The sequence below is a fragment of the Solitalea lacus genome, from assembly GCF_022014595.1.
Lineage (GTDB): Bacteria > Bacteroidota > Bacteroidia > Sphingobacteriales > Sphingobacteriaceae > Solitalea > Solitalea lacus.
Genome location: NZ_CP091740.1, coordinates 2,018,502 through 2,076,172, shown reverse-complemented (window position 1 = coordinate 2,076,172; position 57,671 = coordinate 2,018,502). Strand labels below are relative to the sequence as shown.

At 39.7% G+C, this 57,671-nt stretch carries 52 protein-coding genes and 1 riboswitch (1 of these 53 only partly in view); of the genes, 21 read left to right on the top strand and 31 right to left on the bottom strand.

What is annotated here, in order from left to right:
- The 5 genes from L2B55_RS08845 to L2B55_RS08825 all read right to left on the bottom strand — a co-directional run.
- A protein-coding gene (locus tag L2B55_RS08845) for a substrate import-associated zinc metallohydrolase lipoprotein (RefSeq protein WP_237850172.1) crosses the window boundary here: on the bottom strand, positions 1 to 109 show its beginning. The gene continues 1,277 nt to the left of window position 1, outside the view; only the first 109 of its 1,386 coding nucleotides appear in the window; its start codon is at positions 107 to 109; its stop codon lies off the left edge, out of view.
- A 20-nt stretch (positions 110 to 129) separates the two neighbouring features.
- A complete protein-coding gene (locus L2B55_RS08840; protein WP_237850171.1) occupies positions 130 to 1,575 on the bottom strand; it encodes a RagB/SusD family nutrient uptake outer membrane protein in 1,446 nt (481 codons plus the stop codon).
- A 17-nt stretch (positions 1,576 to 1,592) separates the two neighbouring features.
- The gene (locus L2B55_RS08835) at positions 1,593 to 5,192 is read right to left on the bottom strand and encodes a SusC/RagA family TonB-linked outer membrane protein (RefSeq protein WP_237850170.1); all 3,600 of its coding nucleotides are present in this window, start codon (positions 5,190 to 5,192) and stop codon (positions 1,593 to 1,595) included.
- Positions 5,193 to 5,393: 201 nt separating this feature from the next.
- Positions 5,394 to 6,584, bottom strand: a complete 1,191-nt coding sequence (locus L2B55_RS08830; RefSeq protein WP_237850169.1) for a FecR family protein — start codon at positions 6,582 to 6,584, stop codon at positions 5,394 to 5,396.
- A gap of 720 nt (positions 6,585 to 7,304) precedes the next feature.
- Entirely contained in the window at positions 7,305 to 7,835 is a 531-nt protein-coding gene (locus L2B55_RS08825) for a sigma-70 family RNA polymerase sigma factor (RefSeq protein ID WP_237850168.1), read from the bottom strand.
- A 303-nt stretch (positions 7,836 to 8,138) separates the two neighbouring features.
- On the opposite strand from L2B55_RS08825, the gene L2B55_RS08820 reads away from it, so the two are divergent.
- Positions 8,139 to 8,336 carry a hypothetical protein gene (locus L2B55_RS08820; protein ID WP_237850167.1) on the top strand — a complete coding sequence of 66 codons (198 nt, stop codon included), beginning with the start codon at positions 8,139 to 8,141 and terminating at the stop codon, positions 8,334 to 8,336.
- A gap of 163 nt (positions 8,337 to 8,499) precedes the next feature.
- Here the strand turns inward: L2B55_RS08820 and L2B55_RS08815 are convergent, their stop codons facing one another.
- Positions 8,500 to 10,653, bottom strand: coding sequence for a family 20 glycosylhydrolase (locus tag L2B55_RS08815; RefSeq protein ID WP_237850166.1), 2,154 nt, complete (start codon positions 10,651 to 10,653; stop codon positions 8,500 to 8,502).
- 632 nt (positions 10,654 to 11,285) lie between these two features.
- Between L2B55_RS08815 and L2B55_RS08810 the strand changes: the two genes are divergently transcribed.
- The 8 genes from L2B55_RS08810 (at position 11,286) to L2B55_RS08775 (ending at position 19,126) form a co-directional block, all read left to right on the top strand.
- Positions 11,286 to 12,839 carry a Fic family protein gene (locus tag L2B55_RS08810; protein WP_237850165.1) on the top strand — a complete coding sequence of 518 codons (1,554 nt, stop codon included), beginning with the start codon at positions 11,286 to 11,288 and terminating at the stop codon, positions 12,837 to 12,839.
- A 53-nt stretch (positions 12,840 to 12,892) separates the two neighbouring features.
- On the top strand, positions 12,893 to 13,498 hold the full coding sequence (locus L2B55_RS08805; RefSeq protein ID WP_237850164.1) for a DUF6088 family protein: 606 nt from the start codon (positions 12,893 to 12,895) through the stop codon (positions 13,496 to 13,498).
- Between the two features lie 382 nt (positions 13,499 to 13,880).
- Positions 13,881 to 14,483: a DUF6088 family protein gene (locus L2B55_RS08800; RefSeq protein ID WP_237850163.1), complete on the top strand. Its 603-nt coding sequence runs from the start codon at positions 13,881 to 13,883 to the stop codon at positions 14,481 to 14,483.
- A 16-nt stretch (positions 14,484 to 14,499) separates the two neighbouring features.
- A complete protein-coding gene (locus L2B55_RS08795) occupies positions 14,500 to 15,456 on the top strand; it encodes a nucleotidyl transferase AbiEii/AbiGii toxin family protein (RefSeq protein WP_338092200.1) in 957 nt (318 codons plus the stop codon).
- 157 nt (positions 15,457 to 15,613) lie between these two features.
- Positions 15,614 to 16,015 carry a carbonic anhydrase gene (locus L2B55_RS08790; protein WP_237850162.1) on the top strand — a complete coding sequence of 134 codons (402 nt, stop codon included), beginning with the start codon at positions 15,614 to 15,616 and terminating at the stop codon, positions 16,013 to 16,015.
- Positions 16,016 to 16,227: 212 nt separating this feature from the next.
- Positions 16,228 to 17,586: an IS110 family RNA-guided transposase gene (locus tag L2B55_RS08785; RefSeq protein ID WP_237847101.1), complete on the top strand. Its 1,359-nt coding sequence runs from the start codon at positions 16,228 to 16,230 to the stop codon at positions 17,584 to 17,586.
- A gap of 30 nt (positions 17,587 to 17,616) precedes the next feature.
- The gene (locus tag L2B55_RS08780; RefSeq protein ID WP_338092199.1) at positions 17,617 to 17,991 is read left to right on the top strand and encodes a carbonic anhydrase; all 375 of its coding nucleotides are present in this window, start codon (positions 17,617 to 17,619) and stop codon (positions 17,989 to 17,991) included.
- Positions 17,992 to 18,214: 223 nt separating this feature from the next.
- Complete coding sequence (locus tag L2B55_RS08775; RefSeq protein WP_237850160.1) at positions 18,215 to 19,126, top strand: toprim domain-containing protein; 912 nt, start codon at positions 18,215 to 18,217, stop codon at positions 19,124 to 19,126.
- Between the two features lie 152 nt (positions 19,127 to 19,278).
- On the opposite strand, the gene L2B55_RS08770 is transcribed toward L2B55_RS08775, so the two are convergent.
- Both L2B55_RS08770 and L2B55_RS08765 read right to left on the bottom strand, forming a co-directional pair.
- Positions 19,279 to 19,578, bottom strand: a complete 300-nt coding sequence (locus tag L2B55_RS08770; protein ID WP_237850159.1) for a hypothetical protein — start codon at positions 19,576 to 19,578, stop codon at positions 19,279 to 19,281.
- Between the two features lie 33 nt (positions 19,579 to 19,611).
- On the bottom strand, positions 19,612 to 20,418 hold the full coding sequence (locus L2B55_RS08765) for a hypothetical protein (protein WP_237850158.1): 807 nt from the start codon (positions 20,416 to 20,418) through the stop codon (positions 19,612 to 19,614).
- 126 nt (positions 20,419 to 20,544) lie between these two features.
- Between L2B55_RS08765 and L2B55_RS08760 the strand changes: the two genes are divergently transcribed.
- Positions 20,545 to 21,891, top strand: coding sequence for an IS1380 family transposase (locus tag L2B55_RS08760; protein WP_237845715.1), 1,347 nt, complete (start codon positions 20,545 to 20,547; stop codon positions 21,889 to 21,891).
- Positions 21,892 to 21,923: 32 nt separating this feature from the next.
- Here the strand turns inward: L2B55_RS08760 and traN are convergent, their stop codons facing one another.
- From traN to L2B55_RS08685, 15 genes are all read right to left on the bottom strand, one after another.
- Positions 21,924 to 22,769: a conjugative transposon protein TraN gene (traN, locus tag L2B55_RS08755; protein WP_237850157.1), complete on the bottom strand. Its 846-nt coding sequence runs from the start codon at positions 22,767 to 22,769 to the stop codon at positions 21,924 to 21,926.
- Between the two features lie 52 nt (positions 22,770 to 22,821).
- Positions 22,822 to 24,084 carry a conjugative transposon protein TraM gene (gene traM / locus L2B55_RS08750; RefSeq protein ID WP_237850156.1) on the bottom strand — a complete coding sequence of 421 codons (1,263 nt, stop codon included), beginning with the start codon at positions 24,082 to 24,084 and terminating at the stop codon, positions 22,822 to 22,824.
- A gap of 14 nt (positions 24,085 to 24,098) precedes the next feature.
- Positions 24,099 to 24,593 (bottom strand): hypothetical protein, encoded by a 495-nt coding sequence (locus tag L2B55_RS08745; RefSeq protein WP_237850155.1) that lies wholly within the window; start codon positions 24,591 to 24,593, stop codon positions 24,099 to 24,101.
- Between the two features lie 3 nt (positions 24,594 to 24,596).
- Positions 24,597 to 25,214 carry a conjugative transposon protein TraK gene (gene traK, locus L2B55_RS08740; RefSeq protein WP_237850154.1) on the bottom strand — a complete coding sequence of 206 codons (618 nt, stop codon included), beginning with the start codon at positions 25,212 to 25,214 and terminating at the stop codon, positions 24,597 to 24,599.
- Between the two features lie 11 nt (positions 25,215 to 25,225).
- Positions 25,226 to 26,437 carry a conjugative transposon protein TraJ gene (gene traJ, locus L2B55_RS08735; protein ID WP_237850153.1) on the bottom strand — a complete coding sequence of 404 codons (1,212 nt, stop codon included), beginning with the start codon at positions 26,435 to 26,437 and terminating at the stop codon, positions 25,226 to 25,228.
- Between the two features lie 67 nt (positions 26,438 to 26,504).
- On the bottom strand, positions 26,505 to 27,119 hold the full coding sequence (locus L2B55_RS08730; protein WP_476749663.1) for a TerB family tellurite resistance protein: 615 nt from the start codon (positions 27,117 to 27,119) through the stop codon (positions 26,505 to 26,507).
- Positions 27,120 to 27,167: 48 nt separating this feature from the next.
- Complete coding sequence (locus L2B55_RS08725) at positions 27,168 to 27,818, bottom strand: hypothetical protein (protein WP_237850151.1); 651 nt, start codon at positions 27,816 to 27,818, stop codon at positions 27,168 to 27,170.
- A gap of 9 nt (positions 27,819 to 27,827) precedes the next feature.
- Positions 27,828 to 28,517 carry a conjugal transfer protein TraI gene (locus tag L2B55_RS08720; RefSeq protein ID WP_237850150.1) on the bottom strand — a complete coding sequence of 230 codons (690 nt, stop codon included), beginning with the start codon at positions 28,515 to 28,517 and terminating at the stop codon, positions 27,828 to 27,830.
- 3 nt (positions 28,518 to 28,520) lie between these two features.
- On the bottom strand, positions 28,521 to 30,998 hold the full coding sequence (locus tag L2B55_RS08715) for a TraG family conjugative transposon ATPase (RefSeq protein ID WP_237850149.1): 2,478 nt from the start codon (positions 30,996 to 30,998) through the stop codon (positions 28,521 to 28,523).
- A 21-nt stretch (positions 30,999 to 31,019) separates the two neighbouring features.
- The gene (locus tag L2B55_RS08710) at positions 31,020 to 31,337 is read right to left on the bottom strand and encodes a DUF4133 domain-containing protein (RefSeq protein ID WP_237850148.1); all 318 of its coding nucleotides are present in this window, start codon (positions 31,335 to 31,337) and stop codon (positions 31,020 to 31,022) included.
- Positions 31,338 to 31,489: 152 nt separating this feature from the next.
- Positions 31,490 to 31,828, bottom strand: coding sequence for a DUF4134 domain-containing protein (locus L2B55_RS08705; protein ID WP_237850147.1), 339 nt, complete (start codon positions 31,826 to 31,828; stop codon positions 31,490 to 31,492).
- A gap of 244 nt (positions 31,829 to 32,072) precedes the next feature.
- Entirely contained in the window at positions 32,073 to 32,273 is a 201-nt protein-coding gene (locus L2B55_RS08700) for a hypothetical protein (protein ID WP_237850146.1), read from the bottom strand.
- A 37-nt stretch (positions 32,274 to 32,310) separates the two neighbouring features.
- Complete coding sequence (locus L2B55_RS08695) at positions 32,311 to 32,469, bottom strand: hypothetical protein (protein WP_237850145.1); 159 nt, start codon at positions 32,467 to 32,469, stop codon at positions 32,311 to 32,313.
- A gap of 375 nt (positions 32,470 to 32,844) precedes the next feature.
- Positions 32,845 to 33,339, bottom strand: coding sequence for a CHRD domain-containing protein (locus L2B55_RS08690; protein ID WP_237850144.1), 495 nt, complete (start codon positions 33,337 to 33,339; stop codon positions 32,845 to 32,847).
- A gap of 209 nt (positions 33,340 to 33,548) precedes the next feature.
- Positions 33,549 to 33,646: riboswitch (TPP riboswitch) on the bottom strand.
- A gap of 289 nt (positions 33,647 to 33,935) precedes the next feature.
- The gene (locus tag L2B55_RS08685) at positions 33,936 to 34,778 is read right to left on the bottom strand and encodes an RteC domain-containing protein (protein ID WP_237850143.1); all 843 of its coding nucleotides are present in this window, start codon (positions 34,776 to 34,778) and stop codon (positions 33,936 to 33,938) included.
- A 405-nt stretch (positions 34,779 to 35,183) separates the two neighbouring features.
- On the opposite strand from L2B55_RS08685, the gene L2B55_RS08680 reads away from it, so the two are divergent.
- The 3 genes from L2B55_RS08680 to L2B55_RS08670 all read left to right on the top strand — a co-directional run bounded on the left by L2B55_RS08680 (position 35,184) and on the right by L2B55_RS08670 (position 37,051).
- Complete coding sequence (locus L2B55_RS08680; RefSeq protein WP_237850142.1) at positions 35,184 to 35,654, top strand: MauE/DoxX family redox-associated membrane protein; 471 nt, start codon at positions 35,184 to 35,186, stop codon at positions 35,652 to 35,654.
- Positions 35,655 to 35,722: 68 nt separating this feature from the next.
- Positions 35,723 to 35,929, top strand: a complete 207-nt coding sequence (locus L2B55_RS08675) for a DUF6520 family protein (RefSeq protein WP_237850141.1) — start codon at positions 35,723 to 35,725, stop codon at positions 35,927 to 35,929.
- A gap of 60 nt (positions 35,930 to 35,989) precedes the next feature.
- The gene (locus L2B55_RS08670; RefSeq protein ID WP_237850140.1) at positions 35,990 to 37,051 is read left to right on the top strand and encodes a hypothetical protein; all 1,062 of its coding nucleotides are present in this window, start codon (positions 35,990 to 35,992) and stop codon (positions 37,049 to 37,051) included.
- Between the two features lie 340 nt (positions 37,052 to 37,391).
- On the opposite strand, the gene L2B55_RS08665 is transcribed toward L2B55_RS08670, so the two are convergent.
- Genes L2B55_RS08665 through L2B55_RS08655 form a run of 3 tightly spaced genes read right to left on the bottom strand, consistent with a single transcriptional unit; the run spans position 37,392 to position 43,329 of the window.
- Positions 37,392 to 38,750 (bottom strand): RagB/SusD family nutrient uptake outer membrane protein, encoded by a 1,359-nt coding sequence (locus tag L2B55_RS08665; RefSeq protein WP_237850139.1) that lies wholly within the window; start codon positions 38,748 to 38,750, stop codon positions 37,392 to 37,394.
- Between the two features lie 18 nt (positions 38,751 to 38,768).
- A complete protein-coding gene (locus L2B55_RS08660) occupies positions 38,769 to 41,990 on the bottom strand; it encodes a SusC/RagA family TonB-linked outer membrane protein (RefSeq protein WP_237850138.1) in 3,222 nt (1,073 codons plus the stop codon).
- 1 nt (position 41,991) lies between these two features.
- Positions 41,992 to 43,329 carry a TlpA family protein disulfide reductase gene (locus L2B55_RS08655; RefSeq protein WP_237850137.1) on the bottom strand — a complete coding sequence of 446 codons (1,338 nt, stop codon included), beginning with the start codon at positions 43,327 to 43,329 and terminating at the stop codon, positions 41,992 to 41,994.
- Positions 43,330 to 43,896: 567 nt separating this feature from the next.
- Here L2B55_RS08655 and L2B55_RS08650 point away from each other — a divergent pair.
- The 4 genes from L2B55_RS08650 to L2B55_RS08635 all read left to right on the top strand — a co-directional run bounded on the left by L2B55_RS08650 (position 43,897) and on the right by L2B55_RS08635 (position 46,930).
- Positions 43,897 to 44,148, top strand: coding sequence for a helix-turn-helix domain-containing protein (locus tag L2B55_RS08650; RefSeq protein WP_237850136.1), 252 nt, complete (start codon positions 43,897 to 43,899; stop codon positions 44,146 to 44,148).
- A 429-nt stretch (positions 44,149 to 44,577) separates the two neighbouring features.
- Positions 44,578 to 45,399 (top strand): phytanoyl-CoA dioxygenase family protein, encoded by an 822-nt coding sequence (locus L2B55_RS08645; protein ID WP_237850135.1) that lies wholly within the window; start codon positions 44,578 to 44,580, stop codon positions 45,397 to 45,399.
- Between the two features lie 66 nt (positions 45,400 to 45,465).
- A complete protein-coding gene (locus L2B55_RS08640) occupies positions 45,466 to 46,245 on the top strand; it encodes an SDR family NAD(P)-dependent oxidoreductase (RefSeq protein ID WP_237850134.1) in 780 nt (259 codons plus the stop codon).
- Positions 46,205 to 46,930 (top strand): sphingomyelin synthase family protein, encoded by a 726-nt coding sequence (locus L2B55_RS08635; RefSeq protein WP_237850133.1) that lies wholly within the window; start codon positions 46,205 to 46,207, stop codon positions 46,928 to 46,930. The genes L2B55_RS08640 and L2B55_RS08635 overlap by 41 nt, the downstream gene beginning before the upstream one ends.
- A 62-nt stretch (positions 46,931 to 46,992) precedes the next feature.
- Here L2B55_RS08635 and L2B55_RS08630 read toward each other — a convergent pair whose 3' ends face one another.
- From L2B55_RS08630 to L2B55_RS08620, 3 genes are all read right to left on the bottom strand, one after another.
- Positions 46,993 to 47,916 carry a S1C family serine protease gene (locus L2B55_RS08630; protein ID WP_237850132.1) on the bottom strand — a complete coding sequence of 308 codons (924 nt, stop codon included), beginning with the start codon at positions 47,914 to 47,916 and terminating at the stop codon, positions 46,993 to 46,995.
- Between the two features lie 206 nt (positions 47,917 to 48,122).
- Positions 48,123 to 48,920, bottom strand: a complete 798-nt coding sequence (locus L2B55_RS08625) for an alpha/beta hydrolase (protein ID WP_237850131.1) — start codon at positions 48,918 to 48,920, stop codon at positions 48,123 to 48,125.
- Positions 48,921 to 49,016: 96 nt separating this feature from the next.
- The gene (locus tag L2B55_RS08620) at positions 49,017 to 49,877 is read right to left on the bottom strand and encodes a helix-turn-helix domain-containing protein (RefSeq protein ID WP_237850130.1); all 861 of its coding nucleotides are present in this window, start codon (positions 49,875 to 49,877) and stop codon (positions 49,017 to 49,019) included.
- A gap of 365 nt (positions 49,878 to 50,242) precedes the next feature.
- On the opposite strand from L2B55_RS08620, the gene L2B55_RS08615 reads away from it, so the two are divergent.
- A complete protein-coding gene (locus L2B55_RS08615; protein WP_237850129.1) occupies positions 50,243 to 50,641 on the top strand; it encodes a (R)-mandelonitrile lyase in 399 nt (132 codons plus the stop codon).
- Between the two features lie 152 nt (positions 50,642 to 50,793).
- On the opposite strand, the gene L2B55_RS08610 is transcribed toward L2B55_RS08615, so the two are convergent.
- Positions 50,794 to 52,926: an outer membrane beta-barrel protein gene (locus L2B55_RS08610; protein WP_237850128.1), complete on the bottom strand. Its 2,133-nt coding sequence runs from the start codon at positions 52,924 to 52,926 to the stop codon at positions 50,794 to 50,796.
- A 10-nt stretch (positions 52,927 to 52,936) separates the two neighbouring features.
- The gene (locus tag L2B55_RS08605; RefSeq protein ID WP_237850127.1) at positions 52,937 to 53,518 is read right to left on the bottom strand and encodes a hypothetical protein; all 582 of its coding nucleotides are present in this window, start codon (positions 53,516 to 53,518) and stop codon (positions 52,937 to 52,939) included.
- Positions 53,519 to 53,938: 420 nt separating this feature from the next.
- Here L2B55_RS08605 and L2B55_RS08600 point away from each other — a divergent pair, with 420 nt between their 5' ends.
- From L2B55_RS08600 to mobC, 3 genes are read left to right on the top strand one after another with little or no spacing between them, the layout of a single operon-like run.
- Positions 53,939 to 54,331 (top strand): plasmid mobilization protein, encoded by a 393-nt coding sequence (locus tag L2B55_RS08600; protein ID WP_237850126.1) that lies wholly within the window; start codon positions 53,939 to 53,941, stop codon positions 54,329 to 54,331.
- Positions 54,316 to 55,605, top strand: coding sequence for a relaxase/mobilization nuclease domain-containing protein (locus L2B55_RS08595; protein ID WP_237850125.1), 1,290 nt, complete (start codon positions 54,316 to 54,318; stop codon positions 55,603 to 55,605). The genes L2B55_RS08600 and L2B55_RS08595 overlap by 16 nt, the downstream gene beginning before the upstream one ends.
- A gap of 21 nt (positions 55,606 to 55,626) precedes the next feature.
- On the top strand, positions 55,627 to 57,603 hold the full coding sequence (mobC, locus tag L2B55_RS08590; RefSeq protein WP_237850124.1) for a conjugal transfer protein MobC: 1,977 nt from the start codon (positions 55,627 to 55,629) through the stop codon (positions 57,601 to 57,603).
- The last annotated feature ends 68 nt before the right edge of the window (positions 57,604 to 57,671 follow it).

Sequence of the window (57,671 nt, the reverse complement as noted above, 5' to 3'; positions counted from 1 at the left end):
GTGTATAATCAAGGTCTTTATTAAATTTAAAATCAACTATTTCATCCTTTTTACATCCTGCTACTGCAAGAATAACCAGCAGTGAAAATATGATGTGAAATCTTTTCATAATCATCTTTTTATGTGTTATTATCTAGGATTTTTAGGTAAACCGGAAAGTGTTACACTTGGGGGCAATTGAAAAACACGACGCAAGTCATCTTTTTTTAACACATCATACGTTGCGTTGTAATTATCATTATAAACCCTGTGAATAATTTCTATCCCCAACCGGTTGATATCAAACCAACGAATACCTTCCTGAACAAATCCCTGTTTCTTAAAATCCAATAGGGTTTTCATTAAGCCTTCCTTTAGGTCGGTCGTTTTATAGAAGCTTAACACTTTACTTTCGGTAATTACATCCGTGCCAGCATCGTAATTCACAATTCGAACAGCAGCAAAATCATTAAGGTCATTTAATGCCAATTCGTAATTACCTTTATTAATATAGGCTTCAGCCCTATTCATTAAGGCCTCATCGGCAGAAAACAGACATTGAACCGTAGTAGGAGTATTGGTAGTGTATTTAGCAACTAAAAGCTTATCTTCAGTTCCCGATATAGTAAGAAAATAATTAGAGAAAGGTTTTCCTGCTACAGTAACAGTATCTAAGAAGCGCCTTGCATCTTTGCCGAAACCGTAACGGCTCGATCCGAAGGTCATTGCAAAAGAACTGGTCACATTTGTCAGTAAAAGGTTAAAATTTTCCTGGGTACCTGTAAATATAGGGGTAAAGGTATTGCTATTGTTCTTCATTCTTGTTCCCACGGGTCGTAAATTCGGTCTAAAATTATTCTCCGGAAAAATGGCACTGGAATATTCAATTACTTTATCGTAATCGCCTTTAAAAAGATAAAACCTGGCAGCAAAAGCATTTGCAGCTTGCATATTAAAATGAAACTTGGGAGACTTAAATGTAAGACCCTTTATTAATTTCATTCCTTCCACCAAATCCTTCTCAATATTTTCATAAACAGAAGCTACAGTACCCCGGTCATAATCCTTAAAAGCTACTTTTTCAGGAACTGTTAGATAAGGAATTCCCATTGAGGAATTATCTCCGTTAATATGGTATGCTTTTGAAAATATGGAAACAAGCATGAAGTGTGCATAAGCCCTGCACAGCAAGGCCTCTCCTTTGTACTGTTGTCCCTTTACTCCAAAATTATTGTCATCAACAGCTTCTATAGCCTGATTTGCAGCAGCAATAGTTCTATACATGGCTAGCCAATAGGTATTGGGCGTATTCTTACCATCCATCTCTGGAATATCGGTCCATAAGTAACTTTCTCTGGCAATATCATCGCGTGAATAGCTACCCGGACCTCTATCAATTGCATAATCAGATGCCGCCTCCGTAAACAATAAATAATCAGAAGTAGGATAAGCCGTAACCAACAATTGGCCCACTTTATCAGCCGTATTTAATTCGGTTCGCATATCCGGATTGACTTCAAAATATTGAGAACAGCCCCCTATTAATAGGGCAATCAATGGTAGTCCCAATATCCCGTATATAGTTTTATTTTTCATTACCTTCAGAATTTAGATTAAAAACCAGTTTTTAATGAGAATGTAAATTGTTTAGGTACAGGCAATGCCACACCGCCACTTCCAAAAAATTCCGGATCTGCCCCATGCAATTTCTTATCTGAATACAACAAGGCTATATTATTAGCCAATACGGTAAACTCAAGGTTTCTCATTCTTAATCGGTCGGACAGTCTTTTAGGCACTCTGTAAGACAAAGAAATATTCTTCAACCTTACAAAATCGCCTTTGGCTACTCGTGCATCTGAATTGTTATAGGCAGAATAGGCATATTCCGGATTACTCGTCAGTCCGACCAAAGGATCCATTATTGTAGGAATATTGGTTTGTTTTTCGTCTCCGGGCACCATCCATCGGTTCAGCCATTCTCTTGACATACCAACGTCATCACTTAGTGTAGCGGTAAAGACAGGAGCCATACGGACATAGTTGCCCATACTGAAATTAAACAAAAAAGAAAGTGTAAAATTTTTATACCCAACTTGATTATAGAAACCTCCAGTCCAGGTGGGATCAACCGGACCATGATATTTGAGATAATCAACATTAGTACTTTCAAAATCAACTTTAGTAGTATTCCTCGCACCTGTCTCGGAAATAAATGTAGGATAGCCGTAATTAGGGCTCAATCCATCAAATTGCACCGAATACAATCCACGCTGAGGATGTCCCACTAATGGTCCTCCCTCTGCTCTGACCAGATTCAACCAGTTAGGACTTATTTTTAAATCAGTAATTTTATTTTCGTTATGTGCAAAATTGAAAGATGTTCTCCATTTGAAATTCTCATTACGAATCGGATATCCTGCGATAGTCGCTTCGAATCCTCTTGCAGACATGGAGGCATAATTGGCAATTTTCTGAACCTGTCCTCCGATCCCTGAGGTGATGATCGGGCCTAACAAATCAAAAATATTTCTTTTATACCAGTCCAATGTAACATCAACTTTATTGTTGAAAAATGACAAGTCGGATCCAATATTGAGTTCATGAAGTTTCTCCCAGGTAAGATCAGCGTTTTCAAGGCTCGCAATTTGTACATATTGTTCCTTGTCAGTTTCGATAATTCGAGAAGTCATGCCATTAGTCAATAGTACACTCTTGTTTCTGGCATTACCTAAATTCGCCACCAGACCATAAGTACCACGAACCCTGGCACCACTCAAAAACCATCCATTCTGATTAAAGAATTTTTCCTGATCAATATTCCAGGAACCAGAAACATTCCAGGTAGGTAGCCAGCCAAGACTTTTACCCTTAGCTTTAGTTTTACCCAGCATATTAGACCTGTCAACTCTAGTCGTAAAATTGAAACTATATTTATCTGCATAAGCATAAGCAGCTCGGAGCATCATTGCCGCAAAGCGATCTTTGGTATAGCCCATGCCATAATAAGGCGAATTTTGATATTGCGCATTCTGAAAATATTTATAATCTGGATGCACTAAACCTGAATTCGAATACTGATAGCCAACTCCACTAAAATTATCAGACTGTCTATCCGTTGAGCGAACTTCCATAGATCCGAATACATTCAAACGATGCTTTTCATTAAATGTGGCATCATACTCTAAATTCTGGCGGGCATATAAACTGACCAGATTATCGGTATTGGTATTATAAAATCCTCCATCTGGCAAAACGACAGAAGGCACTGCCCATGGTTGACTTGGGTCTGCAAACAAGAAAGGATTTTGATATATAATTGCTGGATCATTGCCATACGCTTGATATGCACCCACCATATTTGAATTTTCCATTACATAATGCTTTCTGTTGGTTGAAGCATAGCGATAGGATCCATCAGCTGAATAGGTAAGTTTTGGAATAATTTTATACTTAAATCCAGCCTGTACTTTCAATTCATTCAGCCCTAATGTTATATAGTTGTTCTCCAATTCATTTAGAATATTAAAGGGCGCAAAATTCCTTCTGAAATATTCTAAATTACCATCCTTATCATAAGGGGTCATCAGGCGGCTGGTATTTAACGCATAGTTATATGGGTTAATATCAAAATTTCTTGAAGACGAGCCTAATGCCGAATTGCTAGTTCTGCCAAGGGTCCCTGGCGTTCTTTGATCCCTTATCGAACCATTGAATAGTAATTCACCACTGAAACTTTCACTTAATTTGAAGTTGGTTCTAAGATTGGCAGTAAACCTTTTGACTTTGTCCCCAATAGTTTGTCCCCCATCACTTGTAAAACTGGTAGAAGCATAGGTCTGTGATTTTGAACTCCCAGAACTGTAACTTAATGAATGCTCCTGAAGCAACGAATTCTTAAATAAAATATCAAACCAATTCGTATTTGCATCTGCGTAACGCTCCAAATATTGGTTTCGGGATGCCTGATCATTTCTTAATCCATACGAATCTGATGTAGGGTCATAATTATACATCTGATCATACATCTTAACGAATATTCCACCATTAGCTGAACTCTTTGAGGAACCGTGAGAAAACCCACCTTTCCTTTCCATCTCCAACAAAACAGCCATCTGCTCAGCAGAATTCATCATATCAAAATGTTCATAGGAAGGCTTTAAATAAGAAGTAAAAGTAGAAGAATAATTAATCTGAGGAGCTCCCTCTGTTTGCTTCCCTTTTTTTGTTGTAACAACAATAACCCCATTCATTGCCCGTGCACCATACATAGCGGTTGCGGCTGCATCTTTTAGAATACTGAAACCCTCAATATCATCGGGGTTTAAACCAGCCACTGATGAGCCAATCAACGTATTCGGGTCACCGGTAGACAATGCTTCATTAGAAATATTCACAATGTCTTCCAGGATTATCCCGTCAACTACCCATAAAGGTTTATTATCACCTGATATAGAAGTCGCTCCCCTAACTCTGATTTTTGGAGCTGCACCGAAAGTACCGGATACGTTCTGAATCGAAACACCAGCAACCTGACCTTCCAACATACGGCTTATATCCGGAACACCCGCACGTTCTACATCCTTAGCATTAATTTTAGTTGCTGCTCCAGTAAACAACTTTCTGTCAATATTTTGATAACCAGTTGCTACTACACTAACTGCATTTAAAGTTTTAGCGTCAAGATCCAGTTTAATCGTAAAGCTTTTTTGGTTACCAATTGTAACTTCTTTGTCTTTATAACCTAAAAAACGCACAACCAAGGTTGCATTCGGTGGAGCATTTAAAGTAAATTCCCCTTGTGCATTGGTTACAGTGGCTACAGATGTGCCTTTTACAGAAACAGTAGCCCCAGGCAGAGGTTGATTAAATTCATCCCTCACCGTACCTTTAACCTGGTCCACTATGGCAACTGACTCTGTGCTTGCACTAATAGAAATCGTTTCGTTAAAAATCCTATAAACCATGTTATTGTTGGACAACAATTTTGACAAGGCTTCTGGCAGACTCTCGTTTTCAATATTCAGGTTAATAGGTCTTGAATTTTTCAACAACTCATCATTGTACAAAAATTTATACTTCGTCTGTTTACTTATTTCTTTAAAAGCATATTCTAACTTGGCATTACGGAGGGAAAGTGACACTTTTTGGGCCTTTCCATTGCCGTAAACACAGGTCATAAAAATCAACATTAAAGCTGCTGTAATTTTCATTATTCGGAAAATTATTGGAAAAGGCGGATCCAATAGACATAGACGCCCTTTACCAAATGAGAAGTTATTCATACATTTGATTATTGAGTTAATATAAATTGTTAAGATCTGTTGTTAGCTTAATCATTTTGACAGAGGTGCGCCAACATCTCTGTCATTTTTAAGACACATGGTAATTGATTTAGGTTAGTACTTCTTACATCATAGCTTTCTTTTAGAGATTGATAATTTATTTTGATTTATTTTAAAACTCAGGTCACTCACAAACTCCAACATGTTCAACACTTCGGAAAGGTTGGCATCCCGGCGAATCTCCCCTGTATAGGTCTGTGATTGTGAGACATCCTTTGAAATAGACACTTCCAAATCATACCAGGACTGTAATTGCTGCGCAATCTCTACGATATTATCTCCCTTGAAGTAGAAAATATTGTTTTTCCAGGCCAGTACCTTGTACAAATCCGCAGGTTGTACATTGATCGCATCATTATAGATATCCGCTCGTTGTCCGGGAATTAACACCACCTTTTTATCTCCTTTAGAAACCTCTACCCTTCCCTCTTCCAATGTTGTTGTTACCTGATTGGAATAAGCCATTACATTAAAATGTGTACCTAGTACTTTGATTTCAGCGCCTTTACTTTTCACATAAAACGGACGAGCTGAATCCTTGGCAACCTCGAAATAAGCTTCGCCTTCAAGCTCCACCCGTCTTTCATTTGCAGCAAACTTTGAAGGGAAATTTAATCGACTGTTGGCATTGACCCAGACTTTTGTTCCATCACCCAGTGTCAGGCTAATAAAATTTGCGGCGGGTACTACAAGTGTATTTTGCGTAGCAGGCAGCTCCTCTTCGTCCGCGATTATATCGGACGACGAAGTGCTAATACGTCCGTCAGCTAAAAAATGAATATTATCTTCCACCTTTATCTCTGAACCGTCTGTACGAATCAGTTTTGCTCCTTTAATGGCAGGAAGTACATCATTTTTGTATTTAACGTTCTTGCTTTCTACAATACGCTCAGAACTGCTATCGGATTGATTAACCAGAAAATAAAAGCTCAGCGATATGAGGACTGCTAGTACAGCAGCTATGGACTTCCATAGAGTCAGCGTAGATGTTTGCTTTTGTCTTCTTAAAATAGACTTCCAAGCTTCTTGCTCATCAAAGCTATTGAAGATCGAAGTATCAATTCCTTCAGAAGATCGTTTTTTAAGATCAGTCAATAAAGCCTTATTACGCGGATCTCTATCGGTCCAGTCGGAAAGCAAAGTCCCTTCTTCCTCAGTAAGGTCTTCACGGAACTTTTTAATTAACAACTTGGCAATATAAAATGGGCTACTTTTCATAATTTCAGGATAAGAAACCGAAATCATGAAATGGGGTGACAAGTTTTTTAACTTTTTTTTAACGGAGAGTTAATAGTATTAAAACGAGGAAAAATTCCGGATCTAATTTATGCCTTAAGACGCATAAAGGCTATGGTTAATCTTCATGTCTTCTTTTAAGAAAACTATGTTTACCATGGTCTCTACAGGCTATTCCTAAATAAACCTTAGTAAAATTATGATCAAACAAAACCATGTAATCGTGAAAATGTGGAACATCCTGAAATTACGGTACCAGTCTTGATAACGGTGCTCTAACCGATAGTACCTCTTTTCCTGTTGAACAAAAGCGATCAATCCCAACAACGGAATAAAATGGTATAGTTTTAGGTTGCGTTTCTTCATATCGTTATAATATTTCCCTTGCCGATGCAGGAGTTGACTGATTTAAAATTAACAATCACAGTATAGTTTTTTGGGTTGCGATACTTACCTCTCACGCTGCACTGTCAAGATCCAACTCTTTTACAGATCGATATGTATAAATATCAATTCTTGTAATGTAACTAAATCAGGTTTGAGTCAGCAACGGATGGCAGATTGCAATGGTGCACACTATACATCATAGAATGAGGCACAGATGAGTCCAACTGGAAAGTACAGTCTCTTCCTCCTAATGCAATTTTTTAATAAGCAACTTGGCAATATAAAATGGGCTACTTTTCATAATTTCAGGATAAGAAACCGAAATCATGAAATGGGGTGACAAGTTTTAACTTTTTTTTAACGGAAATATAACAGTAACAAAACAAGGAATAATTCAGGATCTAATTTATGCCTTAAGACGCGTAAGGCTCTTTGTTTTTGGGTCTTGATGGTATTGACCGATAAAGCTAATTGTTCTGAAATCTCTTGATTTGAAAGACCTTCAAAATAGCTTAATTTAAAAATCTGTTGGCAGGCATCGGGAAGATCTGCAACAATTAGGTGTACAGCAGCCATAAACTCTGCCCGGATAATCCGGTGTTCATAATCTACTTCATCTACAGCTGAAAAATCTTGTCGTTGTAAATATTTCAGTACCGTTTTTGACTTACGGTTAAGATTATAAACGGCATTACGAACAGAAGAGTACAGGAAAGATTTGATAGCTTGCTCATCATTTGAAATAGATTTTTTATTCATTAAAAAGCTCACATAGGCATCTTGCACTAGGTCTTCGGCAAGATTGGCATCATTCACCATTTCCCATGCGAAATAGCACAAAGCTTTGTAATTTTTAATGAATTGAGTTTTTTCCACTTCCGACGACATATCACATAGACAACCAGGTCCCTAAGGTAAAATAAAATATAAAATATTTTAAATTTCTTCATCAAAGTTAAATTTTCTCGACGATCTGATATAGGCTGTTGAGGAAATAGAAATCATAGGACAGTTCTTAATAGTCTTATCTTTGGTAAACATTTAAATACACATTAAAAAACTACTTGTTTTAAGGTTATTAACCTTATTTTGGATCGGAACTGTTTTAAAATGAAAAACTTTATGTAACCGGTTTAAGAGGGAAGTAAAACTGTTTTTCATTTCTATTTTCAATCGAAAAAAATTCAAGTTATGTTAAAGCCAATTAAGACAGAGGAACAATATAATAACACATTAGCTCGTGTTTATGAGCTAATGCAAACTGATACAAAGGAAGGATCAGCAGCATCCGATGAATTAGAAGTGCTCAGTATACTTATTAAAGAATATGAGTTGGTGCATCATCCAGCTAACATGAACTATATTAAAAATCAAGAAAAAACGACATGATTTTCTTGGTAAGCAAATAACCAACCCGCATCAAAGTTTTCTTCCACTCTAGCCGATTGGGTATGGAGCTCCCCACATAGAAGCAGCATCCACCTCCCTAATACCATGATTTTATAAATAAACTAATAATTTTATTTTCCCAAAGCAATATTATAATCCGTGGTTAACGAATAGAAGAACTTGATGTTTTTGCATTTGACACTGCAGTATTTTCAATTTCTTCATTTGATAGATTTCTGTTCCAAACTTTTAGGTTGCGGATTTTTCCAACGAAAGAATCGCCGTAGTTGCTGCCGATATGGCGAAGCGGACAAAGTATTTGATTGTTAGTTTCGCCAATTTTTTGCCCATTAATATACACGGATGCTCCCCCTTTGAAAGCAACAATGGTAAGGTTTGTCCATTGATTTAATGGAAGCTGTTGTTCAAATCCATTACTCACATCATGTGACAGATACGTTTCAGCGGGAGAGCCTGTTCCCTGTCGTGCTCCGGCGGCACGAACAATACCAATTCCTGAATGTATTTGTTCATTTTGCTGCCCGTTATTCTCTATTTTTTCTTTCTGTTTCCATGAATAATTGCCGCATAACTCGACCAGGTCAGAGGAAAGAAAAACATTTTTACCCTCTACGGTTTGCAGTTTTTTTAGATCCACAGATAAAGTCCATGGGTATTCAAGATCAGCACGGTCGGCATGGGCAAGTGGTAAATCTATAATGGCATTCCTCGAAGTTAGCTCCAGTTCATTCGGAATATTGAGCACGACATCAGGGGCACTAGGCGAACGTTGTAACTCAAGTCGGTTCAATACCGTGACATTCGAAACAGGAAGGATTGCCTTTGAGCGGTTCAAATACTGATCATAGCTGGCAGAACCTTTTGTTCCCCATAATTTTTCAGCGAATGCCTGGATGCCCGGAATTACCAGGTCAGCAATTTCCGTCATCGTATAGCCTGTGGGCCCTTGGTCACACCAGATATGCAGCTTGCCACCAAGTAAACGTGGACTGTTTTTTTGTGGCTTATTTACATTTTCGCCTGCTTGCCAGGGTTCCCATTTGTTGTAAACTTCTTCAGGGTTTACCCCATAATAGTGACAACCAGGTACATAATAAGAAACATACTGACTAGAGTTGATGACAAGGTGGCCATTGTGTTCATCATGATATGGATCCCACATATCAACAATTACAGTTGAATCAACACTGACCGATTTGCCCATCATGCTTTCGTAACCAGACCATATCCGACAGTTTTTCCCTTTTGAGCGGATGTGTGCATTCATGGAATTAATAAACCTGCGGAAATCCTGATGAAGCTTTTCCTTTTCTTCTGGAGGATATTTTACCCTGTATTCGTCTGTTCCAATATGAAAGTCGGGTGCATCAAAAAGCGGGATCATTTCATCCACAAACTTTTTCATAATGGTCAATGTTTTGGGATTCGAAACATCCAGATAGTTGGGATATCCTTTCAGCATGCAATCGGGAAAATAATTTGTAAAAGCAGCAGCATGCCCGGGCATGTCAAACTCAGGTGTAATAACGATGCCATATCCTTTGGCAAAGGATACAAGTTCTTTGATCTCTTGTTTTGAATAACAGAGATCTTTTGCGGCCAGTTGCGGAAATACATCCGATTGTACGCGAATTGCAGAATACGATTCTCCAAATGCTTCGTCTGAAAGATGCAGATGCAATTCATTCATTTTATGCCAGGAAAGAATACGGACATAATCCTTCAAAACTTCCAAAGGCCATGGTTTCCGGCCAACATCTATCATTAGCATACGTCTTGAATAAGATGGCCAATCCTTTACTTCGCCACAAGGAATATTACCCGCATGGGCCCTTACCATTTGTAATACTGAACGGGCGCCGAAATGTATAGCTTCGACAGAATTACCTGTTATAACAACTTGGGTAGATGTTATTCTGATACGGTGAGATTCTTTTCCGTTGGGTAACGTTTGGGAACTAAGCGTAAGAAAAATGCTTCCTTTAAGAGGTATGTTCGACTGGATGATTTCAATATGTGGGAATCCCAAGGGGGTAAGGTCTGCTTTTAAATTAGCAGAAACTGTTTTCAGTTTGTTATTGTCCCTTATGTTAACAGCAATAATAACCTTTTCAGGTTCTACATTAAAATATCCTTGTTGCGGGCGCCATTGCTGAACGGCAGGTACTATGCCGGTTACACCACTCGTATCATTAAGAGGTGCATGGAAATTTTTGCACCATCCTTTTATTGCACAAGAATAAGTCAATAATAGAAAAAGGAGAGCCCGAAGGTGATTACCTGATAAAAGTTTCATTGAGATTGTTCAAGTGATTAGAAAATATTTAAAAGATTTTAATTTGGAATTCTGATTACGTATTAAGTAAATATTACCTATTGCAAAAGAAAAGGGGCTGTCTAAATTTTCCTTTAGTCACTCAAAAGAAAAGTGTTGATTTTAGGAAAAGTCACTTGTAATTTTCATGCCAGCTTCCTATTCCGATTAAATAATCCGAAAGTCCCACAATACTCTCCCGAGCTTTGATTCCTGAAAATAATTTGAATCACTCAGGTTTTCTTTTTATTTAAATACGAATAAAAGAGAGATAAGTACTATGCTTCGATTTTTTAAGTGACCTAAAATCACTTTCAAGTGTTCAAATTATCTTTCATCAGGGTTAGGCTATCCGAATTTCTTAAAATAATAATGATTGAAATAAGCTAAGTTTACCCTATTTTTACATTAAATAATAGCAATAGCACAACATCAAATAATATAAATAGCACAACACCAAATAATATAAATAGCGCAACACCAAACAATAACAATAGCACGGCATCAAGTATTTGTAAATACAAAACTAGGTTCTACATACTTACACTAGAATTATTTCAATTCAATCTCAGAATTTAATTAAGGAGGATTGAACAAAATAACCAAATAAGAAAATGGCAACACCACAACAAAGATTCGCGGAAGCATTGAAAATACTGAAAGAGTTACAAGATAAAGGAAACGTTGCAATATATACAGATGAAATCCCTAATAGAACATATAGAGAACTATTACTAAAGAATGGATTTATCAAAGAAGTCTCTAGAGGCTGGTATATTCCCAGTAATCCTGAAGAGAATGACGGTGATAGTACATATTGGTATAGTTCATATTGGGAGTTTTGTGCTAAATTTCTTAATAAGAAATATGGAACGGAATGGTGCCTATCCGCTGACCAATCATTGAATATACACGCAGGAAATTGGACTGTTCCATTTCAATTAATAATAAGAGCTCCACAATCAAACAATACTCCTACAACTCTCCCACATGGCACTTCTTTATTCAACACAAAATCAGATCTTCCTGAAGCTAACCAAATTACAATAGAGAGGAATATACGAATGTATAACCTGCCTGCTTCTTTGATTTATTGCACTTCCAGAATATATACCAGTAATCCAATAGAAGTTAGAACAGCACTTTCATTAATTAGAGATGCATCCGAATTGCTCCCCATTTTGCTAGAAAAAGGACATACAACAATCGGAGGAAGGCTGGCTGGAGCCTTCAGGAACATTAAGAGAGAAAAGATAGCCGACCAGATTATGGAAACCATGAAGAGTACTGGCTATGACATAAGAGAAGAAGATCCATTTACGGATAAACTTAATATTAATCTTTCCAGCCGTGAGAAATCCCCATTTGTCAACAGAATTAAATTAATGTGGCAAGCTATGAGAGAGGTCATTATTAAGGACTTTCCAGCTGCACCTGGCATTCCAAAAGACACTGATGCTTACCTAAAAAATGTAGACGATCAATATATAACGGATGCTTATCACTCTTTATCAATAGAAAGGTACAAGGTAACACCTGAATTAATTGAACGTGTAACAAGTGGTCTATGGGATAAAAACATTAATGCAGAAGATAAAAAACAGAAAGATGCTATGGCTGCCAGAGGTTACTGGCAAGCCTTTCAAGTAGTAAAGGAAACTATTATTAAAGTACTAAAGAATGCAAACCCCGGTACAGAAGCCGACAAGGATCACCATAAATGGTACCGTCAGCTTTTCGACCCTAGCGTTAGTGCAGGCATTCTAAAAGTTTCCGACCTTTCAGGCTATCGCAATAACCAGGTATACATTGGAGGCTCAAAGCAAGTCCCTTTAAATGTGGATGCTATGCGAGATGCAATGCCTATACTTTTTGAATTACTCGAAAATGAAAAGGAACCTTTTGTAAAAGCAGTATTGGGACATTTCATATTTGTCTTTATACATCCCTACATGGACGGAAATGGTCGTATAGCAAGGTTTTTAATGAATGTGATGCTTGCATCTGGAGGTTATCCATGGACTGTAATTCCTGTTGAACAACGATCGAACTATATGAAAGCATTAGAATCAGCGAGTGTAAATCAAGATATCACTCCTTTCTCACAATTTATTGCTTACCTAGTATCTGAAGGACTAAAAGGAAAGCCAGTAGCACATTTATCTTAAAACCTTGCATTTATTATAAAGATCTGATCTTTGAATTATAGAAGGAGTGTGAAGTGACAAAGCTAGAAGAATTAAAGAAGCATCTGAAGAGAGGTCAAGTATATCGCCGAATGGATCTGACTAAATGGTCTAAATCTGTCGATCATCATCTTGAATCACTTGTGAGTGAAGGAACCTTACAAAAGGTATCTCCAGGGATGTATTACTTTCCTAAAGAGTCTGCCTTTGGAAATACTCCACCGGATGAAGAAGAACTAATACGAAGTTTCCTAAAGGATGATCGCTTTCTTCTTACCTCTCCAAACGCATATAACAGTTTAGGAGTTGGAACCACACAACTTTACAATAAAAGAGTTGTGTATAATCATAAACGCCATGGTGAAGTTATGCTGGGCAACAGAAAGTTCTCTTTTCGAATAAAACCCCATTTCCCCAAAAAAGCAACTCCTGAATTTTTGCTGGTTGACTTAGTAAACAACATCGAAACGCTTGCTGAGGATCAAGAGAAAGTTTTAAAGAATGTACTATTCAAAGTCGAAAGTATGAATGCAAAAAAACTAAAGCATTCAGTCCTTGAGTATGGGAGTTTAAAAGCGAAAAAACTATTTGGACCACTAATAGAGACAAAAAAGAAGCACACACGGTACCATAATTTTTAACGTAAGAGTTTCAATCTCTACCGAAAATATTCTGCATATCAGTTTAAATCGAATCACATCCAAGACGTTCATGGCATTTTTACATTCCGCTTACAAACTCTTAGGTAATTCAACGTGTCGACTTTACTTCATTCATAAACTTAACTTTTCCATTAAGATTACTTTTTAACAAGGAATTCTTCATTACAACCTACATTTCAAATACTTTTAATATTTATATTCAGTTGTCTTTTTCAAACATAGTCACTATTTTTTGTAAAAATGGTGACATAATAAAATAAACAAATATTTGTTTATCAATTAATTAACTAAGATTTTTTCTTATTTTATAAATAACGATTTTGACAAAAAAGTCACCTTTTTATATAAATTAGTGACAAATATGGAGTCTACACATCAAGTAATTGCCCAAAAAATTAAAAAGTTACGCAAAGGAAAAATAATCTATCCTACCGATTTTAGAGGAATAGGGACTACTGATTCAGTAAAGAAAGCTCTTTCGAGACTTACAAAAGATGGTGTAATTAGACGTGCTGCACATGGAATATACTACTTGCCGAAAATAGATCCTCTAATAGGAGAATTGAAACCAACTGCAGAAGAAATTGCTCAATCTATAGCAGAAAAAGAGCACATAAAAATTAAACCTGCAGGATCGTTTGCAATGAATAAACTTGGAATTTCAACACAGGTGCCAATGAATTTAGTTTATATGACCGATGGTTCTCCCAGAGATATTAAAGTAGGCAAGAAGGTTATAAAATTTAAAAAAACTACGCCAAAGAAGATGGCTCTTAAGGGGAAATACAGTTCATTGGTAATCCAAGCCTTAGAAGAACTAAATATTGACGAAATCGAGAAAGAAACTCAACGCAAAATAATCGATATATTAAATAAAGAGTCTATTGAAGTCATAAGGCATGATCTTAGCCTGTCTTCTCAAAGAATTAATGATTACTTTATATTTTTGTTTAATCTAAAATGAACAGACTGCTGAAAAAATTGGAATTCCGGCTCCATCAGTAGAAAAAGATTGGTGGGTAACGATTGTATTAAAGGCTATATTTAATGGTCAATTTAAGTCAATTTTATTATTTAAAGGTGGAACTTCATTAAGTAAATGTTTTAATTTAATTAATCGGTTTTCAGAAGATATAGACTTGGTTCTTGATAAAAACCATTTTGGGATTGTTGATAATCCATCAAAATCTCAAATTAAAAAATTGAAGAAAAAAGCCTGCGAATTTACAAGTACAGAATTATTGGCAGCGATCAAGGCTCAACTTATTGAAATGGGGGTTCCAGAAGACCTTTTTGATATAACTGCTGAAAATATTGAACCAACTTTTCCAGATAAAGATCCTCAGAGACTAACACTTATATATAAATCTGTATTTGATGAGCAAGAGATTTACATATCGAAAGGTGTAATCATTGAAGCAAGTTCCCTTTCATTACAAGACCCAAATATGAAAAGATCAATAAATTCTATGGTTTGCCAGCATTTTCCAAATACCGAATTTTATGAAGAGCCTTTTGAAATTCCTACAATCCATCCCAAAAGAACTTTATTGGAGAAAGTTTTCTTATTACATGAAGAGTTCAAGAAACAAAATGACAAGATACGGAGTGCAAGAATGTCTCGCCATCTTTACGATTTAAATAAACTTATGAATACTGATTTTCTGAATGAAGCCCTAAATAGCCCTGACCTATATTTGCAAATTATTCAGCATAGAAGCCTATATCACAGCTTAATTGGTATTGATTATCAAACACATTATCCAGCAACAATTGATTTCCTTCCTCCTGAAGGAGAGATTAGGAAAAAATATAAAAATGATTACGAGGAAATGTCCCAGGAGATGATATATGGTGACGACAAATTAGGATTTGACGAGATAATGACCTCTATGGAGAATTTATTAAAGCAAATCAGAACAATTAATTTAAATTAATGATCTTCTCATCAAAGTTGGTGGCCAATTCTCAAGTCTCTAAATATGCAAATGCGGCAGAGGAAATAGTTGGTTGAAATAAAAAATGTTTTTGACAAATATCAACTTATACAAAGCTATAAATTACTTAAATTGAGGCAGATAAACTTCTTTTTTTATGAAAAATAAGATCCTGCCTATCTGCATTGCCTTGATGTTATTGTGTATTATCTCTTGCAATAACAAAACAGCAGAAAACCAAACGGTAATTATTGATTCAGACATACTTAACACACAGGTTTTAACTCAGGAGCAACAGAATAAGCTGACTCCTACTGAAGTAATAATAAGTTTAAAAGTTGGCAACAAAGAGTTTGTTGAAGATCAGCTTACTGTAAGAAATAATTCAGCTAGAGTGCGCCAGGCTTCTTTGGGCCAGTTTCCTAAAGCTGTTATTTTATCTTGTTTAGATTCAAGAGTTCCAGTTGAAGATGTTTTTCATAAAGGCATAGGCGATTTATTTGTCGCCCGCGTTGCCGGCAATCCATCCTATTTCAGAGGAATTGACTCCTTGGGCTAACGTAAAGGTCTATCACAATCTGGGCAAATTCATTAAATTAGGAAAGCTCTTTGCAAGGCCGTTTTAAAAAGTGTCGCTATAAAGCACGGGCGCAATCCTGGTTGAGATGTTTGCCATGACTTCATTGGTGGCCCTCCATAAAAGAGGGACCCCGTTCAGAATATTTTCTTAGCCAAAAGCACATCTCCAAAGAGTTTCTAAACTGTTAACACATGGAACAGGAATCGATTCCAATGGAAGTGGTCAATGCTCATGCGGCAGGAGTCGACGTGGGCAGCCGGTCGCACTGGGTGGCTGTGGGACAACAGCCGGAAGAGGTCAGGGAATTTGGGGTGTATAACCAGGATCTCTTTGCCATGGCCCAGTGGCTCGGGGAGAAAAAAGTCAAAACAGTAGCGATGGAAAGTACAGGCACCTATTGGCAAAACCTTTATGCCGTACTCATAGCCAAAGGCTTTCAGGTCGTGTTGTGCAACGGAAAATTCACCAAGAACATTAAAGGGAAAAAGACGGATGTAAAAGATTGCCAGTGGATCCAGAAGCTGCACACGCTGGGCTTGTTAAACAGCAGCTTTTTACCCGATGAAGCGACCGAGCAACTGCGCACCTACTGTCGTCACCGATCCAACTTACTTCATCAGGCGGCCTCTACCTCCAAAAAAATGCAGAAATACCTTCGATTGCTCAACTTGCGACTGGATGTGGTGGTCAATGACATTTGCGGACTTACCGGCTTAAGCATCATTCGAGCCATTTGCCAAGGTGAATCCAATCCGCAAAAGCTAGCTTCCCTGCGACATGGCAACTGCCGAAAAAGTGAACACGAACTTGCCCTGGCCCTGCAAAGCAACGGCAGAGCCGATTACCTCTTTGCCTTGCAGCAGGAACTGGAGACTTATGATTACCTGCAGGAGAAGGTGCTGCAATGTGACGTAAAAATAGGCGAGCAGCTTGAAAAGATTATTGGCAATGACCCCAATAAAAACCAGCATCAACTCCCCCCTAAAATCTATAAACGCATTAATAAAAACAGCCCAAAAGACATTGACTTGAATCTGAAGTCCTATCAAATGTTCGAGGGAGTGGATTTACTGGCCATCGAAGGAATGAGTTATTCAACGGTACTTTCCTTAATGAGCGAAGTTGGTTTAGCAGGCATTCGGAAGTTTGGCAATGCCAAGCAATTTGCCAGCTGGTTGCGCCTGGCGCCCAACAACAAGGTGAGCGGGGGGAAGGTACTCTCAAGCAAAGTGCCCAAGGGAAGTAACCGGCTAAAAATAGCCTTGCGAAATGCAGCCAATGCCATTGGCAACCTGAAAGACTCCACACCCTTAAGGGATTTTTTTCAACGGATCAGTTTCCGAAAGGGACGTGTGTCGGCCATCAGCGCTACTGCCAGAAAGCTGGCCGTGATTATCTGGAACTTACTGATTAAAGGAGCCACTTACATTAACCCAGCAGGTTACCTGTTTTTGGATCAGAAAAGAAAACTGGGCATGGTGAAACGGATTCGGAAACAAATTGATAAATTCGGCCTGACTAATGAAGAATTGGGCTTTAATAGCCTTTAAAACATCTTTTCTTGAAACGTTAGTCAGAATATTATTAATGAAGACATTTTGGGTAGTTTGGAGTATGCCTGCAAGGTTTCAGGATCAAAAGTTATTGTTGTTTTAGGGCATGAACATTGTGGCGCCATTAAGTCTGCAATTGACAGTGTTCAATTAGGCAACATTACTGCTCTATTAAATAAAATTCAACCCGCTGTACAAAAAGCCAAATCGACATTCCAAGGAGAAACCTCTTCAAAGAACGAGAAATTCGTGCAGGCAGTTTGTGAGGAAAATGTAAAAACAGCCATTGATCAAATCAAGACTCAAAGTCATATTCTAAATGAAATGGAACAAAAGGGAGAGATTAAAATCATTGGAGGGATTTATGATATGACAACAGGAAAGGTTCATTTTATGGAATAACCTTTTCGATCATAACTCTTAAAAATCGTATTTAGGTTATCCTACCTGAATATTAAACAAGCATTATGTATCCGCAGAAACAACAAAGCTCCGTTGTTCGGACCTCTATGTGGACATTAAGTATGAATATCGTACCTATAGAATTAAAGCGATTAGTATAACCAACTAATTACAGTTTCATATTAATCTCTTTTTTATTTCCTGCAAACTAATACCTAGGATAATGAAAATGCTACCAATTAAGGATGCGATACAAATTGATTTGGTGGATTATTTAGCCTCACTAAATCATCCGCCACAAAAGATCTTGAATCAGGATTACTGGTATTATTCACCATTAAGAGAAGAGCACACACCCTCTTTTAAAATAAATCGAAAACTCAATGTGTGGTATGACCATGGATTGGGCAAAGGTGGGGGTCTGATTGAATTTGGCATTCTCTTTTTTAACTGTTCTGTAAGCAACTTTCTAGAACGTTTGGCTCAGCATAAACCCTTAACCTCTTTTTCTTTCCCCCCACCCCATTTCCTTGCGGGTGAAAAGAAAAAAACGGATGAAAGTAAAATCGTTATTCTCGATACACGTTCGCTTGCTGCTAAATCGTTAACTGATTATCTAGAATACCGCTGTATTCCAGTTCATGCTGCAAACCTGTCATGCAAGGAGGTTGATTTTTTATTATATGGCAAGCAGCACACGGCAATTGGTTTTCAAAATAATTCAGGAGGATACGAATTAAGAAACAAGGATTTCAAATGTTGTTGTTCTCCGAAGGACATTACCTTCTTTGAGAATAACAGCGAAGTGATAGCCGTTTTTGAAGGCTTTTTCGACTATCTGTCTTTTTTAACCATGAATCATGGATTAAAAATAAAACCTACCAACTTCTTAATCCTAAACTCACTTTCCCTCCTTAAAAAAGCAACACAGACCATTGATAAACATGACAGGGTATATCTCTATTTAGATCGGGACAAAAGTGGTATTCATACTACCCAACAACTCTTAAAATTAGACAGGTGTAAGTACATCGATCAAAGTCGTTTATACCAAAATCATAAAGATTTAAACGATTGGTTAATTCATAAAAAGCAAAGCATAAATCACCGTCAAAGGATAAGAAGAAAACTTTGAAGACTAGAGGTATAACCCAAAAATCTCCTCTCAAAATGTTATCGCATTCAGTGAGGAGATTTCATAGCAAATAATCCTCAATTCGCGATTCGCGAATTGAGGATTACAATATACCATCAGTTTACCAGGAGTACTCGATAGACGAGATTTATCTATTTCCTCACTCCAATAGCCGTAAGAAATATCCTACTCCTGTTCCTGTTATCAAATGAAGGCACATAACGTATATATCTATATTCGTCAAGTTCTCGCAACGTTTTATGGAAGGTGGCACTACTTGATATTTTAGCCAGAGGCATTAATTCGTAACTATACACATGAACCGGACACTTACACTCCTGGTTGTAGTAACATTTTAGAATTGCCATATAAAGCGAAATATGCCTCGAACTTACTTTAGGATCTGCATGAATTGCATCAAAAAACGCCGACAATAACTTTAATTCCGCCATTGCAACCTACTTTGAAAATTACCGCTTTCTACACTAGTGGATCGAATGCCCCTTACTTCTTATCCTTTTATTGCTTTCTTTGATCGTTTCCTGCTCATCATCTAAATCAGATTGCTTTTGATTAGCTTTCTTGGCTTCCTTTTGTATGGAGTCTGATTGACCTTCTTTTTCTCCAGCAACTTCTCTTAATCCCACACGCCGTAAATTACTGTCGTAAATATTTATGGATTTAAACTGTGGACTTGCCTCTATAAATCGTTTCTGTTCTCCGGACTCATACATAAAAGTGACCATTTGACGATTGCCTCTGTTTAAGGATTCAATCAATCGGGTTTTATCTTGTTCTGTCCCCAATTCTTTAATCAAATGTTTATCGAGTTCCTTTGTAAGGTCAAACCCATAGTTTTGATGAAATTGCTTGATTTTGAAGTTACCTTTATCATCCGTTTGTTTAAAATCCAGCTGAAGCCAGGCGTTATAAAGCATTCCATCCTTATTGTTCAGATCCTTATTGATGGACCTGCCACTCATTAAGTTGTAAGCCTCTTTTAGGGTGATGGTATGATCTTTTGCAAGGTAAAAGGTTTGGCAAAGTGCATTCCCCGCCCCAAGCTGTTTCAATTCAATATCGTACTTATTAAAAAAGTACATATCATTTTGCTCTGACCTTCTGAAATGAAGTGTAGCGCTTACTTCATCTTTGCCATATGCTGCTTGATGTTTTAATTCAAAGCTCGGCATTTGCTTTTCAAGGTTCATTTTTAATTCACTTTCCAATCCCTCACCGAAACCGGAAAACTTTACCTGTTCTTTCAGGTATTCAAAATTTTTCTGATTCATATCCTTTTTATTTATTAGTGAATTCAAATAATCCCAAAAAAGTCATTAGCCTCAATTTCTAATGACCGCCATTAGAAATTAAGAGTGTTAACTTGTTGATAACTATTGGTTTTATACCAATGTAAATTGGAGGAAATTGCAGTAAGTAAACCTTATTTGAACTTGGACCTGAAAATTGACTTTACAGACAAAGAAATAACGCCCTGGTCGGGCATTGTTTTACTGAAAAAAATGCTGGACAGGATGGAGTTTGAAGCAGCCTTGGATCGGTTGCCATTGCCAGCCCCAGGGTCAAACCGGGGCTATTCCCCGCATCAACTCATCCAACAGTTTATGACCAGCATATGGTGTGGGGCCAACAAGTTTGAACATTGCGAGGTAACACGCCATGATGCGGTCATGAAACAATGCTGGGGTTTCAAACAAATGGCAGGCAGTAAAGCCATCCAGCGCTTTTTCAACAAACATACCCTGGCCACCAACCAGCAGATCTTCACCCCTTTATACCAATGGTTTTTTGGCAATCTGCAGTATGATAATTACACGCTGGATGTCGACTCCACCATCCTTACCCGATACGGCGGGCAACAGGGTAGTAAAAAAGGATACAACCCCCTTAAGCCAGGCCGCAACAGTCATCATCCTTTAATCGCCTTTATAGAGGAAACAAAAATGGTCGCCAACTTTTGGCTGCGAAGCGGCGACAGCTATACGAGCAATAATTTCCAAGGCTTTTTAGCCGATACGATAGAAAAACTAAACGGTAAAAAAATAGGCTTATTCAGGGCCGACAGTGGATTTTACGGTAAAGAAGTATTTGAGTATCTGGAGCAAAGTCCACAAGTGGGCAACTACATCATTGCCGCCCGGCAGTACAAACCGATCCAACAAAAACTCGCCGCACAACACCTGTGGGTAAAAGTTACCGCTGGTATCGAAGTGGCCGAAAGCACTTATCAAAGTCCCCTGTGGGATCAACCCAGAAGGCTGGTCATGGTCCGCCAGCAAGTCAGTGAACGCCCCTGTGCAACGGACAAAACGCTGAAACTATTTGAAGACGAGGGCATTTATAAAAATTACCGCTACAGTTGTTTTGTCACCGATTTAACCCTGCCGGCGCTTCAGGTGTGGAATCTGTACCGGCAAAGGGCCAATTGCGAAAACCGGATCAAAGAACTGAAATACGATTTTGGGGCAGACAGCTTCAATCTTAAAAACTTTGATGCTACCGAAGCGGCCCTGAACTGGGTGATGATGGCCTATAACTTCATCAGCCTTTTCAGGCAGGTCGTGCTTAATACCCAAGTAGAACAACGCCTGAAAACATTACGCTACAAGGTGTTTGCCATTGGCGGGTATATGGTAAAAAACGGCAGCCAGAAAATCCTAAAACTGTCGCTGGCCATGAAACGAAGAGAATGGTTTACCGGCCTATGGAATTGCAATAAAACATTTGACTTGACAAAAACTTAAATCCCTAATGACTTTTTTGGGATAATAGAATGCTACTCTAATGCTATAGGCTTTGCTTTAATAATTGTCGGATTACGAACTTTTAAAGACAAGTTCCGTCCTCCGTTATGTTCCATAAGTTGCACCTGCAAGTATTTTTTATCAGAAACAGTGAACTTTGGAAAAGCGACAACAATTATCTCTTCCGTATTTTCTTTAATGGTTTTGACATTACCGAAGGTTTCTATCGGTATTATATCAAGCTGCTGAATAGCCGTTCGTTTGGATTGCTTTTGATCAAGGATAGTAAACCGCAGCTGTTCTACATCGAAACGAATATTGGTACAGTTTTTCAGTCTCAGCTGAAAATACAATTCATCATCCTTAACGTATATTCCAAGAAGATTTATTCCGATGCCGTATTTTTTATCTTTTTTATTTATGATGGGTTTTTCTTTGACAATACGTTCTGCAAGTCGGGCAATCTCCAATTCATTCAGCTTACCATCAGTAAATACAATCTCTTGACTGGAAACGGTGTCCTTGCTTATTTGAAATGCATAACCAGTTGGATTGGAAGCATAATTCACCAGAAATGAATACAAAGATCCATCGGCTGTAATAACCGTAAGATTAGTCTCATTAAATCCCTCTTTTGCAGCTTTGACTAACATAACATTCGATACATTCTTTACCTGCTGAACCAATACATCACTGCTCCCGCGATCTATGCTTTTAATCGAAAAAGGGAATACGATACTGGTAGTTTTAGAAAAAGTAATTAAAAGCTGGCAAGGTACAATCGCTTCTGATCTGGATAAGGAAACCTGCTGTGCCTGTACCACCGAATTAAGGAATATTATAATTCCTGTTATTATTAACACACAAATCTTTTTCATTGGAATTATTTTAGTTGAGTAATCTGATAGATTCTTATTGAGGATCGGCTGTTTAATGACTTTGATTTTCATCCACCAGCAACACTTTATAACCGGATTTCACGGTCACTTTCGGGGCTCGAATACGTTTACCGATCAAACTCTTCGCCGCTTCAATACCTTCGCTGGTTACTTTTCCTTTTATTGATGCATCCAAGTCCGAGAAATCAATAGACTGCATGGACCGCTCAGCCGACTGTTGGGCAACTTCCCGGGTAATCGCTCCCGGTACATACAAACCAGGAATACCATCCAAATCGTATGCTTTTAGCCTTACCGGCAATAAAGCATCCTGATAACGGACACTGTTAATCAGAACCATAAGCCGTTCCTTACTGATTGTTGCCGTTCCAAAAATCAAATGCCCTTTGGGAATTAGCAAGCCATTTACAAAAGTGTCGGCCGCAAGTCTAAGTTTTATAACCGAACCGTTAACAATTGTTTGAGTTCCCTCAACAACTGCCGGGATTGCATTTTGCATGGCGTTATTTTTTTCCTCTTCTGCCAGTCCATAAAAACCATTTGACGAAGACAGTTGATTTTCCTTGATGTTACTTAACAATGAGACATGCGTGTGATCATTGCCGACAGTAACAGTAGGCAGCAGCTCATTTTCTTCCCTAGATTCTTGTTTGATTTTTTTGCGTACCCGATCAGGATGCTGTATATCCAGTATTTTGTTTAGCATACCGTTTAATTGCTGAAGTTCTTTGTCTTCACTTTCTGAAGAATTCATATTCGACATAAGTTGCTCTAATCGGTCGACTTCCCTGCTTTTTACAGAAACCGTTTTCTGTTTGCCTTTTTCGTTCTTTGGAGTTTCTGATGGCTGTCTTATTGCAGCATCCAGTTGCTCTAGCTTTGCATAGATAGCCGCCTCGTCCTCATCAACTTGTTTAGTTATTATGTTCGGCGAAGTTTGCAATCCCTTAATCGCGGAGACATCTATATTACTGGTTTCGTTTTGCAGCATAGGCTCATCATTTATATTCCGCTTATAGTAGGGGTCATTTTTAATCAGTTCCTTTAGTTTCTGAGAATCGAGAGCGGCCTTTTCATAATAACTCAATTTGGTAAGTGCTTTTTCCTCCTTAATTATTGCCTCCGGCAATGTAAGATTGAAGCCCTTTTGTTCTTTTGTTTTTGCATTTGCATTTGTGGCCTTCCCTCCTCCCAGCGCCCAAAATAAAAATGTCAAAAATGGAAGCGTCAGTAATGGCAATACCATTAAGAATTTTCGTTTTCGCAAAAACGCAGGTGAATGTTGTAATTTCATAACTCTTATTATTTTTATTGTGACTGATAAATTCGCTCGATATAAAGCAGGCTGTCAAGTAGCCTTTGATGCTTTTCAAAAAGACTGTCTTTTCCATTTGAAACCTTAGATAAATACATCTGTCTAACCAGAATTTTCTTCAAACTATCTATTCGGATAAATTCTTCCGGGGTTACAACAGGTCTTGAAACCTGGATTCTTTTCGAAAAGAGGTTAATTGATCCAGGTATTTTAGACGCTGGCAGGTCTAGGGGGTTATAGTCAGTCTTTACCAATCCATGGCTGATCAAATAACCATTCACCCCCAATGTTATTACTGCCACCAACACAAGTAAAATTCTTTGTTGCCGCTGTGTCATTCGCATAAAAAGCGCATTCATTCCATTGACCCACATCTGCTGCATGAACGAGATGACCTGGGCAATTTTTCGCGCCATGAGTTCCCGAACAATACTGTCTTCATCAGCTCTAGTACCTCTTTGCGGTTTAAACTTTAGAAATGCAGCCATTGCTTACCGGTTTTCAGTTTTCAAATCCCTGTTTTCGATGGTCTCCCATCGTTCAATCAAAAAGCCGTGTGGATTGTTATCCGATCGGGCAACATTCCTAAGAAACCCTTCGGTAATCAGGTTACGTAAAACAATACTGGTTGGGCGAATGATTCGCTGAACAGCATAACAACGAAATCGATACGGGTAATTGCCTACTTCAATTTTAATGCTGTCAACCCTAAGCTCCTGACTGATATTTGAAGCAATCAAGGTTGCAAAGAATCCTTGTTCTTTCAGGTTATCATAGGCACGTTTTGCGGAGATGTCGGCCATATAAAGTGCTTTTGTTATACCCGTCTGGATGACTTTATCATCCGGATCAAGTGTAAAGAAAAGCTGATGAAAAGTCTTTACATGATCCCTTGCTTCCACTTCAACATTATCTTTCCGATCATTAGCATATGCCTCCAAAGCTTTTCCGTTAGCAAGGATGTAGACCTTATTTTGCATTTGAGTTACCAGATGGAAGCTTTTATATAATGCAAATCCGCTAAGTAGCATACTTGTGGTGACAACCACTATTGTAAATCCCCGCACATAACGAAAAGCGGTATCAATGTTTTTCATTTGCTTGAACATACCCTTAGATTTTACTTGCCCGATAGTTTGTCATTCATATATCCCGAAGGATTATTGCTACTATTGCCTTCATTGAAATAACCTGAACTGGTTCCGCTAGTAGACATACTGTTTCTGATTTTCCCCGCAGCATTGCCCATAACATCAGCCACCATACCAGCACCGGCTGAGGCAGCCGCTACGGTTGTCCGTGATGAACTTCCGAGCATACTTGTTACTTTTTGAGTCAACCCTCCTCCTCCACCAGCATGAACAATGTAATTGGCAACCGATGGCACCGTAAAATATCCGATGATGCCGACTATCATGAATACTAGATAAGCGCCATCCGAAGCACTGAAAAACGTGTCTCCATATTCTTCCACCTGAGTGATATCAATCTTCAACATGTTTTCCTGAATTTTCCCAATGATGCTGCCAAAGATGTTGGCCACAGGTAGCCACAAATAGATATTAATGTAACGCGCCAGCCATACGGTCAAGGTATGCTGAAACCCGTCAAAGACGGCCAAACCAAAAACAAGAGGGCCTAAAATAGAAAGCACAATTAGTTGGAAGGTTCTAAGTGTATTGATGCAAAGCGCTGCTGCTTCAAACAAAACAGCCAGTATCTCACTCATCCATTCCTTTACAGAATTACGAAAGCTATAAGATAGTTTTGCACTGACAAACCGAAGATCATTTCCCAGGCCATCCAACACTCCTTCTTCTCCAGGATCAGCGTTATCATAAGTGTATTTATACCACTCGTCTCTGTTGCCAGCTCCCGATTCCCCAACGTACATTTGCCATGCCCGAGTCTTTTTTATTGCAGCTTCCTTATGCTCAAGCAATACCCGAATGGCTTTATCCGAGTCATCCACCATCGTAGAAGTTGCCCTTACTACCGGGTGCATCACTCCGTTAATTAATGCCAGTACCGAAGGGAATAGCATAATGCAGAAGCCCAAAACAAAAGGGCGAAACAGTGGGTAAAAATCTATGGGCTCAGCATTGGCTAAATGCCGCCAAACACGGGAAGCGATGTACCAGGTCGCCGCAATACCGGCAATACCTTGTCCAACACCTGTTAGCTTGCTATACAAGGGCATCATTTCTTCATACAACCGTTCAAGCACCTGGTGCAAGCTGCTCATTTCATCCGTAATGGTCTGCCCATGACCTAATGAGGGAATTAACAAGGTCTGGATTACAATTAGCACAATTATTCTGCTTATTCTCATTGATCTACAGATTAAATTTTCAATCACACTTATCTCATTCATTCTAATCTTAGAATACAAGCCATAATCATGGAGATATGAGGCCGTATAACTCTTGAATGGCATTGAGATTACGGCGCTCTTTCAAGCGAGCTAAAGAAAGCAACGTGGAGCTGTTATTGAAATTCCGAAGGAAACTCACTTTCTCCTGAAGACTCAGAAACAAATCGTCGATGGCCTTTAAACGTTCATCATCACTCATTCTGAGCTTACCGGCAGTAACAATCATCAAAAGACTTTCCAAATCATTTTTAATATTATCCAATAGTCTTTCGTATACATGAAACATATAATTCAACTCTCCAGGGGTAAAGCTCCCGCTAGCATTGAAACGGTTAAATGCCGATTTATATTCCCGAACCAAGCCCCTTTGCATGGTGATGATTTCTGCAATTCGTTTATAATTTTTGACAGTTGGGCTAACCTCCAAAAGACCGTCAAGAAAGGTTTTGTGAAGACTGAAATTTCCTTCCGACAAATCTTTAATAGTATTGTAACCCGTACTTACAACTTTGTAGCCCTTCTGCATGTCCTCCAATATTTGCTTGAATTGACTAAGCTTTTCAACATTCAACAGCAGTTGTTCAATCTCATATTGTTGAGCTTTCACACTCATTGTGTTAAAGCAAATCAGGATGGTCATCACACCACTTATAACAAATCCTTTCATCATAAACCGGTTTAAAATCATTCATTGATCCTTATCTGTATTGAGGAGGTTCATCCTGGTTTTCAGATCCTTTTGTTCTCGCTCTTTATTCTTTTCAAGGATTAAAGCATCTTGGCAGAATTGCACAGCAAAGACATTAACTTGTGTTAGTTGCTGATGCATTTTGTTAATCCTGTTTAGTCGTTCATCGTCCGTCATCTCCAGTTTCCCATCTTCCAACACCTCGAAAAGCTCGTCCACCAATCTTTTATTTCCTTGATCAATTCTCTGAAAAACTAGCTGCAAGTATTTCCGCTCGTTTAAATCAAATGTCTTATTGCGCTTAAGTTGTTCTTCCGTCTCAGTAACGATCTGCTGAGTGCTAAAATGAATTAGGATTGCTTCTTTAACTATAGGTAGATTTCTGATAACCGGATTTACATTTTTCAAAGCGTTAAAGTACCGGGTGTGCAAACCCAATTCTCCATTTTTAAATTGCTCAATCAATCCCAGCCCTTCTTTAGCAATCTTGTATCCTTCGTCAAGGTAGTTGGCGTAAACTTTTAAGGCGGAAATTTGCTGCAAAAGGTACTTCCTCTGCGTTTTCTTTTGGCGGAACCATTCATCAAAGGTTTGTGCTTTAATTCCTACTGCCCACATTAATAGTATTAATAGAATGTAAAGAGTTTTCATTATCGACTTTTAAAGCAGTTCATAAAATCGTTTGATAGCTTCAATGTCTTGCTGCTCTTTGGCCCTCATTAAACTCAAGCGAATATTCTGACGGTTGAATTTTACAAGATCATAAAACACGGCCTCTATCTGTTTGTCAGCCTGGTTAATGAGTTCAAGGCGTTTGGCATCACTCATCTGAGTTTGAAAAGAACTAACGAGCATGAGCAACAGGTCGATGTTTTTTGCACTTTCCTTGAGCATTCCACCATACACTTTTGACATAACATGCAGTTCTTCCGGAGTGAAATGTGTGTCGTTTTTCAAAAGGTTCCATGCCTTTTGATAGGCGGACAGAAGCCGGGCCTGTTTTTCTGAGATGGCCCTTACTTTTTGGTAATAGGTAATGATGGTTTTAACCTTGTGTAGTTCTTCAAAATACTCCTGATAAAGTACTTTCTGCTTTTCAGTCCAGTCGGTAATCTCCTGTAGCTTAAGCTTAGCCATTGCGTTCTCAATTGTTTTCTGTGCATTTTGCAACCAGATAGTTTTGTTCTGCAACCGCTGAATCCGCAGATCAACAGCCTTGATCACCTTTATAACGCCAGCTTTTATCACTTCAAGTATTCCTGCAGGAACCGTGGCATTCAATTCTTTGACAGGCATCAGTGTAAGCGTAAAGCAAAACATGATGGTAACTATTTTACGAATCGTCTTCATGGTTTACTCCTTTTTGTGATTATCCATCCCCAAATCCCTCACCAGGGTTGCTACTCCTTTGGCAATGCTGCCATATTTACGTGCATATTCCTGCACTTTCAGCTTTTCTGTTTCTTCTGTTGTATAAACAAAGTATTCTTCCGGTGATACTTCCGTACGGTAAACCTTGGAATACATCCCTCCAAGAGAGATAAAAACTTCTTTATATTTTCGGTCAGGGTCGTTTGCTCTATTGACCGATAACACCAAGGCTTTTTCCTTTTCGGTTAGTCCCAGGAGCTCTTGTATCTGATCGAACTTGTTTTGGTACTTGGACTGATCCAAAAGAATCTTACAATCGGCATTATTGATGATAGCCTGCTTTACTATGGGGCTGGTGATTACATCCTCAATTTCCTGGGTAACCACTATCGCTTCGCCAAAGAACTTGCGAACGGTTTTAAAGACGTATTTGATATACTCAGCCATACCTTCCTTGGCAATGGCCTTCCAGGCTTCTTCTATCAAAATCATTTTACGGATGCCCTTTAGCTTACGCATCTTACTGATAAAGACCTCCATGATGATGATGGTAACCACGGGGAAAAGAATAGGATGGTCTTTGATGTTATCCAATTCAAATACAATAAATCGCTCCTTGAGGAGATCAAGATTCTCTGTAGCGTTGAGCAGGTAGTCAAACTCTCCACCTTTATAATAAGGTCTGAGCACATACAGGAAGTTATTGATATCAAAATCTTTTTCCTTCACATTGTCATTAGCAAGAACCAACGTAAACTCATCCCGCAGGTACTTGTAAAAACTATTAAAGCCGGGAAATATAGAAGAATCCGATGCAAGCTTTTCATAATAGAGCCTAAGTGCATTAGATAGCGCCACGTATTCGCTACGATTAAATGTTTCGTCATCCTTTTTCCATAATGCCAGTAGCAGGGTTTTAATGCTTTCCCTTTTTTCGGTATCCAACAGATCACCCTCGCCGATGTAAAAAGGATTAAAACAGATCGGATGCTTTTCATCGTAAGTGAAATAATAGCCTCCAACCATATCGCACAGCCCTTTGTAGCTATGTCCCACATCTACCAGTACTACGTGTGTTCCCTGTTCGTAATAGGATCTAACCATGTGATTGGTAAAAAAAGATTTACCACTGCCACTAGGCCCCAATATGAATTTATTACGATTGGTACAGTATCCCCGCTTGATGGGTTCATCACTGATATCCACATGTAGCGGATAACCAGAAAGCCGGTCCCCTAAACGAATTCCGAATGGGCTTAAAGAGGAGCGGTAACTGGTCTCCAAATTCAGGAAACAACTCGCTTGTTCACAAAACGTATCAAACGTATCGTTCATTGGAAAATCAGCTGCATTGCCGGGAATACCTGCCCAGAAGATTTGCGGAGCACCTGCAGTTTCTAACTTTGCAGTGGCCTCCATTTCTGCCAGGGCTGAAATGACTTTATTTTTCAGTTCCTTCAGCATTGATTGCTGATCCGTCCAGACCAGTACATTAAAATGCGCTTTAACAGGTAATCGCTGATAACGGATAGCCTCATTCAAAAACTCATTGGTCGCATCTCGTGCGATCGCATTTTCTCGTGAATAGGCGGACAATGACTGCAATCGCAGCCGCTTGTTTTCAAATTTCTTCAGTGTCTGGACGCTGTCCTCAATAAAAATATACTGATTATATATATGATTACAGGAAAGCAGTTGCCCTAGTGAAGCAGTAAAACCCACACTGAACTTCGTTCTGTCGGTAGAATAACGATCATAATTGATTCGCGCTCCACACAGAGCTGGTAATTCAGTCGGTTCTGCAAGGGTAAACAGCTGGCAATATTGATTGCCGATTTTTAATTCCCGATCAAAGCTAATGTCTTTAAGCAGCGGAGGAGTTGTATGCTCAGAAAGTGAGTAATAACGTTCAATCAATCCCATCGTTTTTGATGCCCCCACAAGGTCTTTCTCCTTTTGGCGGGTTAATTTTACAAAACCGCTGTCTTCAAGAATCCTCGCAAATTGACTAGCTGTATCCAGAAAGTCATGTAAAAATTGCTGATTTATGGTTTGTGGCGGAACAAAGGATCGCCGCAACAGGTTGGAAAAAAGCGATGAACTCAGCTTTCTGCCCTCGGGCTTCTTGGTAAGCAGCAAATAGCATATGTGCTTGAGGTAAGGCCGCTCGTTAAAAAAACGTTCGCTGCTATGGGTCAGAAAGCTTGATTCCCTTTTTTCAAAATCTGCAGCATAACGACTTTCAATGAACCAGTCTTGCTTATGGAATACAGAGAATTTGGGCAGCACTTTTAGTGCTCTGATCCATGTCTGGTGAAAGGCCTCATATTCTTTATCTGACAGGGTAAACAATTCAGGCAATTCTGCCTGATACACCACAGTAATGTCTCCTTGCCTTGAAACGATACAATCATGTTCCACATCCATTATCGGTAAAATATCACTCATCTGCTTTTCCATACCCACCTATTTACCTTGCTGTTAATTTGTTCTTTTTAGAAAAATTCGGGATTGCACCTTTATCACTTTAGGCAAACTACGCTTGGCTAGCGCTTTCATCATTCCATGTTCTCCGTACTTATTGCTTAATGAGTATACATTGAAAATCAATAGCGTACCTAGAAGCATGACTATCCCAATACAGACAAATGAATTAACACCAATGATATAAAGAATGACAAACAGGATTAAGAGCAACACCAGGCCTGCACCCAGATACCAAATGTATTGCGCTCTTAGTCCCTTAAATTCAACACTTTTATTAATGCCTTTATTGATTTGATAGATACTGTTATTCATTTGTAGATGTTCTTCAAGTACTGTTCAATCGCTTTTCCGGACAAGTAAAGGCACAACATGTTGCACCTTTTGTCTAAGTAATGCGATAATTTCAGATTATTTATAGATCAGGTAGCTATAGCTTTTCCAGAAACAACCTCAGCATAGATCCTCTAAATGCCAAAGAAAGATTTGATTACTGTGGTGACCACTACAAGGAACACACAGCTGCCAAACCAGGCTGCCGCCACCTTGCCCGTATCGGGATCGCCGGCATTCCATTTCTGATAGACCTTTACAGCGCCTATCAAACCAAGGATGGCACCTATTGCATACATCAGGTTGGTTCCCGAATCAAAATAACTTCGCACTTGCTGGTTGGCCTCTTCAATTCCGGCATTCCCATTTTGTCCATAGGTGTGTAAGCTAATCAGTGCCAGGGCCACACAAGTTGCAAAGGCCGATAGTTTTCTACCCGAAAACTTTTTAAATCCATTTCTTACTGTTTTCATCTAACTATTTTTAAAAAAGTCAAAGACTAAGCTCCTTCGGCCGGCCTTCCCGCTGGTTGCGGGAAGGTCTTTGAAGGACTTCCGTGGTGTTTGTCATGCTCTCTCCACTAATTAAACCCATCCAAACACACTTAACAACACTTTTAACACATTACACGCTCCACCCACACATATTAGTGTTGTCTTTTCCCAGAAGCAATTTTCAGCGGACTGATGCATCCCCCGCACTCTAAATCCTCTTCACTCAGCACCATTCCGCATAATTCCTGGACTCTCTGTTAAGAAAATTGATGATAACAACCTGGCAGGCAGGCAGATGTAACCCCTCATGGCTCACCAGCTTCGCTTTTAACTGAGCAATCAGCTCTGCTTCGCTAGCATTTTTGCCTGCCATTTCCAGGATGCTCTCTCCTCTCTCACTTATCACTTCTTCTAATTCATCCAACCTTGAAAACTTTTGCGCTCCTGCACATCCATTTAGTCTAGGTACTTTTCATTCTTCTCTTTATGTTGTTCTTGATATCAGTGCGGTAATAAACGATGGTTACAATGATGTAATAAAGGATTGCCAAAAGGCCCAAACCAGTTATAAATTCGTCCCAAGTAATTCCGTTAAACATATCTTTTACTTTTAGTTTCATGTCTCGGTTGTGTCCCGACTACATAAGTAAAGATGGTTGAATACAAAGGGCATTTATGACACTTTGGAGTTAGCTAACAACTATTATTTAAAAAGAAAATTAGTTATTGATTAAGAGGGAATTTGAGAAAAAGGCAGTTGGTATTTTCATAATCAGCTCTGAATATATTTTTCAGCCATTTTTATGGAGATTTAAACCATGGTGATGTTACCTAACAAATCAGGATTACCGGAAATAATTTGGATGGTAAAAACGCTTAACTTAAAATGATTTAAAATAGCAATAGAAGTGTCAATGAGTAGAGCTCGGGGGATATTAAAAGTCAGCATTGCTGGTAAAATGAAGGACTGCCATTTTAGGCAGCCCTTTTAACTTTTATTTAAGATTCGTTTGAACCTGACCTCTTATTTCCCCGTTAGGATTAGTTGGTGTATGAATGTTTAAATACCAATTTCCATCCAATAATTGTCGTTCCTGATCTTCAGTTAGCGTAGCTTGAGAAGAATAACTTCCTGCAGCAGCAGCAGGAAAACCTTGAATAGTTAACGTTGGAGAAGCACTAACACCAGGGGCTGCCGGTCCATGAAAGTGCATTGCTGAGGCAGCACCTGTTAAATTACTCCAAGTAATGGAATAAGTAAGCAAGTTTATATCGCCATCATATGTACCTGATAGCGACCCAGTAGCAACACTGATAACAGGCGGAACTTCAGATTGAGCATTAAGAACCCCACTAACATCGAACATACTGGTATTAATAATCGGGTTTGAATCGTCCTCACTACAAGAGGTTGTTAAGGGTAATGTAAATGCTAGCGCCATTCCTAGAAGGACTAGCATTTTAATAGGAATCATTCTATTGCTTAGCATTTTGAAAATGTTTGGTCCTCAAAGAGTATTCACAAACACCTTGCCATCAAACACTTGATTATCAATAACATAAAGCATATAACAAAAATAACCGGTTTAGAATATCCCGATTTTGTTCATAAATTTCAACAAGTACGTTCGGGACTGGCACCCTAAAGCTATTGCCCATGCCGTGCACACTCAAAAGAAAAAGCCTCGTATAAATAGAGGCTTCATCTATTACTCCTTTCCTACGCCAGTATTACCCAGTTCAAGTATAAGGGTATGATCTCAGCCTCCAAAAAAAGAAGCACCCCTCGAGTAACATAATATATAGTGAAAACTTCATGCCATTAACTTTTTTAGTCTGATAAGGCTTTTTCGTCATTTAATTAGTCAATTAATTCCAGGTTCGAGAAGAAATTACACAGAGTGTATAAGAAATTTCATACTTAAGGCTGGCATATTTTTTTTAAAAAATCTTGATACTAGGCAAAATAATTACTGGCACTTGCAGTTAATTGCCTGCACCCAAAAAGGCTGTCCTTTTAAGACAGCCTCCACATTTACCAATGACATGCCCTTGGGGCATTTTCATTTTTAACTATTCTTGCTTTTTAATAAAAGCTCATATCGGCATCATCCATTCTTTTTTCCAAACGTTCTTTAAGCACATCTAAAAATACCGTTCGATTCTTTTTGCGAATACGCATTCCCTGATAAACTCGATAGAAGTTTCCTAATTGTATATTGAACATTCGTTCAAGATTAGTAATAATATGCTTAACATCTGCTTTCCCGAAATTTACGCAGCCGCTAGACTGAAGTGCATAGGCCAGCTCGATCAGCGATGCTTTGGAGTCCGTCCATGTGGAGGAAACTTCTTTGGACTTGACCGGTTGAAGTTCAATTTCATCCAGCGCCATTAATGATTGATTAACATATTCCTTTAATTGCTCAAACGCTTGTAGTTTGGCCAGTTTGGAACTGTATATGGTTGAAAAATTGGGATCCATATCCAATAAATATTCCGGAAGCATGGGAATACAGCTCTTGTTTCTTAAATAAAACAGTTCGTCCATATGGCTTTTGTTTGTTCGGTAATAGGTGTATAAGAAATTGTTCCGGTCAAAAAAAAGCCTTAATCGGTCTAACTCCTGCAGATAGTAGTTCCTTTGCCCCTCTTTACCTCCAAATGGTTTGGAAGCTTCAAGATGAAATACCTCTATAAAATAGATCAACTCCCTCAGAAATAATGGCTTGATTTCCTTAAAGAATTCAATTTCTTCCGACGTGGTTTTAAAACGATAATTAAACAAAAAGTCTTTGAGCTCTTGTAAGGCTGATTCGGCAATGTAAAACGACTTTTCAGCTCTTTGCAATATGTTTTCCGATTCAATAGCACATAATTGCAAGCGTTCATTCATACGGACGTAAAGATTTGTTTTAAAATGGTTCATAAGCATGTAGGATTTAGATGATAAATGAATCAATCATAGGTTTATTATGCTTTTTACTTCAACTGTGCTCTTTTAAATAAGTTCCAATTAATAAGGCTAGTACACATAGTTGAATAAAAGTTTTTTTTAATTTACTAAAAACCATATGAATGAAACTATTGCATTAAAGTCCCTCCCATTTTTATATAAAGAATCAGTCAGACTAGCCAACAATTAACTCAATTTATAAATGGTTAATTATTAATAATTTATAAAAACAATTTCTTAATTATCATTCCCAAAAACTATAAATAGTATATTTTCTAAGATGTTCATTTATTGATTATTGTCAACGTCTATATTGACAGATCTATAACTAGAAATTTTATATATCAGACTAATTTTATTTGATCAAAACGGTCTGATATGAAAAAGATAGAATGGTCAACTGGAATCATTACCGCCTTAATAATTTCCCTTTTCTCCTATGCAGCTCTTAGTAAACTCTTAACCTTTGAGGAATTTAAGAATGAGCTGGGAAAATCTCCCTTGCTAAGTGACTTCCCACAATTGGTGGCTGGGTTTATTATTATTTCTGAAGTCCTATTGGTAATCGTATTACTGAATAGAAAATTCAGGATTTACGGACTTTATGGTTCTTTATTTCTAATGATACTCTTCACTTCTTATCTCATCATCACTATCAACTTCAGCTATTATGTTCCCTGTTCCTGTGGTGGCATTCTAGCTGAATTATCCTGGAATCAGCACATTTTTTTCAACAGCATCTTTATTATCCTATCTATCCTTGGCATCTATTTAAGCTCATCAACCTCCAATCTGAATAATGCAAATTCAAAAATATTGGCCAATCAGGGGAAAGCTGAAAACCTGTGAAACAGAGTAAGCATCTATTTTCATCTAGAGTTTTTGTTGCTTTTTGAGTTAATAAAGCATCCTCTATTATGAGAAAGTTAAAAGTTAGTTTAGCTGTAGCAGCTATTGTTTTAGGCATCGGTTCTGCATTTGCCACTAGTGGCAACGTTTTGCTGGAGAAATGCAAAGGCAATGTTCAACCTACAGAGTGTCAAGGTGGTGATATAGCCTGTTGTTATATTAACACTCCGCAAGGACAGGTAACCTTCTTCAGGGAACTGGCACCGCAAAAGTAACCAATGTTGAAGCCAGGGAAACCTGGCTTCATTTATTTCATAGTTAATCATCTTCAGACAATGAAAAAGAAGCAAACAATAAGTATCCTGATTATTAGCAGTATTGCAATAGGATTGGTATTTACTTTATACCTTTTATATGGAAAGCCCCAAAACCAAAAAAATGATTTTACCAGAAACATACTGGATTTAGATTTAAAGGTCGAAAGTGAATTAGAAAATAACCTATTATACAATCAATTGATTGGAGAGTATAAAGGGAGGCTTTATTTCAGATCGCGGCAACCACAAAAAATTATAACAGCAGACTTATTGTTAAAAGAAAAAGAACCTTTGACTATTGGATTTGATGCTCCTGAAAATCTTGCTCCGGCTTTTACCTGCACGATACTAAACGACGATCTATATACCCTTGGAGGGAATGTTCCTTGCATCATTAAGTATGATTTAAGCACCGGACGAATCCAATACTATAACCTACCATATCATTTCACTAAGGGAGTTATCATATCGCCCTCTACTATGATCATAAGATCGGAAGGAAGCACAAAAGGGACACAGGTTTTTCGAAAAATTCATTTCCCAACAGGTCGACAACTAAAAGAAAATTCAGAGGAATTACCTCTACATCCTGATGGCGGATTTGCCACGGATGGTAGGTTGACCTTTGATAAACAAACGAATCAAGTATATTATACGCACTTTTATAAAAATGCGATTCTTAGCCTTGATACGAACCTTACCTTGGTCAACAAATTCAAGACTATTGACACTTGCATTTCATCCCCAATAAAGGCAACCTCATCTACCGACGGCCAGTCGACTGTTTATAACCTAAGTGCTCCTCCCATTTATGTAAACGGATCTGTCACTATATATGCTGGTAAATTATTTGTCAATTCAATGCTTAAAGCTGATAATGAAACAGATTCATCATTTAACAATAATGCGGTAATTGATGTCTATAATTTAGAAAACGGCAACTATCGTGGTAGTTTTTACATTCCTAGTCATAAAGGCCAAAAATTGATCTCTTTTAGTTTCAATAAGGATAAGCTACTGGTTTTTTATAAAAATCGGGTGGTAAAAATTACGATTAGAAAGCCCCAGACATTAGAATAAAGGCTGTGATTAAACATATTTTAAACAGCATTACTAAATAATGTAACCATGACAGCATCAACAATTGGCCATTATTCTTGGTATTCCCTAAAGTTCTTTTTCTTATTCCATTGACAAGATTTCCAGGATTCATCTGGCTAATTTTAGTTGGCTTCAAACTACCAAAAACAAAGTTGCGTACCTCCGAAATGGAAAAAAAATTAATCAGCTGTTAGTTAACTACAAAAATCGGGTGGTAAAATTTACGGTAAGAATACCCCAGACATTAAAGTAAAGAACCGGACAAAAGGTCCGGTCTTTACCATTTAGCTATGTATAGAAAAGGTTGTACTCCTATCGATTAGCGCTCATTTTGCTGCATGCCACTTGCATTGATCACATCATCCGGAATCGGGTAAACATAGCGCTTATCCTGGGGAACCAGCTCATAGCTGGTTCCGTTCAGGTTCCGTTTCAAGGTGACGGCAAACCGCCCGTCCAGGTTCAATCGCCGCAAATCCGTCCAGCGCAGCCCCCGAAACAGGAGCTCTTTCCGGCGCTCAGTGAGGATAACCCGCAGCGCTTCCTCAGCGCTCCCTGCCGAAAGCGGCACAAAGCTGACGCGTTCCATCCTGTTTTTGAGCAGCGTATTCAAGTCGTTCATCGCCTCCAGTACCTGGCCTTTTCGGGCCAGGCATTCGGCGCGGATCAAATACAGCTCGTCCCTGGCAATCCCGCCAAAGTGCAACGCTCCGCTGTAGCTGCCGATGAAGGTATGGGTACCATCCGGCCGGCGGGAGAAAAAGGCTTTCCGCCGCAAATCGTTGGCCGCGTAAGAGCGCACCAGCATCGAATCCACCCGGTAGTTGGTGGAAGCTAAAATCGAACTGTAAGAAAGCTGAGCATAAAACTCGATCTCTTCATTCATGGGCAGAAAGGGATTAGCCCCAATTAGATCCAATAGGTTATAATCCAGCAGCGCCGGATTAAGCTGCAGCGCTGCATCGGCTGCCTGGTAAGCCTTTTCATAGTCCTGCATCGACAAGTGCACCCGGGCCAACAGGCCCATGGCCGCTTGCCGGGTCGGCCGGGTTTTATAGGCTGAGGCCGTGCTGAGTAACGGTGCTGCCTGGGTTAAATCGCTCACAATCCGCTCGTAGGTTTCCTTAAGGCTTGCCCGCCCCGAGCGTTGATTAATGCTGGAGGTTAACCGCAGCGGGATGCCCAAGGCCGATCCTGCCGTAGGTTCGGAGTAGACCGGGGCGTAGAGTTGGGCCAGGTCGTAAAAGGTATGGGCCCTGAAAAATAAGGCCGTTCCTTTTAGCTCCTTCCACTCGTCCTGCTGGGCCGAAGTGGACTTGAGGTCCTCCAGGCCCTGAAGCACCGTATTGCAGTAAAGCACCCGCTTGTAGGCGGCATTCCAGCTCAGCTCTGTTCTGCCTCCAAAGACATCTTTGGCCCAGACGTAGGCATTCCGGTTGGTGAGGGAAGCCGCTTGCCAGGTGCTTGCCCTGAGGTAATAGTTATCGGCGCCAATTTCCCCTAATAGGGCATAATTGTTATTCATGACCCCCGAAGCGTTATCCAGCAGCTCCCGAAAATCCCGCAGACTGCTAGGTACCACCAGCGCTTTATCCGACTGGGCATCCAGCCATTCTTTGCCGCAGGAGAACAGTCCTGCTGTAAAAAGGAGAACGTATAGGAAATAGGTTCTTTTCATGATCTTGTGAGTTAAAGGTTAAAAATCCACCCTGATTCCAAAGGCGAGGGTTCTGACCGCAGGCAGGAACGAGGCGCCTCCGTTGGGCACCGCGTCCGGATCAATCCCCTGCTTATTCGCCCTCCAGAGTACCCCTAGGTTATTGGCATACAGGTAGAGCTCCAGGTGCTCCACCGGCAGCGCTTTGAGCTGTTGTTTACGTAATGCATAGCTCAGGTTCAAATCCTGCAGCCGCACATGCGAGGCATTCTCCACCAGCACCTCCGATTTCAAATAGAAATCATCCCGGTTGCTGTTCAGTAGGGCCGGCAAGGAAGGTACCGTGGTAGTCCGTTCATCGCCCGACTGCTGCCAGCGCAAGTCATAGTCCCTATGCCCGCTCCAGGTTTGGGCCAGCTGCGAATAGGAGATGGAATTGCGGCGGAAATAATAGCCCAGCTTGTAGCCAAGGGAAAAGGAAAGCCCGAAGTTCTTCCAGTTCAGCGTATTGCGCAAGGCACCCGAGTAGGTGGGGCGGGCCGGCCCGTGATACACTAGCTCCTCGGGACTGACTCCCATGATGGCCGAATAGTTCGTGCTTTTCTCACCGTTCACGTACCCCACCGGGTCGCCCGTCTGTGCGTCCAGCCCTGCAAAGCGGTAGCTGTACACCCCGTACACGGGCTTGCCTTTGAGCGGATAGATGTCAATGCCCGTACTCAGCTGGGTGTAGTTATAGGCCACGTCCTTTTTCGCGTAATCCGTCACCCGATCGGTGGCATAACTGAAGAGCAGCTGACTCGACCATTTCACCCCTTTGTCCAAATTCCGACTGTTAAGGTGCACATCAATCCCCTGCCCTTTCATGTGGGCAACGTTTCCGCGAAAGCTACTCACCCCGCTGGTCGGATCCGGGGCCATGTTGCCGATCAGGTCCTGTCCGTTTTTACGGTAGTATTCCAAAGAGCCGCTGAGCACCTTGCCCTGCAGCTCAAAGTCCAGGCCCACATTCAGCATGCCCACCTTTTCCCAGCGCAGCTCTGGATTTTGGGGATTAATAATCTCCAAGCTCCGGACGAAGTTGAGTTGATCGTAGCTGTAGCGGGCGGTGGTATAGGCCGTCACCGTTTTATCGATGTTGCCGTTGTAGCCATAGGTAGCCCGTAGCTTCAGCTGGGATATCCCCTTGAGCTGATAAAACGGCTCCCGGTGGATCATCCAGCCTCCTCCCACTGACCAAAGCGGAACGGATCGACCATTGGTGGCCACGCCAAAGTAATTACTCTGATCCAGGCGGCCACTTCCGCTCAGCATGTAGCGGTCTTTTAAGGTATAGGAGGCGTTGGCATAAAAGGAACGGAAGCGGTCCAGCTTTTCGCTTTGCCCGCGCAAGGTGGGAATGTAGTTATAATAGCCCAAGGGGCGAACTAGGTAGCTTCTAGTGAGGTCGAGTACTTCGCTGCTCAAGGTTTGCGGATCATAGCCATACAGCCTGCTGGCGCTGGCCAGGGTGGATAACTCCTTGGCCTCTGCGCCCAGGAGCGCTGCCACCGAGTGCGTCTGGTTCCAGTCTTTTACAAAGTTCAGCTGGCCGCGAACGGTCTGGGCATTCAGTTGCCCGTCCTGCCGGTCCAGAATGTCGCCCAGGGGAATGTTCCGAACCAGGCTCGCTCCGCTGCCTTCACTAAACTGGTTGATCAGATCGCGCGTGGCAAACGAGGCGCTATTTTGCAGGTTGGTCGTGTTGGTAAAAGCACGTTCGTATTGGTAGCTGGCTTCCGCGTTCACATAGTCCGTCAGGGAGTACTTCAGTTGGACGCTGGCCCTCATGTCGTTTTGGTCGGCACGGTTTTGGGCCAGCCTGAGGTCTTCAAGCGGGCGGTAGTTCCAGTCCAAATAGCCGCTGGCCGGGGCACTTTCCACAAAACCGGCCCGGTACTGGCTGACTACCGCAAGGGGATTGCCCGCTGCGTCCGCCAGCTGGGCATACGGGTACAGGCGCTTACTGGCATAGGCCGAGGCACTCGAGAGTAAATTAATCCCCGGGTTATTCTGGCGGCTGGTACTTTGGGTATAATTTAGCCCTGCACCCAGCTCCAGTTGCTTGAGTGGCTGAAAGGAGAGCGAGGAATTCAGCGTCATGCGCTTGTAGTGATTGGCGACTTCGCTGGGCAGGTTATTGTCCCAACCGCCCGAAACATAATAGCGCACGTTCTTGCTGCCTCCCTTGAAGCTCAGGGCGTACTGCTGGTTGACGCTCGGGCGAAAGAAATGGCGAGCCAAGTCCTTACGCACGTCCAGTTTGCTCAGCGCCTCAAGCTGACTTGCCGCCTCAGCTGGCGTGATCAGCCCGTCCCGCTCCTTGATCATCAGTTCCACTGCCGGGCTCAAGGCAGGCTGGGTCTCGTCCTGCTCCAGGGGTTGGTAATAGCCTGCATTGAACATGTGCCGCTCAAAATCCAGAAAGCCGGCCGAAGAAATCGTGGGCAGGTAAGCGAGATCCGGCTTTTGCCCAACGGTGACGTTGCTCGTCAGCTGCATTTTCAAGGGCTCTTCCGTTTTGCCTTTTTTGGTGGTGATCACAATCACCCCGTTTCCAGCCCTGACGCCCCAGATCGAGGCGGCAGCGGCATCCTTCAGCACGGTCACACTGGCCACGTCGCTCGGATTGATGTTATCGATGTCCCCGTCATAGGGGAAGTTATCCACGACGATCAGGGGCTGGGCATTGCCGTAGATGGTGCTCTGCCCGCGAATGGTGAGCGTTGGTTCCCCGAAGGCCGAGCGGTTCACCACCAGGCCGCTGACCGTGTTCTCCAGCTTGGCCAGCACACCGGTGGCCACCACCCTATCCAGCTGCACCTGGTCTACTTTAGCAAAGGAGCCCGTGGCCCGCGCCTGGGGCAGGTGTTGATACCCCGTGGAGACCACCACCTCTTTCAGCTGTGCAGTATTTTCAGTTAAGGTAATCGAAAGGGCCGTTTTCAGCGGAACTTTAAAGTTCACTTCCTTGGTCTGGTAGCCAATAAAAGAAATAACGAGCGTATAGGCTCCTGGAGCAAGGCTTAAGCGGAACTGTCCCTCAATATCAGCAGAAGTACCAACGGAGCTGCCCTTGAGCCAGAGGCTCGCTCCCGCCAGCGGAAGGCCATCGGCAGCAAGGACCTGTCCTGTGACCGAGCCTTGCGGGCTGGTCTGTCCGCTGGCCAGCTGCGGCACACACAATAGGAGTGCGCATATATAATTCAACAGTTGTTTCATATCAGTTAGGTTGAGTGGTACGATCTTTAATTACCAGCACCTCCACCTGGCGGGTGACTGGTGTTAATTCCAAATGATAGGCGGCAAGAGCCTTTTGCAATTGAGCCAGGTCGCCCAGCTCTGCCTTCAGCTCTATATCGATGGGCGAGCTGATGCCGGTTTCATCCAGTATGCCAAGGTTTGAGTAGGATTGCAGCGTTTCGATGAGCGCCTGAACGGGGTGATTCACCAGGCGCACGCCGAAATAATTCTCCTCGGCCTGGGGCGGGCCGCCTGTTGAATTAAGGATGGGTTTTCCATTGCACCGTAAGGCCAAACAGCTGATGGCTTGCTGTTCCAGCCTTGCCGTTAGCGGAAAGTAACGCTCCAGATCCGCGCGCATCATCGCCAGCAGTTTATCGGTAGCCTCGCCAGGGAAATTCAGCTCGTACCCATAGGTGGGTGCCGTGTTCTTCCCCTTTGGGGCACGGGACAAGGAATCCTTCCGGATCACCCGGGTTTTCCAGATGGGATATGGCAAGAGGTGTTTCCCCTGGCCATAGGTAATGCGAAAGAGCATTTCCGGCGTACAGTTCACCGCCTTTACCTTCCCCGTACCGATAAAGCTGTTGCTTCCACTTCCCGCTTGGTAGCCGCTGAGGGTGGAGCTATACAGCAAACCCGACGACGGCTCCCCTCCACCTGCAGCAGAACTTCCTGCCCCGGCCTGTTCAGGCAGAAAGTGATAATTGCCGCTGACAAAATCCTGAATATTGCCCGGGGTGAGTTGCTCAGAGGTAGTGACGCCGCGAAAGATCCCATGGCGGTCGATCCACGCATACTGCGGAACAAGCCGGATGTTAAACAGCTCCCAGAGCCGGTGATCCCTGTCCAGCACAACCGGCAGGGTAAAGTCCCTCACCTGTTTGACCTTTAAGAGGAAGGATGCAATTTTCGCTTGTTCTTCATTAGTGACCAGCAGCACCTGCAAGTCTTTGGCAAACTGCCCCTGTAAGGCTTGCAGTTTAGGCATCGCCGAAACGCAGGAGCCGCACCAGGTCGCCCAGAAATCAAGGATCACGGCTTTACCTTTAAAGTCTGAGAGGCGGGCGGAGCTTAACGGAAAGTTGAGAATGGTAGTTAAACTCACATCCGAAAGATTGGTACCCACACTAACTCTTTCCTTCGTTAAGCTCGCGCCCTGGGCTAGCGCGCCTACCGAGATGCAGCAGCATAGCATTCCGATGACTAGGCTGCACCGTGCTTTATGCCTGCAAGGAGCTTTGGGCTCCTGCGGTACCGTTTTTTGAGGCTTAGGAACAGGCCATACCCATCCCATTAAGCCTGTTTTTTCTTTCATAGCTTTTAAGATTAATTGAAAATTGATTGGATTGTTAAGATGTTACGGCCTAAATAAGCCGGATGCCTACAGCATCTGCCCTGATCAAGGTGGTAGCTTTTCGAAGAATTGAATGGTTAAATAAGACTTCATATTTCTCTCTTAATTGGTTGCATATTAAAAGAGCCTAGAGGGGAGAATACCAGAGATTATAGAAAATAATAGGGCTGGGACTCTGCCTTTTGTCACGAGGCCCTGGTAAGCCTTCTGCCCATCATAAAATGAAAGACAGGTGAACACAAAAGACACAAGCGAGTCCCAGCCCTATAAAAATATAGGGAATGGGTTCTCACTTACTCTCGCGTTCAATTTACCAGATTTCGTGGCGAGGCTCGTAAGCGGTACCTCTAACTTATTTTCTTGAAGTGCCGCAAAATTATTAATTTAATCATGAAAGGTTAAATATTGAATAAATAAATACCTATCATGATTACCTTAAGACAAATATAAAATAAAATTCAAAAGTAAACAAATACGTTTACTCAAAAATAAATATATCTAAAGAGCTTGCATCCTAATGCTATTAACATGCCTAAGGATAAGTTCAAAATATTAATTGGTAAAAGAATTGCCTATTTAAGAAACAAAAAAGGGCTTTCGCAACCTGAACTTGGACACCTGTGTAATAAAGATAAACAGAGCATAAACAGATTAGAACAGGGCAATATAAATCCATCCGTTTTTCAACTTTTACAAATTACTAATGCGCTCGGTATATCATTGAGTGATTTTTTTGATTTCAAAATACCAGAAGAAATACTTGAGGAGTTAAAAGAATAAAAGATGTTCCTAAAACATATTAGCTTTAGATTTAAGGACTTTCTAAAGCTGTTTTGACATAGGAATTCGCCCAAGAAAAACAGAATTACTATTCCCTTACACTAACATCGTATACTTCATCTACTAGTATCGAATCTTCATTGTGAAATTTTGTTAGTGTCACCTCGGATCAAAATAAGCAAAAGTCTCTCTGACCGCAAAAATTGAACTGATGCAGAGAAAAAAATTTGGACTGCAAATTGCTCTTAACATGATGAAGAGTAAGCCGATCTGTGTTTAAATCAATAGATCTCTAGAAACAGGGCTCTTTATTTGTAGAAGAAAGTCTCCAAATTCTTTTCCTTTAGAGGAAGAATTAAAATGAACTAAGTACTATTAAATGAACAATTAATTCCGTATTATTAATTAGTTTACCTTTTATTAAAAAAGATGCCGACAAATGACTATAACAAGAAATTTTTTCTTGCTGATGAGTTAACAGCAGAGCAACTGGATTTTTTTGATAAATACGGGTTTATTCATTTTAAAAAATTTATATCTACCGAAAAAGTTGCAGCTACATTGGAAGCAATAAGTGAGCTTGAAAATAAATGGATTACTCAGGGACTTGAAAAAGTTAACGGTATTCCTATTAAATATGGTGAAGACGAGAATGGAAAAGAAATTGTTCAACGCTTCGCATTTTCTTCATTACACAGTCAATTCTTACATAACTTATTACAAGATCCGCACATAAGTTTATTAACAAAATTTATTGGGGATAATGCCCGTTTGACGGAGAATGAAAAAGACGGTTTGGTGATAAGCCATTATGTGAATACAGGAAAAAGTAATTACACAAAAATGGGCTGGCATACCGATGGGCTACGTGATTTATTTACTCAGTTTACTTTAAATCCAATGCTGAATGTTGGTATTTACCTGGATGATTCACCGATTGAAAAAGGAGGATTAAGAATTATTCCGGGTAGCCATAAGCAGAGTTTATATCAGATGCTTTTTCGCAAACGTTATTTTCTGGATAACGATCCTGATAAAGATGAGTTTTGCATAATTGCTGAAGCCGGTGACTTAACCGTACACTCTGGCAGAATTTGGCACCGTGTGGCACTCTCCACTTTATCTGGCGAAGCAAGCAGAAGAAGGGTGATGTATATTCCTATTGTTCAGGGTAAATATAAGCCAAGGTCCGAAAATAGCTGGACGCCGCTTTATCACAAAGTGCAGCATCTTGTAAAAAAACATTTCTAAAGCTATAAAATCAATTAAACAGAGCTAACAGCAGTTCCTAAGCTCAGAATAAAACACATTGCTATAATGAGTTATGCATTAATAACAGGTGCTAGTAAAGGGATAGGTAAGGCCATAGCTGAATGTTTAGCCCAAAGGAGCTACGATTTATTATTGGTAGCACAAACTGAAGAACTACTTAGAAAGGTTGCCACCGAATTGGGTGAAAAATATAAGATAAAAGCACAATGGCTGGCACTGGATTTGGCAGAACAAAGCGCCGCTCAACAAGTCTTAAATTGGGTGCAGCAAAACGATTTCCCGGTTTCTATCTTAGTAAATAATGCAGGTTATGGTTTATGGGGAAATTTTAATGAATTAACCTTAAACGATCAAAATAACATGTTGCAGGTAAATGTGTGGACGATGATTAATCTTACGCATTTAATGATTCCTGTTTTGCTGCAACAACCCCAGGCATATATATTAAATACGGGGAGCATGGCCGGATTCCAATCGATACCAACATTCGGTTTATACTCGGCATCAAAAGCATTGGTCAATACCTTTACCCGAGCCTTGGCACATGAATTAAAGCACACCTCAATTTCTGTTAGCCTACTAGCCCCCGGCAGCGTTAAAACTGGTTTTGTTGAGCGTGCCGGAATGCTTCATCTGAAAAGAACTTCAGATAAAATGGCACTTTCGGCAGAAACGGTAGCTCGAATTGCCGTAAAAGGAATGTTTAATGGCAGAAAAGAGTTGATTCCGGGATTGAGCAACCAGTTTACGGCTTTAATGGTAAGATTACTGCCAAAATCAGTAATTGAGCAGATTGCTGCTTCATTATACAGAAGAAAAGATTAAGGTACATTCTATAATAATCGCTTTGCAAAAGGTTAAAGAGGATAGATCTATTCATCAACTTAAATTTAAATGGCTGCAGGCTTTTAGAACGAAAGGCTTTCAGTTAAGCCTGATCATTACGTTAATCTATTTTGGTGGATTAGTTGTTTTTATGAATCACTTTTTCAGTTACATTGAAAACAGGGAAGGCATTCTATTAAATGACTGGATATTAAATCAATTAGAACCGGTTGATCTGTCTACATATATTTTTGGGGTAATTTACAGTGTTTTGTTAGTGGGATTGCTCTACTTTTTCAACACCCCCTTCTTGCTGCTGCGTGTACTGCAAACGATCGTTATTATTTACTCATTAAGAATCATTACCTTGTATTTTATTAAACTTGATCCTCCCAAAGGGATTATTCCCCTTAGTGATCCGTTTGTGCAAAAAATCGCCTACAATGGAATTGTCATCACTAAAGATTTATTCTTTTCCGGTCATGCAGCTATCCTGTTGATTCTTTTTTTAGCAGCATCAAACACATGGGTTAAGCTACTTTTCTTAGTTTCATTATTGTTCGTTTCTATCATGCTGTTATGGCAACATGTACATTATACGGTTGATGTCTTAGGAGCAATCATTTTTACGCTATGGGCATGGACAATTAGCAAAAGGCTAAGCAATCTACATCAACAAAACTAACAGGAGAGCAATCAATGCTTGCTCTTTTTCAATTTTAAGCTTTTGTAAATTTTTCTGAAATCTCAATTTCTCTGTGCGGGTGTAATACGTAATTCTGTCCGAGCAAAACGCCGCAGGATCACCAAATACTGGAGCTGCCCGATCTTATCTGCTGTAAGCTGTTTAAATAAATGATCTACCGTTTCTATTGCGTGATCATTAAAAGCAATCAGGATGTCTCCGCTAATAATACCAGCTTTCTCTGCCGGACTACCCTTAGCTACATCGGTAATAAACAATGCTGTCTTACTGGATAAATTATTTATAGAACGCAGCTTAGGGACAAGGTCTATTTGTTGCATGGAGAGTCCGAGCCAGGCTCTTTTTACTTTTCCGAAATGGATCAATTCATTAGCAACCTCCTTGGCAGTATTGATACTGATGGCAAAGCAAAGACCCTGGGCACCCCGTATGGTAGCGGTATTGACGCCAACAACTTCACCATTAGCGTTGATCAGCGGACCGCCCGAATTACCTGGATTGAGTGCAGCATCGGTCTGGATCATTCCATCCATCATCCGACCGGACTGCGATGGAAGCGAACGGCCCAATGCGCTTACTACACCGGTAGTTACTGTGTGCTGAAAACCAAGCGGATTGCCTATGGCAATAACTAATTGACCAATTTGCAAATCGCCGGAATCTCCCAATACCGCCGACATGAATTCCATTGCAGAAATTTTAAGAATGGCAAGATCAGTATCGGTATCCTGACCTATTAATTGAGCCGGATATTGACTGCCGTCGTGAAGTTTTACATGCACCTGCGACGCACTATGAACAACATGGCTGTTGGTAAATAAATACCCATCCGAAGAAAACAAAAATCCGGAGCCCGTTCCTGCTCCTGTTCGTTTATTATCCTGTTGGGTGTATGTTTCAATTTTAACCACCGCTGTTTTTACTTTCGCTACCGCATTGATAATGGTTGAAGAATAAGCGTCCATAATTCACTTTTGGGAATACTGTACAAAATTGATACTTGTCAAAATGACCTGTTATATAAAATCAAAAAACACGATTCCAACCAAATTGTTCCTGCTCAGCACAACTTCTTAATTTTTGTAAACAGAAACTGGTTTTATCAAATCATTAAACACAAAAAACCGAATGCCAGCTATTGACATTCGGTTTTTAAACTATTTATAGCACCTTATTTGGCTGATCCATTTAGGGACGCTTCTACAATTACGTTAGCAACTGCTTCGGGTTGTGACATAAAGATCACATGGCTGCCTTTTACCTCTGTCACCTTAGTATTGGAACGTTTGTACATGTTGCGTTGAATTTCAGGAGCGATACTTTTATCCTCTGTAGCTACAAGAGCGTAAGTTGGTTTATCTCTCCAAGCTGCATGCGTAATAGGTGTTACGAAACCTTTTGCATAAAAAGCACCTTGAGATGCATACATGAACTCTGCTTCTTCTTTACTAATGTCAGCACAAAAACCAGAGTGATACTTAGCTTTATCATAATACACGATTCCTTTATCGTCCGGAGGCAACACGCCATTTTCCGGAGCTGGAGGAGCCGTTTGTAACCATTGTAAGGCTGACTCACCATTGTCCGGTTGGAATGCCGCTACATACACAAGTCCTGCCACTTTTGGATGATTTCCTGCTTCAGTGATGACAGCACCGCCCCATGAATGGCCTACCAGGATGGCCGGCCCGTCCTGATTGTCCAATACCACTTTTGTTGCAGCTACATCATCCTCTAGCGAGGTCAAGGGGTTTTGAACCACTGTTACATTGTAGCCTTTTTTGGTTAATACATTGTAAAGAGCTTTCCATCCTGATCCGTCTGCAAATGCACCGTGTACCAGTACTACATTTTTAACTTCTTTTGTTTGAGCGTTAGTTGCCATAGTTGAGCCTATAATTAGTGATAAAACAATTACTGCGGATAATAATCCACTTTTCGATTTGTTTAATAAACTTGAAGTATTCATCTTTTTAACTGTTGATTTTTTTATGCTTGATCAACAGTACAAAGATGCGGCAGCAACTGCGGGTGGGAAATGGGAATATTTCCCGAAGGTTTGTAATTATTTCCCGACCGAGACAATCTCCTTACCATTTCTGAATTCAAGCGGCGATAAAGAGGTATGTCTTTTGAAAAAATTGCAGAAGTAAGCAGCATCTTCAAAACCCAATTCGTAAGTAATTTGCTTGGTCGATTTGTTGGTGTAATACAAAAGTCTCTTCGCTTCAATAATTATTCGACTTTGAATAACTTGTATTGGAGTTTTTTGATTGTATAAGGCAAATAAATTCGATAATGTCTTTGGCGATTTATTTAACAGTTGGGCATAGTAATTAACGGAGTGTTGAGTACGGAAATGAGCTTCAACCAATAAATTAAACTTACGGAAGACATCTAAACGTTCGTCATGCAGTTTTGGATCCGGGATGTATTTAGATCTTGCCAACCGCGTTATAAATATAATGAGCCGTTTTAACAAAACCAAAAGCATCTCATTTTGAATATTATCCGGGGTATTTAGCTCTTCTATAAAAATATTAAATAGTAATTGCAGCTTATATTGTGCTGGTTCATCCAAACTAATAAACAGTTCTTCACCCATTCCAAATAAAAAACCTACGCAGCTCACTTCGGCATCATGATCAATGATGCAATAAAATTCACGGTTAAATTGCCAGGCAACAACATCGGTGGCTCTCTCAAAATAAAACGATTGATTAAACATGAGCGGCAGAATGGTATTAGGCATAAACTCATGCACTACCCCATCAATGGTTACAGTCTGCTTTTCACCCCGATTCCAGGCTATGGTAAAATATTTGTTTTCCTGATCACGCGAATAAAATAGACGATCAAAGTCTTGTTCTTTATTTATGAGGAGAAGGTCCCCGCCTGTTTTCTTATCTGAGACTAGTTGTTTCATTGAGTATTAAAGATAAAAAATTAACAACTGACCAAACGGATAAATCTATTTGAATAAGACCTGGGGAAATTTTGCAACCTGTTCTCTTTGCGCAAAAGCAATATTAATTTTCAATTTCTCATAACTCATCTGAAAATTATTCTCTCTTAAAAGAGTAGCGAGACAACTATATGTCTTTAGAAAAATCTACACCAAATGATTACTGAATTTTTCTTAGATTTAAGATGAATAAAAACTAATACCCTTAACACGCCTCCCTCCTTACGTTAGATTAGCGTTGTACAACCTGGAATTATCCGGATTTATTAGAATCAGCTTTTGCATTCCCTTCTTGTAGAGCATCAATACTAATACAAGATTTTAAAATGAATACAAACGAAATATTTCAAAAAGGTGAGCCATTACCCAAAGAATGGTTTGTAGGAAACGCTTTCTTAACAACATTGGTTGCAAAAGACAAAAACAACGAATTTTCAGTTGGTGTTGTAACGTTTGAACCCAATGCAAGAACGAATTGGCATACCCACCCCAAAGGTCAAGTTTCAATTGTTATTGAAGGCGAAGGTATGTATCAGGAAAAAGGCAAGTCTGCTCAACCTATTAAAAGAGGTGACGTTGTTAACATTCCTGAAAATATTGAGCATTGGCATGGTGCAACAGCTCATAGCAAAATGGTGCACATTGCTATAACAAATTATAAAGACGATGTGCAGGTGAATTGGTTACTGCCTGTAACAGATGAAGAATATAATGTAACTTATTAGTAAATATCCTGGGGGTCTGTAAAATGAACTGTGTCAACTGCCTTTGTTGCCGTTATTGTAGGGGTGTTGGAATGTGGTAAACTCGAAAGAGTTTTCCATATTTCAACACCGTGCATTTACTTTCTGTTATTACCTCGGATATCAGTTTACTATTATATATCATCTTTTATGATTTCTTTACCATTAATATTAGCTGTTTTAACGGGATTGCCAAGGCTATAACTGATACTCAAACTACCCATTATTCTTCTGCTGCGGCTTTGGGTGGATGTTTGGTAACCATATCCATATATCCAATTTTGGGTATTAAAATAAGGTTGGTGAAAGTTGTTAATTGACAGGTTAAAATTTAGTTTGCTTTTACTGTAACTAGCTGATAAACCTGTGTTAATTTGTGCTTTTGTTTTGGATTGAAAATTTGTCCCCCCGCCAATACTTGAATTTGCACTTAACCTGATATTGGGTATAGGTGTATAGCCTAGGGTAAACCCATTTGACCATCTATAACCATTTGTTGTTTCATTTTCGCTGGCGTTATATGTGCCAAAAATATGGTTACTGAATAGCTGAACGGTAAAACGAGGCAAAACATAAAAGTTTAAAGTTAAACTACCATTATATTCGGTTCGGCTGGCTAAATTGCGATAAGTACGGATGCGTACATTGTTCACATCTGTTGTATCAAAAGTTGAAATCGCATCTGTGATATATTTATAATTACCTGTGAGAACGTGGTTAATGCCTTTTATATTGGCATTGTATAACCCAGAAAAATATAATGATTTAGATGGTTTTAAATAAGGGTTGCCAATTGTAACCAGATTATCTGTATCATATTGCGCGCCATAGTTTATTATATTGGTAAGATTGCTCAAATTGGGTCTAGATTCACCGTATTGTGCTTCAATGCGTATACTGCCATTTTTTAAACTTCTTTGTATAGATAAATAGGGAGAAAAAGTAGAAAATGTAAACTTGTCTCTTCCTTTTAGATTAGTAATATAATCATCGCTGTAATCCTGTTTAAATACAGATTGAAACGAAATCCCTTCAAAACTCTTGCTCCAACTAGCCAATAATGCCCCATAATTATAAGTAATATTGTTATCTTGAAATAAGTTAGCAAGGTTTCCACCACCATCGGTTTGATAAGTATAATCGTAACTCTGATAATTTTTTCGATTAAAATAACGGGCTACAAATTCAAAATCACCTAGCCTGTCATGGTTAAACTCATAACCCAATAATCCAAATACATTTTTCAATTTTGTCCCATTATTGCTATTATAATTGCTATTAGGTAAAAAGACGTTTAATAACGATTGGGTATTTGTAATGGTTTCACTTAAACTATTATTATTGTCATACTCCAAGGCTATATCAAACCTTTGGTTTACCGTTTCATTGGTTTTAGTTTTATATACGAAACTTATTTTAGAACCAAGATTTGGGTTTTTAGCCATCGGGTTGTGATTATCAAGAAATGTACTGCTGTTGTTGTTCAAAACATCATTCTGATAATGCTGCACTTCATTTGCTATGCTGTATTTAGTTCGCGATGAACCATAGGCCAGAGAGGTATTTAAGGTGCTTTGGGGATTGATAAAAAAGCTATTGCCTATGCTAAACTGATAGTTCTGGGTATTAACCCCGCTCATTTTCAAATTTCTCTTCTCATGAAATTGAGTTTGATTAAAATAGGTTTCAATATGGCTTTCCGATGACGGAGTATATTGCAAATTACCCGATGTACTAAAGTTCAGCAAATACCTTTTTTGACTCAAAGTTATATTACCCATTACCATAGACGAGTTACTTCCTGCATTTCCTGATACATTCCCAAAATAGCCTTCGTCATACTTAGTGGCTATAAAGCTAAGTGTTGGCCCTTCGGTTTTGAGGTCATAAAGGTTTAATTCAATTTTTTTGTAACTGTTGTTGGTGATGCCACTATTCAGGCTATTTGTTATTTGCTTGGAAAAACCTGCTACGTTTACACCATCGCGTAATATCGTGAGTTCTTTGCCCAAATAGCTAACTTTTCCATTGTTGTCAACTTCTATGCCCGGTATAGTTTTTAAGATTTCGGCAAGGGTAAGCAATTTAACATCACGTATTCTGCTGATGTCCAAAATCACCCCCTTTGCCGTTTCTTTTAGGGGCTTATTGTTCCCTATAATAGTTACCTCTTTAAGCTCTCTAGGCTTTTTTTCCTGAGCGTAACTACTTAAATTAATAAATACAAAGGAAATAAGTACAAGAGATCCTTTTTGTATGTAATCCAAAGTGTAAAAATTAATTTATCTTTTTAACATAAACTTTTACAGTATCTACCACCTCTTTTCGGGAAGGAAAGGAAATGACACCTCCTTTTACTAATTTGTAAGTTTGAGTATTACGCATGGTCAAGGTTCCATCATCTGAAGCTTTTGGATTAAGTTCTAATTCAACTTTACTGTAGTAATTATCATTTCGCATAATGATAGTTCCATAACCTTTATTATCTGTTTGACTAGGATAAACAGATGTGCCATTTTTATAAACATTAAAATAATGGTTTGCAACAGGAGCATCGGTGCTTGCATCCAAGAGTTGTACAACTTTCTTAAAGATTTTATTGCTTTTTGCAGACCCTAGCCCTCCAGAACGCATTCGGGCCATTTCAATATCTTTTGCAATTTCAGATTGCGCTTTAACCTGCACTACACCCAATGCGAAAAAAATCATAATCAATACTGCCTTTCTCATGTTTTTAATAAAAGTTAAAAGTTTCCCATTTATGTTTTTTAGTCTATGTTCATTACATCCACACCAGTGCGTAATCGTACCAGGAATATCGCATGTATAGGTGTGCAAGTGGTTAGAACGTTTAATCATTTTTAATCTTGTCTACTATAATTATGTCAATTAAATTGTGGGGCAGGGTGACAAAAAAATAATTATTATTTAAACAACTAAATACTTAATGAAGGTATTGAACCTGGGATCGATCTTTACTTACTCACTCATCCCTGTTATCTCTGTTTATCATCATTTTTTAAAATATTCGATTTTTCTACTTTCTAAAATTAATCTAATGACTGTATCCACACCCTCTTTAGAATTTAAAGGGCTTGCCTGATTGTTCCACGGCGTGCTTATTTTTATAAAGGAATATGCTTTAATCCAATAAAAAGAAAGAAGGTTCTGGTAAGGATACTAGGATTGCATCGGCCAGATGTCCGCTTGTATCACACCAGATTTTACACCCTTAAGAAAGCATTTTTAGTATTTTTTAATTGTGAAAAAGAATAAGAGATGAAGGATGAGAAAAACTACCGCACGAAACGACTGAATTTTAACCTCACGGAAGTCGAATATAAACGCTTGCATAGCTTATTTTCAAATACTACCTGCCCCAAAATGAGCAACTATGTGCGTAAAGTTTTACTGGGCAAACCCGTTGTGGTTACTTATCGTAATCAGTCATTGGATGAGCTGATGGAGGAAGCGATTTTGCTGCGTAAAGAGCTTAATAACATCGGCAATAACTTTAACCAGGCTGTTAATATTCTACACAATTTACATCAATTACCGGAATTGCAGCAATGGCTTGAAACCTATGAAAATTCCAGACAAGTACTTCTTGAAAAAATGGAAGCCATCAAAGATCAGATCAATAAAATTGGCGCGCAATGGTTGCAATCTTAAAGACCAGTAACTCCATCAGGCGCACATTTCATTACAATGAACTAAAAGTAAAATCGGGTATGGCTGAATGTATAATGGCGGCAAACTACCCAATTGATCTGGAAGTTTTAAACGAACAACAGCGCTTGAATCGACTCCTTAAGCTGGCTGCTTTGAATGAAAATGTGAAGAGAAACAGTGTGCATATCTCACTCAATTTCACTCCGGAAGAACAACTTTCAAAGGAGAGACTTTGTGAAGTTGCTTTTATTTATATGGAAAGAATTGGCTTTGGAAACCAGCCTTACCTAGTCTATCAGCACCATGATGCCGCACACAATCACATTCATATTGTCACAGTTAAAGTCCGGGCAAATGGTTCTCGCATTGACATGCATAATCTCTGCCGCAACCTGTCTGAACCGGCCCGTAAAGAAATTGAAAAACAGTTTAAACTGGTGATAGCTGAAGACCATAAACGGCAGGTTTTCCAGCTTGGGAATATTCAGAAAGCTGTTTATGGCAAATCGGAAACCATAAAGGCTATTGCTAGTGTGCTTGACGCAGTGTTGCTTCAATATAAATACACATCTCTTGCTGAACTAAATACCATTTTAAATCAATACAATGTGGCGGCAGACAGGGGTAGTGAAAACTCCCGAACGTATCAGAATCATGGACTGATGTACAGGATTCTGGATGAGCATGGAAATAAAGTCGGCGTACCGTTTAAGGCAAGCCTTATTAACAGTAAACCGACTCTTTCCTTCCTTGAAAACAGGTTTACATTTAATGAAAATGAACGAAAAAAATATGCTGCACGTATCAAGAACTGTATTGATTTAGCCTTTCTAAAACAGTCTGACCTTTCATTAAATGACCTAATTGAAATGCTCAAAAAAGAAGGTATCCATACAGCTCTACGCCAAAATAAAGAGGGCATTCTTTACGAAATCACCTATGTAGATCACCGAACCAAATGTGTTTTTAACGGCAACGATTTAAGCAAACAATACAGTGCCGCAGGGATTGTTGAACGTACTGCTGCGAAAGAAGTGAATTTTCTTCAACCTTCCCGATCAATGATTAATACATCGGATAATTTCCAGGCTGGAAAGCAACAGCAAACCGGAAATGAATTTACATCCAATGACAATTGGAATAATTCAATCATTAACCGGGAAAGCCGTAGACTTTCAGAAGTCTTATTTCAAACAGATTCTTCAGGAAACTATCTACCCAACTCCTTGAAAAGGATTAAAAAAAGGAGAAGAAAGAGCTTATCAAACCACTAATTAATTTAAAGTCTATACCTCATGCAGACAGGAGAAAACGAACAGGCCTTAAGGAAGATTTTGGATATGACCCGATTGATTAGTCTGGTTATTTTAGGACTACATTTTTATTATCAATTCTATGCAGCGTTTCATCAGTGGAATATTTACAGTGCGTTTACTGACAGGTTATTGAATAACATCATACAAACCGATTTGTTCAGCAGCTTTCATAAATCCAAATTAATTGCTCTGGGCTTTCTAGGCATTTCGCTTATTGGAGTTAAAGGGAGAAAGAATGAAAAACTTACTTATCAAACCGCACTACTTTATCTTTCTGTAGGTATTTTAATCTACTTTCTTAGCTACCTGTGCATATTCCTTAACCTTACTGAAACCATACTTTCTTTCTTTTACATAAGCCTAACCATTTTGGGCTATCTGCTAATACTTTCAGGTGGCACAATTTTATCTCGAATCATTAAAAACAAGCTTCAAAACGACATTTTTAACTCACTTAATGAAACATTTCCTCAAGAAGAGCGATTGTTCGAAAATGAATTTTCAATTAATCTTCCTGCCCGGTACAATTTAAAAGGCAAAGTCCGTAAAAGCTGGATCAATATCATTAACCCATTCCGTTCAGTTTTGGTTTTGGGAACTCCCGGTGCCGGAAAAACCTATTTTGTAATCCGGCATGTAATTACCCAACACATTAAAAAAGGGTTTTCCTTGTTTGTGTATGACTTCAAGTACGACGATCTTTCCTCAATTGTTTACAACACATTCCTGAAATATAAGCACATCTACAAGGTTACTCCTGAGTTCTACCATATTAACTTTGATGACCTCTCTCGTAGTCATCGATGTAACCCGTTGGACCCCTCAACGATGAACGATATTAGTGATGCGGTAGAATCTGCCCGTACCATTTTATTGGGATTGAACCGGGATTGGATTCGCAGGCAGGGGGACTTTTTCGTGGAATCTCCTATTAATTTTCTTACGGCTATTATATGGTTTCTTCGCAAATACCGATATGGTGAATTCTGTACGCTCCCCCATGTAATTGAACTCATGCAGGTTGATTATGATAATTTATTTTCTGTATTGCGTACTGAAAAAGAGATTGAGGTGTTTATCAACCCTTTCATTTCTGCATACCTGAATGATGCAATGGAGCAACTTGAAGGGCAAATAGCTTCTGCTAAAATTGCAATGGCAAGGCTCTCCTCCCCTTCTATTTATTATGTGCTTTCGGGTAATGATTTCACGTTGGATATTAATAACCCTTTAAAGCCAAAACTGGTTTGCATGGGAAATAATTCGCTAAAAATGCAGACTTATGGTGCTGTGTTATCGCTCTATGTCAATCGTTTGGTTAAACTTGTCAATCAAAAAGGAAAGCTTAAAAGCAGTCTCATTTTTGATGAATTTCCGACGATTTATTTGAACAATATGGATAGCTTGATTGCTACTGCACGAAGCAATAAGGTGGCTACCTGTTTGGGTGCTCAGGATCTTTCTCAGTTACGTAAAGACTACGGCAAAGAACAGGCTGAGGTGCTCATGAATATTATCGGAAATGTTATTTCCGGTCAGGTTTCTGGGGATACAGCTAAACAACTTTCCGATCGTATCGGGAAGATTATGCAGGACCGGGAAAGCCTGTCCATCAATCGTTCGGATACCTCTATCAACCGTTCCAAACAATTAGAAACAGCTATTCCTCTTTCCAAAATTGCAACGCTTTCTTCCGGTGAATTTGTAGGTACAGTGGCGGATAACCCTGATTGTAAAATTGATCTAAAGGCATTTCATGCAGAAATTCGAAATGACCAATCCAGCTTTAACAACCATAATCTTGAAGAAATTCCACTTATCCGACAAAAGAATGATTCATTGATACAACGAAATTACTTGCAAATAAACCAAGATATCCAGGATCTAATTCAGGCTGAGATGGAACGCTTGCTGAATGATCCGGGGTTAGGGCATTTGATAATAAAAAAGAAGTAGTTTTTTAAATCTATTGAAAAACAATCTCCTTTCGAATATATGGAAAACACTTATAACCATATTCTTAA

Bases quoted from the DNA above. Each gene is read 5' to 3' on its own strand.
- L2B55_RS08840 (WP_237850171.1), bottom strand. From the start codon at position 1,575: ATGAAAAATAAAACTATATACGGGATATTGGGACTACCATTGATTGCC.
- L2B55_RS08835 (WP_237850170.1), bottom strand. From the start codon at position 5,192: ATGAAAATTACAGCAGCTTTAATGTTGATTTTTATGACCTGTGTTTAC.
- L2B55_RS08825 (WP_237850168.1), bottom strand. From the start codon at position 7,835: ATGTCGTCGGAAGTGGAAAAAACTCAATTCATTAAAAATTACAAAGCT.
- L2B55_RS08820 (WP_237850167.1), top strand. From the start codon at position 8,139: ATGTTAAAGCCAATTAAGACAGAGGAACAATATAATAACACATTAGCT.
- L2B55_RS08815 (WP_237850166.1), bottom strand. From the start codon at position 10,653: ATGAAACTTTTATCAGGTAATCACCTTCGGGCTCTCCTTTTTCTATTA.
- L2B55_RS08810 (WP_237850165.1), top strand. From the start codon at position 11,286: ATGGCAACACCACAACAAAGATTCGCGGAAGCATTGAAAATACTGAAA.
- L2B55_RS08800 (WP_237850163.1), top strand. From the start codon at position 13,881: ATGGAGTCTACACATCAAGTAATTGCCCAAAAAATTAAAAAGTTACGC.
- L2B55_RS08790 (WP_237850162.1), top strand. From the start codon at position 15,614: ATGAAAAATAAGATCCTGCCTATCTGCATTGCCTTGATGTTATTGTGT.
- L2B55_RS08785 (WP_237847101.1), top strand. From the start codon at position 16,228: ATGGAACAGGAATCGATTCCAATGGAAGTGGTCAATGCTCATGCGGCA.
- L2B55_RS08775 (WP_237850160.1), top strand. From the start codon at position 18,215: ATGAAAATGCTACCAATTAAGGATGCGATACAAATTGATTTGGTGGAT.
- L2B55_RS08770 (WP_237850159.1), bottom strand. From the start codon at position 19,578: ATGGCGGAATTAAAGTTATTGTCGGCGTTTTTTGATGCAATTCATGCA.
- L2B55_RS08765 (WP_237850158.1), bottom strand. From the start codon at position 20,418: ATGAATCAGAAAAATTTTGAATACCTGAAAGAACAGGTAAAGTTTTCC.
- traN (WP_237850157.1), bottom strand. From the start codon at position 22,769: ATGAAAAAGATTTGTGTGTTAATAATAACAGGAATTATAATATTCCTT.
- traM (WP_237850156.1), bottom strand. From the start codon at position 24,084: ATGAAATTACAACATTCACCTGCGTTTTTGCGAAAACGAAAATTCTTA.
- L2B55_RS08745 (WP_237850155.1), bottom strand. From the start codon at position 24,593: ATGGCTGCATTTCTAAAGTTTAAACCGCAAAGAGGTACTAGAGCTGAT.
- traK (WP_237850154.1), bottom strand. From the start codon at position 25,214: ATGTTCAAGCAAATGAAAAACATTGATACCGCTTTTCGTTATGTGCGG.
- traJ (WP_237850153.1), bottom strand. From the start codon at position 26,437: ATGAGAATAAGCAGAATAATTGTGCTAATTGTAATCCAGACCTTGTTA.
- L2B55_RS08730 (WP_476749663.1), bottom strand. From the start codon at position 27,119: ATGACCATCCTGATTTGCTTTAACACAATGAGTGTGAAAGCTCAACAA.
- L2B55_RS08725 (WP_237850151.1), bottom strand. From the start codon at position 27,818: ATGAAAACTCTTTACATTCTATTAATACTATTAATGTGGGCAGTAGGA.
- L2B55_RS08720 (WP_237850150.1), bottom strand. From the start codon at position 28,517: ATGAAGACGATTCGTAAAATAGTTACCATCATGTTTTGCTTTACGCTT.
- L2B55_RS08715 (WP_237850149.1), bottom strand. From the start codon at position 30,998: ATGGAAAAGCAGATGAGTGATATTTTACCGATAATGGATGTGGAACAT.
- L2B55_RS08710 (WP_237850148.1), bottom strand. From the start codon at position 31,337: ATGAATAACAGTATCTATCAAATCAATAAAGGCATTAATAAAAGTGTT.
- L2B55_RS08705 (WP_237850147.1), bottom strand. From the start codon at position 31,828: ATGAAAACAGTAAGAAATGGATTTAAAAAGTTTTCGGGTAGAAAACTA.
- L2B55_RS08695 (WP_237850145.1), bottom strand. From the start codon at position 32,469: ATGAAACTAAAAGTAAAAGATATGTTTAACGGAATTACTTGGGACGAA.
- L2B55_RS08690 (WP_237850144.1), bottom strand. From the start codon at position 33,339: ATGCTAAGCAATAGAATGATTCCTATTAAAATGCTAGTCCTTCTAGGA.
- L2B55_RS08685 (WP_237850143.1), bottom strand. From the start codon at position 34,778: ATGAACCATTTTAAAACAAATCTTTACGTCCGTATGAATGAACGCTTG.
- L2B55_RS08680 (WP_237850142.1), top strand. From the start codon at position 35,184: ATGAAAAAGATAGAATGGTCAACTGGAATCATTACCGCCTTAATAATT.
- L2B55_RS08675 (WP_237850141.1), top strand. From the start codon at position 35,723: ATGAGAAAGTTAAAAGTTAGTTTAGCTGTAGCAGCTATTGTTTTAGGC.
- L2B55_RS08670 (WP_237850140.1), top strand. From the start codon at position 35,990: ATGAAAAAGAAGCAAACAATAAGTATCCTGATTATTAGCAGTATTGCA.
- L2B55_RS08665 (WP_237850139.1), bottom strand. From the start codon at position 38,750: ATGAAAAGAACCTATTTCCTATACGTTCTCCTTTTTACAGCAGGACTG.
- L2B55_RS08660 (WP_237850138.1), bottom strand. From the start codon at position 41,990: ATGAAACAACTGTTGAATTATATATGCGCACTCCTATTGTGTGTGCCG.
- L2B55_RS08655 (WP_237850137.1), bottom strand. From the start codon at position 43,329: ATGAAAGAAAAAACAGGCTTAATGGGATGGGTATGGCCTGTTCCTAAG.
- L2B55_RS08650 (WP_237850136.1), top strand. From the start codon at position 43,897: ATGCCTAAGGATAAGTTCAAAATATTAATTGGTAAAAGAATTGCCTAT.
- L2B55_RS08645 (WP_237850135.1), top strand. From the start codon at position 44,578: ATGCCGACAAATGACTATAACAAGAAATTTTTTCTTGCTGATGAGTTA.
- L2B55_RS08640 (WP_237850134.1), top strand. From the start codon at position 45,466: ATGAGTTATGCATTAATAACAGGTGCTAGTAAAGGGATAGGTAAGGCC.
- L2B55_RS08630 (WP_237850132.1), bottom strand. From the start codon at position 47,916: ATGGACGCTTATTCTTCAACCATTATCAATGCGGTAGCGAAAGTAAAA.
- L2B55_RS08625 (WP_237850131.1), bottom strand. From the start codon at position 48,920: ATGAATACTTCAAGTTTATTAAACAAATCGAAAAGTGGATTATTATCC.
- L2B55_RS08620 (WP_237850130.1), bottom strand. From the start codon at position 49,877: ATGAAACAACTAGTCTCAGATAAGAAAACAGGCGGGGACCTTCTCCTC.
- L2B55_RS08615 (WP_237850129.1), top strand. From the start codon at position 50,243: ATGAATACAAACGAAATATTTCAAAAAGGTGAGCCATTACCCAAAGAA.
- L2B55_RS08605 (WP_237850127.1), bottom strand. From the start codon at position 53,518: ATGATTAAACGTTCTAACCACTTGCACACCTATACATGCGATATTCCT.
- L2B55_RS08600 (WP_237850126.1), top strand. From the start codon at position 53,939: ATGAAGGATGAGAAAAACTACCGCACGAAACGACTGAATTTTAACCTC.
- L2B55_RS08595 (WP_237850125.1), top strand. From the start codon at position 54,316: ATGGTTGCAATCTTAAAGACCAGTAACTCCATCAGGCGCACATTTCAT.
- mobC (WP_237850124.1), top strand. From the start codon at position 55,627: ATGCAGACAGGAGAAAACGAACAGGCCTTAAGGAAGATTTTGGATATG.